Raw genomic sequence first — 56,137 nt, 5'->3', positions numbered from 1 at the left:
CCTACTCCCTACTCCCTACTCCCTACTCCCTACTCCCTACTCCCTACTCCCTACTCCCTACTCCCTACTCCCTACTCCCTACTCCCTACTCCCTACTCCCTACTCCCTACTCCCTACTCCCTAAAACCCAGGACTTTTTCCCTCATCCAATTAATAACTGCTATAAAATGAGACTATCACACAAGCATAAATTCGTATTCATTGGCAAGCCCAGGTCTGGTGATACTACGATTAGACAAGCACTAGATCCTTACAGTGATATTGTTAGTACAGATAAACCGCGATACAACCATCCCCATGTGCCAGCATCTATGGTTCAACAGCATTTTGAACGCATGGGTTGGGATTGGAATAGCTACTTCAAATTCACTTCTGTTAGAAACCCCTGGGATATGCTTGTCTCTGTGTACTCCTTTGGAAATCCTGATCACAATGGCTTCTACTTTTGGGAGAAACAACAGTACAATCCTAACAAAAAAATGCCTTTTACCGAGTGGATCACTAAAGGAAAATCATGGGATATCAAGGCAGGTAAGCACTTAACTGATTTGTCGGCTTACTCACTGTCTTACTCGGCACTTGATGAGGATAACACGTTTCTTGTGGATTATGTTATCCGTTTTGAAACTCTAGAATCAGACGTAACTTTATTGGAGTCTCTGCTAGGACTGAAGCTGAATTGTCCGAAGATAGAGCAAGACAAACATAATGATTACACTAATTATTATAATCAGGAGTCTATAGACAGAGTCGCTAATTTATTTTGGTATGACATTAAGTATGGCAATTATAAGTTTGGGATGGCGTAGTTGGCTAAGGCAATAGGCAATAGGCAATAGGTAATAGGTAATAGGCAATAGGCATGCTAGCAAGAGCATGATCGCGCTGCTGGCGTAGGGTGGGCAGTGCTTACCTTCGAGATTGTCAGGTTTTAAATTGGTATTATGCACTGCCGACCTGAGGATTAATTTTATTAAAAATGTAGACAATTAAGTACTATTTTATAATTAAGTTACTGTCGGTGGGCAGTTCCTATAAAAGCTATCGAGCCTACCGAAAACCCCGGTGAGGTTATGACCACCTTGATTCGATTTTTCTACGTAGACTAGGATAGGGTTTTGCCAGGGTTTGACGCCCTGGCGACCAGTAATTGTGGAGGTTATTTTTAAGCTATCAGCTATCAGCTATCAGCTATCAGCTATCAGCCAATGGCCAATGGCTGACCACTGACCACTGACCACTGACCACTGACGAATGTATTAGTTGATCAGTAGTTATTCAGATTTGAATGCAGTTAAGCTGTAGTTGTTGACGTTTACACAATAGAATTCGGTCAAGCATTGGGGTTAACCAAAACTTGACCGATCTTTTTTTTTATTAATATGCTGTATCCCTTGCTACACAAAGGTAGATACCAGTTATATTACCCTGTCAATACCCTTTAATGTAAAATTTTGTTGCAGAATTAATCATTTCTGGGAAACTGAAGCACACTTAAAGGTGTCAGAGAAAATCCTAGTGAAATTACCTGTGAAATTTGGCTGAAACCGATTGTTGATATTCTGGGAGAGGAGGTAATTTTGGCTGGAAAAATTCCCGCTTTAATGGTTGCTGTCCACTTAGACGCTCTGTATCTGGAAAGCGATCGCGTTGTAGTAGAGGCGATGACAGATTTTAGCCGCCTTCCTTATTTTGATGGTAAGCGAGACGTAAATCATAATATTGCCAATATTAGTGAAGAGATTGTTTCTCAACCTTTTCAAAATCAGAATTTGTATCTGAAAGCGGGAATTCATTTACATTGGGCGTTGCCAGATGCTTTGACCAAGGGAATTCAAGTTACTGATGACAATAAGCAGACTAAAACAGTTTTTCCACCTGTTCCTAATCCTTGGTTAGTGACACGCAGTAACAAGGATAACCAGATTGAAAAGCAATGGGTGGTAGAGAGTGATTATCTCTATCCTGAAGGGAAAGGAAGTCAGGTGGGTAGTATTGCTTATCCCAACAAATTGGGTCAGCGTAGCTCAGAATTTATCAATCCGTCGCAGGGCACCAAGCTAGAATAGAATCGGAAAATCCTTACTGCCTAACGCACCCTACCAACTGAACTACAGGATCAAATATAGCACTACACATTAAGGTGTTTGACATGGATACAAGCAGCAAAAGCTGTTGTAGTCAACTTTAGCATGCATGGCTTTTGCCTAAAGCCCTTGCGCGTAGCGCTATACTGAGCGGAGTTTGCAAGATACACCTATCCTAAAGAGTAATGGCAACTGAACAACGATCGCAGCATCAGGAACATTAATATGGTGATTCAAACAGAAAAACGGTACTACACGCCTGAAGAATACTTGACATTAGAGGAGGAAGCGATAGATAAACATGAATATCGAGATGGAGAAATCATCCTCATGACAGGAGGCACGACAAATCACAATCAAATTGCGCTCAATTTCTGTCGCAAATTTCCTTTGACAATTAAGGAGCAAGAATATTATATCTATATCAATGATGTCCGCTTGTGCATAGCGCAATATCGCCTCTATACCTATCCTGACGTAATGGTAATTAAAGGAAAACCAATCTATGAAGGAATGGGTAAGACAAACGTAACCAATCCTTCACTCATTGTGGAAGTCCTTTCTAAATCGACGCGGGATTACGACTGGACGGATAAATTCATATATTATCGTTCTATCCCTGAATTTCAGGAATATATTTTAATCGATCAATATCGTTTTTATGTGGCTCAATATTTTAAGCAAGAGGATGGGCAATGGCTTTTCAATGATTATCAAGGGGGAGAATCAGTTTTAAAATTGGCTTCAGCTGATTTTGAAATTTCGTTTCAAAATTTGTATGAAAGAGTAGATTTTGAGTTGGATGAAGAGTGAATAATGATTCAAAATTACCCCATTTCCAAAACGATCGCTACCTTAGCTGACTTGAAGCAAAGGTTTAATTTATCTCCTACAGATAATGACCTTTTCTTTCAGGAATGGCAACAGGATTTACCTCAACTAACTGCTCAAGAACAAGAGAACCTAGACCAAATTCAAAGACGATTTTTACGTCATAGAGAACGAAGTCCTCTCCCAGAAGGTGTGATTAATCAATTACTAATTGGACCTTTACTTACTTTGGCAGGTTTATATGATGAACCTTTCTATGTCACTACTGAAACGACTGTTGAAGTGGAAGTAGAAGACAAGGATGAAATTTTACGAGGTCGAATTGATACTTTAGTTATTGCACAACAACTTTGGGTTCTCTTGGTTGAATCTAAATCTACTATTGCTTTTTCAGTAGCTTTACCTCAACTAATGACTTATATGATGGCAAATCCTAATCCTGAACGTCCTGTCTATGGTATGATTGGTAGCGGGGATGAGTTTTTGTTTGTTAAAATGTTGACCGAAGGTGTTCCCCAATATGATTTATCTAATCTTTTTTATCTGCTGCTACCTCGTAGGAATCAGTTATATGATGTCTTGCGTATTCTGAAGCAAATTGCTAAAATTATGGGTGCAAATATTGGGGTAATGAGTGATGTAAATTGAAGAGCGATCGCCTCCAAAACAGCTCTATATTCAATCTCGTAGGGTGCGTTAGACGGGAAAATTGTCAGCTTAGATCAGAATTTATCAATCCGTTCAGGGAACGGGAGTTGTGTTTTAGCCTTCAATGGTCATATTGTTGCCAAAGCTCAGATGCACCGGAAAAAACCAGGAAAAATGGACAAACAAAGACTACAAGCATACCTGAAGCTGATCGAGCAAGTGCTAACTTGTCCCAGTGGTGAAGAATTCCAAATTCTTGAGAGCAACCGTGAGTTAGCTTCCTCCGCGAGAAGCCCCACACCTCAATGCGCAGCATGAGTGTTTAAAGTTACCGTAAGGATAGGGTCGCCTTTATGGTTAGTCGGTTATGCGAAAAGGGTTAAAACTTTTTGATTAAGGCGACCCTATCTATCGGTTTCGTCTCCAGGGATGAATCGCGGGCAGGAACTCTGATAAACAGCCTGAAAAACGTTATAATAAAAATAGCAGGGAAGACAAATTAAGAGCTAACCGCCACCTGCGTGTTTAAAAATAGAACTTTTTGTATTGTTCCGGTGCGGAGGGGCATCCCGTATCGTTAATAAAGCTTACCGAGTATCCTAAGCAATAGCTGGAGTTGGTAAGAAGCCCACACTGAACCGTGCTTGTCAGTGTGGGAGTATGTCACTGGATTCAGAGTTATTGCAGGTAATGGCACAAGTAGCAGAACAACTGACAACAGAGGGCAAGCAAAACAGCGCTGAGGTTTTACTGGGTCTGAGGAGTGAACTTTTAGACATGCTGGGAATCTCAGAAACCCCTACCTCAGCTAATCCCTCATCCCAAGACTATCTGGAATTTTTGACAGAGGTATTGCTGGCAACTGACAACAGCGATAGCGACCCCAAAGTGATCTACCCACTCCTGGCAGCCAACCTAGACAAACTTGATGATAAGTTGATCGATATCCTGGAAACCTGGGCAAGTCCTAAACTCTCAGAAGCTGAAGCAGAATACATCGCTAGAGTTATTTGGGAATTCAGCCACCTGATCCAGCAGTTTCCCCTAGGCAATAAAGCCAATAACATCGAAATCGCCATTGCTGGTTACAAACAGGTGCTAAAGGTCTTTACCCGTGAGAGTAAGCGGGAAAGTTGGGCAGCGATTCAAACTAACCTGGGGGAAGCCTACAGAAACAGAATCCGTGGGGACAAGGCTGAGAATCTAGAACTTGCCATTGCCCATTACCAACGAGCATTGTCAGTTTACACCAAATCAGATTTCCCTATCTATTGGGCAATGACTCAAACCAACCTAGGGGAAGCCTACAGAAACAGAATCCGCCACCACAGGGCTGAGAATCTAGAACTTGCGATTGCCCGATACCAACTAGCCTTGTCAGTTTACACTCAATCAGACTTCCCCTACCATTGGGCACAGACTCAAACCAACCTGGGGGAAGTCTACAGAAACAGAATCCGTGGGGACAGGGCTTATAATCTAGAACTTGCCATTGAAGCATTCCAACAAGCTTCGTCCGTTCGCACCAAACAAGACTTACCCATGGCTTGGGCAATGACTCAAAAAAACTCTCAAAACAACCTTGGTCTTCCTATAGTCACAGAATCCGTAGTTATAAGCAAGACAATCTGAAAAAAGCGATACAGTTGTTTGATTCAGCAGTGGTGCGTTACGGGTAGCAACCTAACCCTGACTACGAGGCGAAACATGAATGCCCCCCTAACGCACCCTACCCAACTTTATTATGCACTCCCCACCCGACTCCCGACTCCCGACTCCCGACTCCCGATTCCCGATTCCCGATTCCCTACTCCCTATTTCTTTTTAAGAGAAACTAATGATGGGACAAAAGCAGAGAGTCGTAGATGAATTATCTTCGCTTGATTAAATAAGCCATCTTTGATCAGGTGAGGCAGAGGCTGTGGTCTGACATTGTAAATATTGTTGTCTATGACCTTTACTTTGCCTCCTTCTTGCTCAAAGAAACCCGATTGTAATAACTGGTTGAAATAGTACTGGTCAGCAAAATGTCCGGCTCTCATATCTGAGTCATTTCGTTGGGAAATCATAGTAATCCAGCCATCAATCATTTTAGTAATGAATTCGCATTTTTTAAAAGCGAATACTCCTGTATTAATGTATTTATGGGATTTATATCCAATAAATTTATAGGGGTGTTTACTATAGTCAACATTAGGTTCTCTGGCTATACATAAATCACAGTCATCTAGTAAGGAAAATATCTCGGAAATATCAGCAACGACTAAGGTGTCTGTATCAAGAAATAGAGTTTTTTGATAAGGGCTATTTTTCAAGATGTCTACTTTGAGTTTATGAGGATTTTTATTTTCGTTTAAGGGATAGACTGTACAACCATCTAACTCCCCCATGGCGCAATCAGTAAATAGGGAGATGGGGATGGTAGGATTGGATTTATTGAAAAATTTATAAGCATTAAGAAATTCTTGTTTAAATTTTTCACCAATGGCTAAAAAAATGACACCACAGTCGTGGCTTGTGTCCTTCTTTTGACTAGGGTTGCCTTGGAAACCTTTACTATGGTTTTTACTATGGTGTTTATACAGACCTTCTAATAAAGCTTCGCCAAAATTATCTTCTGACCACTGGAAGTTAGGGTTAAGGGACATCCCTAAGCGATACTCAGTTACTGCTTCAGCTGCCATGCCTTTTCGGGCTAGGGCTTTGGCTAAGGTGATATGATACTGATGGTGATCAGGGTTCAGTTCAATGGCTTTACGGTAAAATGCGATCGCAGATTCCAGATGACCTTGTTTCTCCAAGACATCCCCCAAGTTGTGATCATAGGAAGATATGGTGGGATTAAGCCCAATCGCACGACGGTAAGCGATGATAGCTTGATCAAGCTGATTATTTGCTGTGTAAGCTTCCCCTAATTTATGCTGGAAGCCACAGAAGTATTGTGCTTTTGCTGGTACTGCCAGTACATCAATTCTCTCAGTGTTGAGGCTGGTCTTTGGTTGTATTGGTTGTAAATCGTAATCATGTCGCTTCAGAAAATCGTAAATCTCTTGTCGATTCCCGAGGGTTCGTTTAAATACTTTCTCGTTAATCTCAATCACCATCCGAGGTTGATGTTGATAGATAGTCTCTTCCGCTCCTTTGAGGGCTTTCAACTCCCAACCTTCTACATCAAACTTGATCAAGTCTAGCTGGCTAAACTCAAAGGAATCTAATGGAACAGCTCGAATGGTTTGTGAGTTCTCTGAATAGGAGCAAAAACTCTCTCCTGTATTCGGTCGAATCACCAAATTCAGGGTTTCTTCTTGGTCTGAAAGGGCATAGTTATAGGATTCTGCCCCTGGTACATTTAACGTGAGACATTCATAAGCTTCTGGCAGGGGTTCAAATGCTAACACTCGACCAGTTAGGCCAACTTTATTCAAGTAAGCAATGGTGTGATCGCCAATGTTGGCACCAACATCTATGGCAACACCACCCCTTGGTATATGGGGTAAAATCCCCCTCAGCAGTGATTGATCGTGATCTAAGCGTCCTACTTTTGGGATTAATTGAGTCCTGTAGGTATCATCTGCAATTAATGCAATACCATTCCAAAATTTGATTGCCATAGTTAGGTTTTAAAGGGAACAGGTAATAGGGAATCGGGAATCGGGAAAAGGGAGTAGGGAAAAGGGAGTAGGGAGTAGCGGATATGGGAAAAAATCCTGGGCTCTTCTAGAGTAGTTATGATATATAGCAATTCTACGACTTGTGAGGTACAAATTTCTGGGTTTTAGGGAGCAGGGACTTCGGAGCAGGGAGCAGGGAAGAGGTAAGAGTAACCCACCCCTAACCCCTCCCAGGAGGGGAAGTGAGGGAAGAGGGAAAAAATAATGTGTACCTCATAGCTACGAGAAACGCTATAGGGTTTTTATCTGGGTTGTAAACACACTTCTTGCCTTCAAACTTTAGCATGTATGCCTCTTGCCTCTTGCCTCTTGCCTGTTCCCTATTCCCTATTCCCTATTCCCTATTCCCTACTCCCTACTCCCTACTCCCTACTCCCTACTCCCTACCTTGCCTTGTTTTTCCAAAACCCTGGTCAACTGAGCGTTTACTTCATAATTTTCGGGTTGGATCTCGAGGGCGATTTGGTAGAAAATAATGGCTTGGTCTAACTGATTTTGTTTAACTAATGTATTGCCTAACTGTAGATACAGTTCAGGATCGTTGGATTGTATCCCTAATGCCTTGTGATAATTATCGAGATTATCTGGATTAGTCCGAATGCCTCGACGATAACAGCTGATTGCTTGATCTAAATCTACTTGGACTCTTTCTCGAAGCACATTTCCTAATTTTTCCTGTATCTCGGGGTCATCTGGCTTTAACTGTATAGAGCGACGGTAAGACGCTACCGCCTGATCGGACTTTCCCAATTGAACCAATACACTTCCTAAACTACTGTGTAACTGAGGATGGCCTGGATTTAATTCAATAGCACTGCCATAGGCGGTAAGGGATTCATCCCAACGGTGGAGTTTGCTGAGGGCATTTCCTAAGTTTTGGTAAAATTCAAAGTACTGGTTGGGGGATAGGCCTATGGCTTGGTTTAAGGCAGCTACTGCTTCGTCTAACTTGCCGTGTTCAGTTAAGGCTAGCCCTAAATTATGGTGAGACCAGGGATTGTAAGGATTGAGTTCTATAGCTCGCTGGTAAGCTATTGCTGCTTCATCCCAATTCTGTTGTGTTAAGAGTAAATCCCCTAACCAATGGTAAGACTCACAACAGTTGGGATTGATATCGAGAGCATAGCGATAGGCTGCGATCGCTTCCGCTATTTTTCCCTGTTCTCGCAAACTATCTGCCCATTGGTGAGCGGCTAGCCAAGGGTCTTCTGATGGGGGTTCATAGTCTGGTTCTTGCCACTGTCCCAATGCTTCCAATGCTTTGCGCAAGGGGTAGTATAAATCAGGATTTTCTGGACTGAGGTCAATGGCACGACTATAAGCGGTAACTGCTTCCTCCCAGTGCTGGAGTTGGGTGAGAGCCTCCCCTAATTTTTGGTAAAACTCAAAGTACTGATTAGGGGATAGGGCTATGGCTTGTTGATAAGCGGCTACGGCTTCTTCTAGCTTCCCTTGTTGGGCTAAGGCTAAGCCTAAATTATTGTGAGTCCAAGGATTGTAGGGATTGAGTTCTATGGCGGATTGGTAAGCAGCTGCTGCTTCATGCCAATTCTTGTTTTCTCGATATAAATCCCCTAGCCAATGGTGAGACTCAAAGCGGTCGGGATTGGTTTCAATCGCATCGCGATAGGCTGCGATCGCTTCCTCCAATTGTTTGGTTTCTCGCAGAGCATCGGCTAAGCTCTCTTTAACCCCATTGATGGTGGGGTTAATGGCTATAGCGCTACGGTAAGCGGTAATGGCTTCATACCATCGAGTTTGTAAGCTCAGACTATCCCCGAGATTTTGGTAAACCCAAGCTGGCTGGTCTTGATTTAGTGCGATCGCATTTTGGTAAGAGGCGATGGCATCGTCTAAATTTCCCTGTTGCTGCTGACATTGTGCCAAGTTAGGATATACTACTTTGCCATTTTCTGGGTCACACTGACTTGCTTCCTGGTAAGCGCAAACTGCTTGATCAACTCGATTGCTTTGCCTCAGAGCATCCCCGAGATTTTTGTAGATCCAAAACGGATGGCTAGGATTGAGTGCGATCGCATTTTGGTAGGATGCGATCGCATCGTCTAAATTTCCCTGTAGTGCTTGAGCTTGTCCTAAATTGTGATAAAAATCCGGATGGTCTGGCTCGAACTGCATCCCATTCTGGTAAGCCACCATCGCCTCATCCAGTTTTCCTTGGGCTCTCAGAGCATCCCCGAGATGTTTGTAGACCCAAAACGACTGTTGGGGATTGAGGGCAATTGATTTTTGGTAGCTTGCGATCGCACCTTCTAAATCCCCCTGCTGAGCCTGAGATTGTCCCAAAAGGTGATAAATTCCTGGATTATCTGGCTGTAACTCAATTGCTTCCTGGTATGCTGCAATTGCTTCACTCTGTTGTCCTTGCTGTCTCAATTGATTTGCAATACTTACAGAAGTTTCAACCATAGCTAGTTCTAGTTGGGAGCGCATCCTAATACTGTTTTTTTATACAATTATTTAACGATGGTTAAATAATTGTATTCGTTCTAGCAGTTTCTCATCGAATTGATTGTGGTATCTTAGGGATTTCGCCAAAACTTTATTATAGCTAATCGCTTATACCTAACCGATTCTATTTTCTTATCTAAAATAGCGTTTGTATTGGATATATAAACCTTTGAGGTCTTTTTTTCTTAGACAATAAAACTTCGTAGCTCTTTACCCTGTTGCCTTTTGGCTCTTGCATGCATGGCTTTTTCGGCAAGAAGTGTGTTTACAACTCATATACAAACTCTATAACCATACCATCAATATCAACCATTAGCAATCAGCAAAATGGCGCAACCGTTGTATATCAAGCCAGATATTCGATCAACCCTAGGCATCAGCATTTTCACCATACCTAAGCCTTTTCTAGGTAACATTGGTATCATCCAGCACAACGCTATTACCAGCTGGACTTTGCTCAAACCCAAGCCAGAAATCATTTTATTTGGTGATGAAATTGGTACAGCTGCTATTGCTCAGGACTTAGGAGTTAATCATGTTCCTGATATCGAGTGCAATAGCTATGGCACTCCTCTACTGGATAGTGTATTTGCCCAAGTCCAGGAGCAAGCAATTCACGATATCATCACTTACATCAACGCTGATATTCTTTTACTGAAGGATTTTACCCAAGCCATTGAACAGGTCTGCCAACACCTAGACACATTTTTAATCACTGGACGACGCTGGAATCTTGACCTGTCCAAGCCCATAGAATTTCAGTCCCCCACCTGGGAAGAAAGCCTGTGTCAACAAGTCTATCAAAGCGGTTGTTTAGGGGCTCATGATGCTAAGGATTACTTTATCTTTCCTAAAAATTTATTTCCTACTATTCCTAAGTTTGCGGTAGGACGGGGATATTGGGATACCTGGATGGTCACTACTGCTGCTAAGAAGGGTTATCCCATAGTCGATGCCAGCGAAGTGGTGATGGCAGTGCATCAAAATCATAGTTACGGTCATCTGATCGGGGGTAAAAATGAGGCCCATATGGGTAAGGAAGCGCAACAGAATAAAACTATTGGCAATGTGCAAGGACAAGGCACGATTGCGGACAGCACCTGGCAGCTAAAACCCTGGCATGATCACGATTCACCACGAGTTAGTGTGATTATTATTGTTCACAACAATAGCGCGATAGTTGAGCGAGCAGTGGACAGTGTGCTGGCTCAAAACTATTCCGACTATGAAATTATTGTGGTGGATGGGGCTGGTAATCAGGGAACAGAGAATAGGGAGCAGGGAGTAGGGAGTAGGGAGGGATCCCCCCTAGCCCCCCTTAATAAGGGGGGGATGCGAGTAGCAGGGAACAGGGAGCAGGGAGTAGGGAGTAGGGAGGGATCCCCCCTAGCCCCCCTTAATAAGGGGGGAACAGGGATTAATAAGGGGGGAACAGGAAGTAGGAACCTTAGTAAGGGGGGAATTGTTATTAAAGGGGGATGCGTACGCAAATGGGGGGCGTTGTGCGATTGGCCTACGGCCACGCTACGCGAACGCGCTCTTGAGATGGCCCAAGGAGAATTTGTCACCTTTGTCGATAGTGACAGTGTTTTACTACCAGATGCCCTAGAGAAACAAGTAGCAGCATTTGACCGGGAATCCTCTACCCTAGATTTACTATTGAGTGGGTGGCAACTGGTTGAGGGAGAAAAAATAACCCAGGTGACGCCATGGCAAGAGTTACCAGATTTAGAAGACTTACACATCTGGAAGTTAGAGAAACTGTGGCAACCGTTGCGTCAAAGTAATATTATGTTTCGTCGCAGTCGTTTAGACCTAGTAGGAGGCTTCAATAGGGAATTAAATCAAGAGGCTGCGATAGTAGAAGTAATAATAAATCTAGTATTTTTGAGAGGAAGCCGAGCCCTGTGGTTGCCAGAAGCAACTTGTAGCTATTTTGGGCAAAGTAATACTATTGAGGAACAGTCTAGTTCAGTTTCTGAAGATATGAAAGAGGTGATTGATAGTATCTTTAAGCAACCAACAGTGAAGGGATGGATGCAAAAATTCAAAGCTAGAGCTTATCCTAAGGGAGTAGGGAGTAGGGAATCGGGAATCGGGAATCGGGAATCGGGAATCGGGAGTAGGGAATCGGGAATCGGGAGTAGGGAATCGGGAATCGAGAGTAACAAAAATAGGACTTACGCGGTTAACTTGATTTCGCCCCCCTAGGGTATGTCTTCTTGCCTCGGAGATCCCCCGTTGGTCCCCCTTAAAAAAGGGGGACTTTGACTATGGCTCCCCCCTTTTTTAAGGGGGGCTGGGGGGGATCATAATCTTGCGGAAAACTTTGAAAACACGCCCTAGCCCCCCAATTTTGGGGGTAAATTGAGTTAAAGTCCCCCAGAATTGGGGGATTTAGGGGGCAAATGCGTAAGTCCTAAAAAAATATTCAACCTTTAACAACCTTATTGAAAAAGCAATGCAGCCCGCGCTCCATTGCTTTTTCAGTTGCTTCCTTGGGGAGAATTCCAGAGCGAAACCTAGGTTACTTCACTGCTGATAATTTTATCCAGACTCAACAACTTATGATTACCAATACACTGGAAAAGTGTAATTTTGGCCGTAATTATTATCGATACACTGACCGCCGGTGCTGTCCTTGCCACTGAACCAGATTTCGAGATAATCACACTCAGGAGTAAAATCTCCAACCTTTACGAAATCGACTACTCCATCGCAGTCGACACCGCATTCAAGGCAGTCAAGGGCTTCAAGATCGGATTCAGTAGAACCGCTGCCCCAACCACATTCGGCGTGGGCTGTTACCTTTAAACTCTCAAAATCAGTACAACCGTATGGATTTGCAGGCTCAAGTAACCTTTGGGAGTCATAAAAAACATGAACTTCGTGGCCCGGCTCTATCTCACCGCTTTGGAATTGGACAAAGTCCAATGTGTAGGGATCGAGTGCAAACTGGAGTCCAGGATGAAGATCAGGAGCGTCCTGAGCCTGTGCAGAAGCTACCGTAAAGGAAGGCATCCAAGTCAGAGCTATGGCAATAACTAATGCCAATAGCGCATTGCGTAGTTTTTGCATAATTAATTTCCTGTGCTTATCGTAATGATTGGGTTAAAAAGTAATTAACCGAAAGGTTAACCACCCTCGTAACTATTTTTTTTTATGCACCCCTACAGAAGTTACTGCCCCAGCTTGTTTCTACTAGGAGCTCAAGTAACCTCCGATATACTAGACTAAAGTACAAAAACTTGTCAAGAGGAAAGACAGGAAATTTGTGATGGGTGGGGAGTGTGATAATTTTCTTTCCCAGAAATTTTTGCCAGCGGCAAAAGGGGGTTTCCCCCACTGGCGCTTTGCATAAAGACAGTTAGATATACCCGATAGGGAGTGGGAAAAACCTTAAATAATGCTTAACATTTAAGAATTATGAATTAAGAATTATGAATTAAGAATTATGAATTCTACATTCGGGAGCATGTCAGTTTTGTTAATCCCTGATTCAGATCCCCCTAAATCCCCCTTAGTAAGGGGGACTTTTGAATCTAATTCCCCCAGTAAGGGGGACTTTTGAATCTAATTCCCCCAGTAAGGGGGACTTTTGAATCTAATTCCCCCCTTTTTAAGGGGGGTTAGGGGGGATCTATATACATAATTACAAAGGTTAAATGCTCCCTCTAAATTCTACATTCTACATTCTACATTCTACATTCTACATTCTACATTCTACATTCTACATTCTACATTCTACATTCTTAATTCTACCTTCTTAATTCTTAATTCTTAATTCTCATACCCATACTTAATCAAGATAGGTTTAAAACATTCATTAAGCTTATCAATAGTAGCGGGTTTTAACTTTTCCTTATAATCCCCTGGGGTAACTTTACGGATGTGTGAGGCGGGATTTTCTTTAGTTGGAAAAATATCGTGCTTCTTAGCTATTTCCTCTATTTTATTCTCTTCAAGCTCTACTTCCAAAAAATCGATAATCTCCCCAACCCACTGACGCTTATGGAAAACGATATCTTCATACCTAAACAGTTTGAATAACTGATATTCAATCTTGCTGTACCTTTGAATTATTTTGCGAAATATAGGTGCTTGTTCAATCGCATACTGGTCTATATCCATGTCTTGTAGTCGCTGGCGATTTTTTGAAAGGGTATCACCTATCTTACCTGGGGGAATAACATGACTGTTCTTCATGGAAAAATAATGGGATACTACAATATCCCTAGGATCGCGGATTAGTAATATCTTTTTAAAGCCACTCAAATCGAAATCATTAAGATAGGTAGGGAGATATCGAGAGCCGTAAAAGCCATATCCAGTTTTGACAAAAAGGTCACATATATCCTTACCAAAGGCACTTTCTTCTACCCCTTGATTAAAGGAAGTTTTGGCAACACTAATCAGTGGTATTTTTAGGGTAAAACCGATATCTTCAATAATTTTGTCCTGCATCACACTCCCTGATTTGTGGAGCGCGAATACGAAAAAACTAGGAATAGCACCAGGGGGAGGTACGTCAAGATAGACTTTCTGATTGTCTCGTGTATATAGAATTTTTTCCATCAGGATTCCTGACTACCCTCCCGTAACGGTTCCCAATCGAGTTGCTCTGTAAAGGTAATTCCCTCAATCAGTACTGCTAAATGTCGATTGGACTGATCAACATGATAGGTCTCAGTCTTCAGGGAAAATAAATTGACGCCTTCAAGTAACGAAATCGGTAGGGTAAATACATTAACCTGATCGATCCCACAGTGATGCACTGCTACTCGCAATAGTAACTTACCCTGTTGCCAAACTTCAAGAAACTGACCCTGGGAGACGTTACGGCAGGCAATGACTAGCTGACCTTTCCTGGGATTACTGGCAATGATGGCAAACTCCCCCTCTGGCCACAGTAACCACTGGCTGGGACGAAAAAGACCAATTTCTGGTAATGGTTGCTCTAATGCTCCAAAACCCTGACGGGTATAACCTTGAATACCAACCCCAGAGATAATACTACTGTTGTTTTTGGCAATATCGCTTTTAATCGCTAGGGGTTGAGTAAGTTTGGCAGAGCCTACGGGAGAGTCTACTAAAAATTTACTCGCCCTGGGAATTTGGAGCTTATCGACCCAACCGCTTTGGTCTAAGGCCACCATAAAACTGTGATAGCTCGACTGTAAGGAGAAGTGGTTGGCTATATAAATAGCTGCGGTTTTCCCCAACAGGTCTAATTTGTGCCGGTCATAGTATAATTCTTTGATGACCTTAGCTAAGGCTTCTGGGGTTTTTTGGGTCACTACTCGTCCTGACACTCGATTCAAGATGGCTTCTTTGACACCACCTACTCCATAGCCAATGGCAGGTGTGCCACAGGCTGCTGCTTCTATAAAGGTTTGACCAAATGCTTCTTGAAGGGATGGCCCAATAAATATATCGGCAGCGCTGTAGTAATATCCTAATAAGGAGGGGTCCTCGATATATCCTGTACTCCAAATATCAAGGTTTTCTGCGATCGCAGAGCCATGACCAAAAGTAACCAGTAGGATATTATCGAGATTGGCAATGTCTAGGGCTTTGAGTAGATACTTAAATCCTTTGCGCTGATCATTTACAGATTGACTACCAGTGAGTATAATAAATTTATCCTGAGGTAAATTCAACTGGCGGCGACATTCTGCCTGGTCTAAGGGCCTAAATATATCTAAATCAATGCCATAGTAAATGCTCTGAAATTTACTTTCGCATTCTTGGAAATTCCGTCGAGGCTGGTGATAGTCAAAGGCATAACGAGCCCAATTAGTGGTCCAGTGACTATCCCCTAGCACTAACAAAGTTTTATAGCTCCCTAAAAGCCGATGTTTTTTACGAAAAGCGTCGGCTATTTTTTCTGATCCTAAGCTCGGGTATTCATGGCTAGTGGGACATTCGTGATCACATAGGGTGGTATAATTTTCACAATCCCCTACATAAGCACAGCGTCCGGTAAGTAACCACTGGTCGTGCATCACAAAGATAGTGGGGAAATGACTAGTAAGTCTTTCCAAAATGTCCAAGGGATTGGTCATATTATGGATATTGCCCACTACGACTAAATCCGGATTGAGACTAGCAATTAATTGATAAACCTCTGACCCTGTGCAGTCTACGGGAGTCAATGACCAGTCTAATGTGCCAGCAACGGGAATTACTTGATGCCCTGCTAAGGCTAAGGATTTGGCAATGCGTTGGTGAGCAATCCCAGCCCCTCCTAGAAATCCGGTATCGTTGAAGCACACAATGCGCAGGCTGTGGCGTTGCCCAGGCTCTTCTTTCGCTTTAGACTTAGGACAATTGAATTTAGTCCGCAGTGCCTCTGATACCGATAGTAATTCCGGCTCATACTTATCTTTAGTGCTAGTCTTTTGGTTTTCATGGATACGGTATTGAGCTATGGGATAACCTATTACCTGTAAGGTGGCTCCCTTGGCAGCAAATCGCGCCCACAACTCGTAATCCATACTGTAGAAGAGAGATTGATCTACTGAGGCACCACACTTTTCCCAAATGGTGCGGGTAAACATGACTTCTGGCTGATAGAAGAATTTCCCTGTTAGCCAATTCCTTTCTACATCTAAAATTTCTTCAAGGGACATCAGTCCATTAGCACAGGATGTCAAGTGTTGCTCTAGGGCTACGTCATCTTTAAACAGTTGACAGACACCGGCGACCACATCAGCACCACTGGTATAAAACGCTAGCGCTATCCTATATAAGGCTCCTGGGGCTAATCGGTCATCACTATTAAGCCAAGTCAAGATTTCCCCAGATGCGATCGCAAATCCTTTGTTCAAGGCTTCACTTTGGCCACTATCCGGTTCACTAACCACATAGGTAAGGTGGTCTCGATATTGATTAACAATGGTCATGGTTTCATCAGTAGAGCCCCCATCAATCAGGATGTGTTCGACATTGGGATAGTGCTGATGAATCACTGATAATATAGTTTCTTCGATAAACTCACCTTGATTCAGCGAAGGGGTAACAATCGATATCTTTGGCCAGGGGCTGCCATCAGGGAGAGTTTGGGGGGGATGAAAGGGTTGAAGGAAAACGTGGGGCCACTGAGAGCTATCGTCTTTTGTCCTAAGCTTTGAATTGATTGCTTCAAAGAGCCACTTAGACTTATCGTCTTTTGTCCTAAGTTCTAAATTATTAAGCTCTAAATTATTAAGCTCTGAATTATTAAGCTCTGAATTACTATATCCGTTTCGTTCTAAGGCTTCTCCTAAATTCTGGTATACGGAAACATGAAGACTGGGGTCAATATCAATGGCTTGTTCGTAACAGATAATCGCTTCATCCCACTCCCCAACTCTTGCTAAGGCTTCACCGAGATGACTATAGGCCTTAGCAAAATTCGGGTCAAGTTCGATAGCGTTACGATAGGCTGCGATCGCATCCAGCCACTGTCCAGTTTTTGCTAATGCTTGTCCCAAGTTGTAATAAGACCAAGGCCAATCGGATTTGACCTCAATCCCATGACGATAGGCAATAATTGCTTCATCCCACTGCTCCAAGGCTTGTAGAGCATCACCTAAATTTTGATAAGACCAGGGGAAATCTGGCTTGAGTTCAATGGCTTTTCGGAACACATCTGCTGCGTCTTGCCACCGTTCTAACTTAAGCAAGGCATCGCCCATGTTGTTATAAGACCAGGAAAACTCTGGCTGTATCTCAATGGCTCGACGGTAAGCTGTTACTGCTTCTTCCCACCGTTGCTGCTTAGCTAAGGTATCTGCTAAATTATGATGGGCTTGTCCAAGATTCGGTTGCAGTTGAGTGGCTTTGAGATAACAAGGGTAAGCTTGCTCCCATGCTTCTTGGTCTGTGAACAGGTTTCCTAAATAGAAGTAAGCTTTAGCATCTTGGGGATTGTTTTGAACTGCTTGCTGATAAAGGCTTAGCAGCTCTTGCTCTTGTCCTTGCTTTTTTAGCAAATCCCCTAGTCGATGGTAAGCTTCAGACAAATTAGGTTTCAATTGAATTGCCTGACGATAACAGGCTATCCCTTGGGCTAATTTCCCTTGGGCGGTTAAGGTATTACCGAGATTCAAGTGTTCTTCAGCCGATACAGTATTCGGTTCTAAGGTCAGAGCTTGATACCAATAATCCGCTGCTGCTTCTGGTTGATTGGTTTGAGTTAGAACTTTTGCTAAGTTACGGTAAGCTCCAGCAAAGCTGGGATTAATTGCGATCGCTTTTTGATAACATGCGATCGCATCTTGCCACTGCTGCCGCTGAGCATAAGCACTACCTAAATTTGCCTGGACTTTAGCTGAATCTGGATTTTGTTGAGCTGCCTTGATAAACGACTCAAGCTCTTGATCTAGGTCTAGATTAGACTGAGAAGCTCTAGAGTTAGGAAGTTGGGGGAGATGATTGCCGCCGCAGAGTCGTGGTGTGCGATCGCGAATTCTGTCCAATTGGTCTCGGTCTAATTGCTCTGGCTTTAATTGCTCTGGCTTTAATTGCTCTCGGTCTAATCGTTCTGGAGCAGTAGGGATAGGCTTTACGGTTGGATTGGTGGGATTAACGGTAATTTGAGATGGGCTAGGCACGATGGCAACAGTTGACGCTTTTATCGTCCCTCCTCTGTAACGTTTAGGGGGAGTAATTGACACCTGCTGCTGCTTCTGGTTGTCTACCAATTCAGGAACAATAGCCTGTTTCAGGGCATCAGAGGCGTTAGCTTGATTGTGGGTGTGACCATTGATCTGACTAGTTAACTGACCATTTATCTGATCAGCTGGTAACTCAGAAGCTGTTAACTGAGAAGCTGGTAACTGAGAACCGGTTCGATAAAATTGCAGTAATTTACGATAGCAAGCATTGGCCTCTTGCCATTTCCCCTGGCGATTCAATGCTTCTGCCAGGTTTTGGTAAGCTACCACCGACTGGGGATTCCGCTCAATTACCTGGCGGTAACAAGCGATCGCTTCTGTTACCAGACCTTCCTTAAATAACTGATTGCCTAGATTAAGGTAGTCCTCTGGTTTAGATTTATCCAACTCTAGCATCAGCTGATGATAACAGCATTTAAGCACTTCCTGTTGGTTTCCCACCTCAGTCCATACTTTAGCTAAGTTGCGATAAGCCCCAGTCAAATCGGGTTTTAGGTTAATCGCCTTTTGATAATATGCGATCGCATCTTCCCAATCCTGCTTACCAGCACACAAGCTACCGAGATTAGCATAAACTTCCGCAAAATCCGGCTCAATTTCCAAAGCTTGGCCATAGTGACCCATAGCTTCAGTAGTCTGACCCATGAACTGTAGCGCATTTCCCCAAATCTTGTAAGCCTGAGCCGTATCTGGGGCAATTTTAATGGCGCGCTCACAGGCAGCGATCGCCTGTTGCCATTGTCTTTGGTTCAAGTAAGTCTGCGCCTGTTGTAGATACACCGTGACTGCTTCCAAAAGACCTCCTGACTGATATTGTTTACAATCGCCCTCACCAGAGCTAGGAACACATTGATCTATAGATTGTTCTCTTGATTGTGACCGATCCCACTTGACGGTTTCTAGTCCAGCCAATTCAATCGCTTTGCGATAATAGGCACTGGCTTGTTCAAATTGACCTTGTTGCTTTAAAGTTGCTCCTAGACGTTGGTAACCCAAACTCGATTTAGGGTCTAGTTCAATAGCTTTGTGATACTGGGTCACTGCTTCATTTAGTTGACCTTTTGCCCACAGGTAATCCCCGTGATTAATACATGATTCCGCTGTTTTATGTTCTCCTGCTAGGGGGATAGTTCCTAGTTGCGATGCTCCAAAAGAGCCGCTACGCGAATGCTGATTATTATTTTGATTATTGTTTTGTTCTCTAGATGCTTCTGATGTCGATAACCAGTTAACTAAAGCAACAGGGGGCAGATCACCATTAGTCCCATGCCAATGAGGATAATGGAGTCGATGGGGAGTGATCAGGGTATCTTCTGCCATTGAGGGCAACAGATGATGTTTGGGGGATGGCGAACTAATCAGAAAGTATCGTTTGAGTCGATGGAACATTTCCAAAGGCAACAGAGAACAGCTGATCTGGGAGTAGGGAGTAGTGAGTAGGGAGTAGGGAGTAGGGAGTCGGGAGTCGGGAAAGAGAGGAAAGAGAGGAAAGTGTGGGAGGTGTGGGAGGTGTGGGGAGATGGGGAGATGGGGAGATGGGGAGGGGTAATAAAATTGACTATATCTGACCCTTACTAGGAAACGCTATCCTCTCAATCTACAAATTAGATATCGCTAGGAATTATAGCTAATTTTTATTAAAAAATGGGTTAATCAGTTATTGATAACTCAGTTTTGTTAAGGAAATTATTGGCAAACAAAATTATTAGCAGATAACTCCAATTGTCTGTGTGATTTAATTGACAATTAAGCACACCTTTACCTAAGTTTTACACAAGGTTTACAGACGCTTCATACTATAGCATTCAGCCGTCAGCCGTCAGCCGTCAGCCTAAGGCTCATGCTGCTTGAGGTGCTTATTTTATTGAAAAGCACCTCAAGCAGCACCATTTGTAGCACATACAGCGGTTTGCACTTCAATTAGGTACAAATTTATGGGTTTTTAGGGAGCAGGGAGCTTCGGAGCAGGGAGCTTCGGAGCAGGGAGCAGGGACTGAGGCCGTGGGCCACGCTACGCGAACGGAAGAGGAAAGAAGGAGAAAATCCTGTGTACTTGATAGTTATGCAAACCGCCGTAAGCTGATACGCGACACGCTGATAGCTATCTTAAGAGTTACTTTATTAACAGTCTCTGAGAGTTAAATAAGCCATGAGAAAAATAGTGGTTGGGGTAATGGGGCCTGGAGACAAGGCCACTGCTACTGACATTAATCGTGCGTATCGTCTCGGTCAACTGATTGCTGAGAATGGCTGGGTACTGCTGACCGGTGGCAGAAATGTGGGAGTGATGGATGCGGCCAGTCGGGGAGCCAAAATGGTTGGTGGCTTAACGATTGGTATCTTACCCACCAAGGACACTAGGGCCATGTCTGAAGCCGTGGATATTGCCATCGTTACGGATATGGGCAATGCTCGCAATACGATTAATGTACTCTCTAGTGATGTGGTGATTGCCTGTGGTATGGGCATAGGAACAGCCTCGGAAATTGCTCTGGCTCTCAAAAGTTGGAAAAAAGTAGTTTTGTTGAGTGACCATCGAGAGAGTCAAGAGTTTTTCTGTAGTCTGTCCCAGGAGAATGTATTTCTGGCAACAAGTCCAGATGCTGCTATTGAGTTGGTTAAAACTATTTTAAGTCAGGCTTAGATTTGTTTCAGACTTAGGCCGGATCGCAAGTAGTGTGTCAGTGCAACAGTTTTTGAGTGACTAAAAACAGCAGGGGGAAAATGCGTTCGCGTAGCGGCTCCATTCGCGTAGCGTGGCCCATTCGCGTAGCGTGGCCAATAGGCCAAGGCCAAGGAGCATCGCACTATTTCATGATCTGAAGTTTCCTGTTCTGTCTTCCCTAAATTTTGTTAGTTGAATACCATAATTTTCCTGTCTTGATGCAAAGCGCGAGTGGGTGAAACCTCCTTTGGCAGACTGAATCCCTTGTGTAGTAAGCTTTCCGAGTTTTTTAACTGGAACTAATGCACAAAAGGTACTGAAGACACCCTATAGGAAAGGAAGACTAAAGAAAGAAGTGTAACGATTTCGGACAATGCTCAAATTTCAATCTCTAGGCTTATCAATTATTTCCGCCTCGGTTGTTTTCCATAGTCAAGCACTTGCGTGTGTTCCCGAGTCTGTACTAGACCGGTTTACTAACTTTTATTTTTGGCAGGCTAATCCAGAAATGTCAGACAAGAGTATCAAGTCTCACCAAACACAGTACAAAAAAGAGTGGTTGGCTATTAAAGAGGTTTTGAAAGACAGGATTGTTTGGATGGAAATACCTAGCTGTTATGCTGATCATGGAGACTATGGTTATGAGGTGAAGGATTACGGGGAGACAATTACAGCATTAATCGATGCGGTATTCTATGCTAGTCACCCTGAGTTAAAGGGGCGTAAGTTAAGGCCAAGTGAAACCCACTTAATTCGAGAGTGGAACTTGATAAAACAGAGTTTTTTATATGATCCGTGCTAGTCAGCTTGGCATCCCAAGTACACAATAATTGACACAACACTTTTAATTATTATAGCGGTTTATAGTCTAATCAGGTACACAGGATTTTTTCTCTGTTCCCTGTTCCCTAAAGGCGTTGCTTAATCATGGAATGAATTAAAGAGCTTTGTGGAATAGGCATCTTGCCTGTTTCTAATCTTTTTCGGCATCTTGCTTCTAATCTTTTTCGGCATCTTGCTTCTAATCTTTTTCGGCATCTTGCCTGTTTCTAATTTTTTCCGGCGGGCAGGATGCCCACTCTACTCCTATTGATTTTAAAATTTAGCAACGCCAAAAATTTGTAACAAAAGTTTTTAAAATATGTTATAATATAAAAGTTTGTATGCTATAAGAAAACCATGCCATGAACGCTAAAACGTTCCATGACAAGAGCCAGCCGACAGATTCTCCACGGTCCAGAGGCTGGCTCTAGATCCCCCATCAAAGGAGACAAGATTCATTATGACTTATTACCAACGCCTACACCCGTGGGCTATTGTTCGCCTATTGCCGCAAATGCAACGGGTGGTTGTTGCTCGCTTCCGCAATCGGTCTAACGCCGTTCGCGTAGCGTGACCTTTGGTCAAAGGGGATTTAAAGGCTCTGAAACGGTTGATGCCGGATGCTGAATTTGTGATTGTGTTTGATGTTGGCTTTGATATTGGCAATGATTCTATGGGTGAAGAATCTAGGGATGACCGGGAATAGGGAATAGTTGGAGGTTGTGGCAGGAAACGGGCAAGATGCCCGTTCCACCCCTGATGCCGATGTCACAAGACTCTTAAAATTATTCGATTCTTAAACGCCCAATTTGTTGACAAGATGCTTTTACTCTGGTACTATAAAGGGAGCAAAAAAATAAAACTAATTTTATAAATTAGTGAGGTTTTCGTGAGTTTCCATATAAAATAGATCTTCAGGTTCAGTGCATCTTATTTCTAAAATCCCTACCTGATTTGAAACTCATACTATAAGTAACTTTGCGGAACTATTTCGCAAAGTTATCTGAGTAAGGCGTCTATAACTCAGATCAACTACCCCTGTCTGAGTTTCTATAATTTGGAATTATCAAAATCTTATCCTTCTGTATGAGCAAAACTGGAAGGTCGATTTTGAGTGAATTGAAGCGGATCAGGAGTCTTTTTTGGCAATTATTATCCAGAGCCCACAGAATGCGTGTGCTCTAGAGTTAGTCAAGTGTCTACCATTTATTAAAAGTAAAGTTCATGAACACCAAAAATATTATTAGGGTGATTTGTATTGCCTTGTTGACTTTTTTGTTAGTTATCCATGACTCGATTTTTATTAGTATTCCTGTTTTTAAAATCAAATTAGGCTTGACACAAGAAAAACCTGTTGCGTATGAAAATCAATTATTTGATATTCGTAAGATGCTGGAAACTGCAGGAGTTGAAAGAAACTCTCCAGAACACAAAGAACTTATTTGTTTATACAAACAATTACTAGGTATAAGAGATAAATTAAAGGATTATGCACAAAAATTCAGAGATGACAATAGTGATTATATCAATCTTTTTCCTCTAGCCTACTATCATGTGACAACTGAAGAATTATTGGCATTAAAAAATGGAACCTATAAGCATCCCAAAGAAAAAATGGAGCAAATGAATTTATTTTTTTATGATTATAAATTAAATAGAGATAATTGGGACTATAATCGAAAACAATTAGTTGAGCCACACTGGAAATATCATTTTAAAACTGCTGATAGAGAAACGAAAGGTACAATAGATTTTGCATGGGATGATGAGGATGTTCTTAAGACTGGCATTGACGCTCATATAAAATATGATCTTCCAAGAGCATTATATACATCATTTAAAATGATTGACGAAAATAGTCTAGATAACAAGCTATGGGATGATTTATCAGAAGATTTCAAAAAAACAGAAGATACCCTTAAAAAAGCATTCGACAAGGTTAAAGAAGAGCTAGACTACAACGGATTAATTAATCTACTTGATTTTTTATCCAATACAAGTGGAGCACAGCTTGAAGATGTTATAATCCTTAGAAACGAAGCCTGGAATGAAGCTCGAGATATTTATGTTGATACTACACGTACAGTTATACTAAATGATCATTCAAAGTATGAAGAAGATGCCAAACAAAAATATTGTCAGATTAGTAAGCCAGTAGAAAGAACTGGAAACAAAAAGAGAGGCAGAAATTTTGGTGATCCTCATCTATTTACGTTTGATGGTTATAGATATAGTTTTCAGTTAGTAGGAGAATTTATTCTAGCAAAATCTAATGATAATCTTTTTGAAGTACAGGTTAGACAGTCTCCTCTCAACAACTCTGTTGCAGTTGATTCTGCCATCGCTATGAAAATAGGTAATAATCGTGTTGGTCTTTACGCTGATGAGCTTCCTGATACTAATACTAATACACGGTTATGGGTTAACGGTGTTCCTACAACAATTGAGAAAGAACTGACCTTAAGTGATGGCGGAAAAATTTATCATCGGGGAAATAACTATGTATTTGAATGGCCAACAGGAGAAGAATTAATTGCTCAAATTAACAAAGGTGCAAGTACCCCATTTATCAATATCACTGTCTACGTCTTTGAGTCCCAAGCTAATCAGATATCTGGCTTACTAGGAAATGTCAACGGTGATCCTAATGATGACCTTCGGTTTAGGAACGGAGAAACTTTGCCATCTCGTGATACTTATGGTGATGTAGAAAATCTGCTTACCCGTGTATCTCCAGTGCGCCTTCCTTTAAAACCAGCCCTTAACCGTTACCTTGAACAATTGACCAAAGACTATGGTAATGATTGGCGTATCAGTCAAGAAGAGTCCTTATTCGACTACGCTTCTGGTCAATCTACTCAAACCTTTACCTTGAATAACTTTCCTGATGAGTATCTTTCTCTTGAGCAACTTTCTTCCACTGAATTGAGAGATGCTAGGAAAATCTGTACAGATAGAAAAGTAGAACCAGAGCTTATGGAAGGTTGTATATTTGATGTAGCTTTTTCTGGATATAGTGATTTTGCTCGCGCCGCTGCAAGACTATCTGAAGTTGCTAACCTTTTACGTGATATTGGTATTGATATTCCTGGTATAAAACCAAAGCCCCCAATACCAACAACACTTCCAGGGGGTATTAGAATACCAAAATTACCATTTTAATCATCATAGTGTGATATTGTTGCTTGACTCCATCGGTTTTACGGGATTAGCGTCCCGTTTTTTTTATGAGTCTATTAAACAGCTTTTTAAAGGACGCACTAGCTTAGTGATTGCTCATCGACTGTCTACTATTGCTGATGTTTAGTTGCCCACCTCTCCATAAATGCTATAATTGCCATACCCGATCAAGCTTTAATGGCTATGAGTTCTATCCAGATTACGATACCGGATGAGCGTTTGCAACAACTCCAAGACATTGCAGCTAACCTAAATGTTTCTATAGAAGAGTTAGTGTTGATGAGTGTTGAGCAATATTTAACTCAGTCAGAACTATCTTTTAATGATGCTACAGCATACGTTTTGCATAAAAATGCTGAACTTTATCGCCGACTGGCTTAATGCGTTATCTCACCGTCAGTGAAGTTTTAGAACTCTACTATCGAATTATTCACACCACCAGCGCTGGGACTTTACTCCCATAAACACCTTCAGTAGCGTGAGCCTAGGGCGTGTTTTCTTGCCTCGGAGATCCCCCATTATCCCCCTTAAAAAAGGGGGACGAGCGAGTATGGCTCCCCCCTTTTTTAAGGGGGGCTGGGGGGGATCATAATCTTGCGGAAAACTTTGAAAACACGCCCTAGCGCATTAGCTGATAGCTGACTGCTGATAGCTGAATTATTACTATGATAGATATGCTCCTAGAGACGATATCACACTACTCTAATCAATGCCCACGCTATTGAAATTGGCAATAATTGCCGCCCATCTATCGGTCTATCTGGTTGCTGCGGTTAACATCTGGATTTTTTCTTATTGGAGTCAATTCTATACTTCTGTAGTCAAGGTGCGATCGCTACCACTGATCTACTGTGGCTACGCTTGTTTTGCGATCGCTAACTCCTACGAAATTGCTGAACACATCGGGGATGACTGGGTTTATGTCAGCCAAATTTCTGATCTCAATCGGCTATTCTATACCTTCATTACTGCTGGCATGTGCTTGATTGCCCTAGGACTGAAAAAATCCCGCTTTCTGGATTTGATCTTAGTTGCCAGCACGGTTGCTGTTCCCCTACTTTATGGTGTTCAAGAGGGCAAAGAATTAATGCAGTTGGTGCAATTAGTTCCTTCGATAATTTTTGTCTATAACTGGTACGTAGTTATGAGGGACTGGCGAGTTTTTCTATTCCCATTATTCTCAAATGTGATCACTGTTGGTTTTGGTATTGCCCTGATTGTTACCGGACAGCAGGCGCTTCATCTGTTCGTTGGTTCTGCTTCAGCGATTGGCTTGCTAATTCTTGGGCGAGTGGCGTGGGTAAAACCAAAAAGGCATTCCAAGGGATAGCTTTGGGATGTTAAAGAAAATGACTAAAAAAAACGACTGGTTACTTTACCAATAATTTGTTGAGAATCCACTAAACCAAAAGAGCGGCTATCGGTACTTTCTAATCGGTTGTCTCCTTTCAGGAAACAACGTCCATCTTCGAGCACCAAAGTTACCCGTTTCACCAATCGCAAGTGGTTTTGGTAAGGGTGTCTAGCAACAACAATGTCACCAACTTTGGGCGGAATGTGCCGATAAGCTCTCGGATCAATTAAGATTTCCTCTCCTGGTTTGAGCAGGGGAGTCATGGATACTCCTGTAACTCGGAAGCGCAACCGTTTTCGCAATATCAACAGTGCTAGCTCAGGAATACTGTTTTTGGTAAAAAGCATTTGAATTAAGAATGTAGAATTAAGAATTAAGAATTAAGAATTAATAATTAAGAATTAAGAATTAAGAATTAAGAATTAAGAATTAAGAATTAAGAATTAAGAATTAAGAATTAAGAATTAAGAATTTTACATTCTGCTTTCTGCCTTCTACATTCTGCCTTCTACATTCTGCCTTCTACATTCTGCCTTCTACATTCTGCCTTCTACATTCTGCCTTCTACATTCTAAATTCTACATTCTTAATTCTACATTCTACATTCTGAGGTTTAGCTAGCTTTATACCAGACAATATCGCGATTCTTGGTTGCCCAGAAAATCTTGTGGATATTCTCTACTGCATCAAGTAGCTCATTGGCGTGCTCAAGGCTAACTTCCACCTTGCAGGCAGAGCATAACTTTGCGGCTTTCCAGAAGGTATCGTGTAGGTCTGGGAACTGCTCCAAGTGTACTGGCTTGAAATAGTCTGTCCACAGGATCAGTATTTCCTCTTTGGTCTTCTGAGCCTGCTCTTCCTTAATAGCAATGAACCGGGATAGGGTATTGTTGTAAGCAGCTAATGCTGGTTGATCATTACTCGCAGGTGGCTCAAGATCAAGGATCTTCTTGGTCATGGAGAGTACTGCCTCAGCGGTGATACGTGCAGCAGCTGGGTCATACACCCCGCAAGGTCCGTCGCAGTGGGCATGGACTTCTGGAGCAGGGAACCAGTCTTTGAGCTGGGCAATAACTTTTTTCAACATATTTTTTAGAGTTCGCTTGTGGTCAGAGCACATGGTAAATATCGGTAAGGGAGGAATAGCCCCAGGATAGCCAATGGCTAATTAGGGTTTTTGACAACCGACTAGACTAAGTTAGTTAACTAACTTAGTTAGCCCAATCTATTCCATCCCCCCCCTACCCATAGTAAGTTATAGCAAGTTGTGTTCTAAATGGATAGTAGATCTGAAGATATGGAATCGGGAATCGGGAATCGGGAGTCGGGAGTCGGGAAAGAGAGGGAAGTGTGGGGAGATGGGGAGATGGGGAGATGGGGACCCACCCCTAACCCCTCCCAGGAGGGGAATGGGGAGATGGGGAGATCTTAGGGACTTGCGTGTAAAAAAAATACCAATTCAAGTAGGGTGGGCAAAGTAATATTATCTAGAAGACTCATTTCAACCAAACTGTTTTTGCCCACCCTACAAGCTCAAAACTGGTATTTTATTTTTTTGCTACTCCCTTATATAGTTTTGCGATCGCGTAGCGGCTCTAAAGGAGCATCGCACCAGGAAACTCTCCTCATAGGCCACTTGACTCTGTGATCTGCTGTGGGTGGAGTTGCAACTGTTTTCAACTTTCAACTATGCTAAAATTTACGAAAGTAGCTCAGAGTATAAGTGTGGTAGCAGTCCAGCGCCATGATAATCGGGGATAAACCGAAGAAGCTTTCATAACTAATGTCTAGACGTGATGAGTTACATTTTTCCCTGCGCCGCACTCTCGAAAAAGACGGGTGGACGATTACTGATGACCCGTTCATATTAGTGTTAGGACAAACGCTCTTGAAAGCTGATTTAGGAGCCGAAAAGTTTTTCGCAGCTGAAAAAGAAGGACGTAAAATTGCAGTGGAAATTAAAGGCTTCGAGTCCCCTTCAGTCATTAATGAACTGTAAAAAACCATGGGACAGCTTCAGCTTTACCAATGGGCTTTGGAGATGCAAGAACCAGAACGGCAGTTGTTTCTCGCTATCAGTCAAGAAATTTATAGTAAACACTTCCAAAAAACTATTTTTCAGCTAGCCGTCGAGAGAAATAAAATTAACTTGTTAGTGTACGACCCAGAGCGGGAGGCTATTGTTCAATGGAGCAATCATTAAGCTATGCAGATATTTTGAAAAAAACGCTGCAAGAGGAAACTCGCGCCCAACCTCGCTTACAAGCGATTCGGATTTATCCTGTCTGCGATACTGATTCCGGTCACTTCTTGGTTCTGGCCACTGCCTGGGATAAGCAACGGTGGATTGACTCGATTCTGTTTCACGCTCGCTTGGTCGATAGCCAAGTCATTATTGAAGAAGATAACTTTGAGGAAGGGTTATCTTCTTCACTTATTGCCGCAGGTATTCCAGCAGAACATATTATTACTAGCCTGGATTATGAAGTTGATGCTAACCCAGTGATGGCGACCGCCTCCTCCGCCGGGGTAAGGTTTTAGGGATAGTAGATCTTAAGATAGGGAATCGGGAGTTGGGAATCGGGAGTCGGGAGCGGTGCGACCCCACGCTTTTTCAAAGCGAAGCCTGAACGCGCACCGTCGGGATAAGAAACTTGACTGTGGCTGAGTTGATCCAATCGGATTTTTATACTAGCGCTAGTTAATATCGTCCTATTGAATCTAGGGCGAGGGTTTTGCTTTCCCGTAGGGGCTCTTTTGGAGCATCGCACTGACTTCACTGAGTTGTAAAAGCAGTTTATTATACCAGATAACTATCCTAGCTAAAAATAAGTTTACAGTTATTAACATTACGTGTTACCTTAATTAAAAAATTAGACAAACTTCAACTTAGATTCATGAATAGTAAAGAGTTAGCGCAATATATAGAAGCTACTGACGGCATCTCCAAACCCTGGTTACTCGTGCAACTGCGTCTGAAGAAGCTTCAGGAGCGGCGCGCCACCCTATCATCGGAAGCTTATATCAGAGAACTAGAAGATATTCACCAGGATTTGATGAATTTAGGTCAGTGGTGGGTAGGTATAGAAGACGAAGTGTTCAATCCTTGAGGTTCGCTTAACGGTAGAATCTGGAAGACCATTCTCTCGTTGCGACAAAACAACCTGATCGAGTGGGTTAACTCTGAGGATCATGGGTAAAGCTAAAAAGAATAAGTCTGAATTTGAACAGACCACAGTTGAGCTTCAAAAGAATACGCCTGAATTTGAACAGACCACAGAACAGACCACAGAACAAACCACAGTTGAGGTTAATCTGAGTGACACTGACTATTACTTCAATCGAGAACTGAGCTGGTTGGAGTTCAATAACCGAGTATTACATGAAGCAACGGACCCCCGAACACCTCTGTTAGAGCGTCTGAAGTTCATGGCCATCTTTAGCTCCAACCTCGATGAATTCTTTATGGTGCGGGTGGCTGGTTTGAAACAACAGGTGCTAGCACAAGTTAGTAAACGGACACCTGATGGTCGGACACCCAGTGAACAACTCGATGCCATCAGAGTGCGCTTGTTACCGATGGTAACTCAACAGCATCAACACTTTGAACAGGAACTGCGACCGCTGCTAGCCAAAGCAGGGATTTACATTCTGGACTATGTGGACTTGAACCAGAAACAGCGGAATTACCTGGAAAACTACTATTCCGAGCAAATTTTTCCAGTTCTGACTCCCCTGGCTGTGGACCCCAGCCATCCCTTTCCTTACATGTCCAATCTCAGTCTGAATCTGGCGGTAGTGGTCAAAGACCCGGAAACGGGAGCAGAATTGTTTGCTCGGGTGAAAGTTCCTAGAGTCTTAAAGCGCTTTGTTCCCCTCCCGGAAAAATTGCAGCAACAACAGAATGGAAAAACGACTAGTTGGACTGGTGTTCCTCTCGAACAAATCATTGCCCATAATTTGGAGTCTCTGTTTCCAGGGATGAAGATTCAGGAGTGTCATCCCTTCCGCATTACCCGCAATGCTGATTTGACAGTAGAGGAGTACGAAGCAGATGACCTGCTGATAGCGATTGAAGAGGAACTACGGAAACGACGGTTTGGACGTTCTGCCGTGCGCATGGAAATTCCTGTGACTACCTCCAAGTTAGTCAGGCACACGCTGATGCGAGAGCTGGAACTTGAAGAAACCGATGTGTATGAATTTGAAGGTCTGTTGGCACTGGGTGACTTGATGTCGTTGATGGCATTGCCACGGCCAGAATTGAAAGACCCTGTGTGGGAACCAGTGGTGCCCCGACGCCTGCGCTTCCCTATAGGGGAAGAGAATGTGGAAGATATTTTCAGCGTGATTCGCAGTAGGGATTTGCTGGTACACCATCCTTATCATTCCTTTGGCGCAACGGTAGAACGCTTCATTACCCAGGCCGCTCAAGATCCAGATGTCTTAGCCATCAAAATGACCTTATATCGCACATCTGGTGACTCACCCATTATCGATGCCTTGATTAGAGCAGCAGAAAATGGTGACCAAGTGTCGGTGCTCATAGAACTAAAGGCTCGTTTTGATGAAGAAAATAATATCGTCTGGGCACGGAAGTTAGAACAGGCTGGAGTCCATGTGGTCTATGGTTTGGTGGGTTTAAAAACTCACACCAAAATTGTGCTGGTGGTGCGTCGGGAGGGAGATACAATTCGTCGGTATGTTCACATTGGGACGGGGAATTATAATTCTAAGACTGCCAAACTATATACTGATTTAGGACTATTGAGTTGTCGTGATGATTTAGGAGCAGATTTGACAGATTTGTTTAATTCTTTGACCGGTTACTCACGGCAAAAGTCTTATCGAAAGTTGTTGGTCGCACCATTTACTTTACGCGATCGCATGATCGAAATGATTCAGCGGGAGATTGAACATTGCCGCAACGGAGAAACAGGTCGTATTGTGGCCAAAATGAATTCCCTACTAGACCCCAAGATTATTACCGCCCTCTACAACGCCTCACAAGCTGGTGTAAAAATTGACTTGATTGTGCGGGGAATTTGTGGTCTGCGTCCTGGTCTTAAAGGAGTCAGTGAAAATATCCGTGTGGTGAGTGTCGTGGGTCGTTTTTTAGAACACTCACGGATTTTTTACTTCCAAAATCAGGGTCAAGAGGAAGTCTATATTGGCAGTGCGGACTGGATGCGTCGTAATTTGGATCGACGGGTAGAAGCAGTGACACCAGTGGAAGACCCAGAGATTACCAAAGATTTGGAAGAAATCCTGGCAATTATGTTAGCAGATAACCGGCAAGCTTGGGATTTACAGCCTGATGGCACCTATATCCAACGACAGCCAGCTCAAGGGGTTAAAGAAGAATCGGCTCATCAGATTTTGATGGACATGGCGTTGCAATCGTCAGGGATTGGATAGTGGGATAATTAAGAATGTAGAATTGAGAATTAAGAATTGAGAATTAAGAATTGAGAATTAATAATCTAGAATCTAGAATTATGCCTTCTGCCTTCTACATTCTACATTCTGCATTCTTAATTCTAAATTTTCAATCCAATCTTTTCCATAAATACTGTTGATGATGGCAAGGATGGTATAGTCCACCAGGGCTGATGTTCTTCTAGGGACTCCTGGTCATATTTACCAGTGGCAACTGCAATCACACGAGCACCAATGGCTTTGCCACAGTGAATGTCATGGGGAGTATCGCCAATCACGTAAGTTTTTTCCGATGGAATCACGCCATACTTTTCCGATGCGATCGCTAAAGCTTGTTGGGCAATATCAACTCTAGTTTCAGTTTTATCGGAAAATCCACCACCACTAAAGTAATCAGCCAAGCCATAATAGCTTAATTTTGCAAATGCTCCTGCTTCGATATTTCCTGTCAGCAACATGGAAACCACATCAGTTCGATCGTGCAAAGCATCTAGAATTTCGATTACCCCCTCCAGGACATATCCTTCTCGGCGGGGCAAACTTTGAGGCAAGTAGTTAACGTAGTATTTCAGTAGTTGATCCACCAATTTAGGTTCTGGGGACAAACCGTACTGCTTGATAATATTAGCGGCAATTATTGGGTCTGTCATGCCTGCAGTTTCTATATTTGTCAGTGAAACCGTTTCACCAATTACTTCACTGGCAGCCTCTTCTAGGGCAAATATCCCGGCTCGTTTTGTGGTTAATAAAGTGCCGTCAATGTCCCAAAATAAAACGGTAGTCATTACACTTCTATGGTACTAGAACTTGAGGCAATAGTTGTTAGTTAATTGCCGTTATTATTATAACATTTATTAATTAGTTTAGGTACATTCTTGATTTTAGGGAGCAGGGAGTAGGGAGTAGGGAGTAGGGAAGTCAGAAGTGGTATAGCGCTACGCGCAAGTTAGAAGTCAGAAGTCAGAAGTCAGAAGTCAGAAGTAAGCTAGGACTAGGTTTCGGAGTTTACAAATGTCCTAATCTTAATGGGTAGTGCTATAAAAAGATTTGTGTACCTTATAGGTATAACTCTTAATAAACAACGCTATACTTTATACTTCCTAGGTCATCCTTGAAATCCTATATAATTTATAATTATATCATGAAAACTAATCCTAATTTAGGAGAACATCAAAAACTACTCGGATATCTTGATACTGTTCCCTATTCCCTATTCCCTGTTCCCTTTTTATCTGAATCTTACGCAATTTAAATAACAAGGCTACATCATACTTTTATGAATCTCAAATGCTAAACTTTCAGCATCTAGCCGATGAGCACGAAGCACTTCCTGATTTTGACCGCATTTCGGAATATCAAATACTCCAAATTGCCTTACCTGTATTTGCCCAGACAATCCTAATTCTGCCAAACCACTTACAATCCGATCCCCCTGTCCTCCTATTACATAATGGTTATCTAGGGTAAAGACCCAGGAGTAACCTTGGAGGATTTGCTCCAACCAGTCTAAATCCACAAAATTTAGCCAAGGTAAATTCACCACTTTTAAGGTTATACCGTGATTCTGAGCCAATAACTGGGCAGCTTGATAGGCTTGTGGCAGCAGCACGGGACCGTAACCAAATAAAATAGCGTCTTGCCCCTCAGTTAAGGCAATCCCCTGACCCAACTCCAACTGATAATCCTCTGGCAATTGATAGGGAATCTGACAGGGTATCGAGACTAGCCTTATATAGCAACTACTGATAGTTCGATGCAAACAGTAGTCTAGAGCTAGGGATACTTCTGCTTCATTAGCTGGTTCAATCATCACCATATTCGGTATTGCTCCTAGGGCAGAAATATCCCTTACCGATTGGTGAGAATGACCAGGACCACCAGGTAGCAACCCAGCTAGGGAGCCAACATAAATAATCTTAGTCCGTTCGGTAGCATTATTATAGATTTGCTCATTGGGTCTGGTGGATAGGAAACAAGCAAAGGAATGCACAATGGGCAGTAACCCTTTCAGTGCCATCCCCCCGGCCTGGGATACCATATCTTGTTCGGCAATACCACACTCAAAGAACCGTTTCGGGAATTTGTCTTTAAAGGGAATCAACCCACAATCGAGCATTAAATCCGCATCGAGTACCACCAGGTCTTGATTCCGTTCTGCTTGGGCAACCAAAGCTTTGGAATAGGCACTAACCAGTCGTTGCGCTCCATCAACTACAGCAGGTTTGGCATAGGATAGCATCTCTACCCCTACGGGGGATGCTCCAATTTGTTCCAATTGGGTATTGGCAGCAGCAATTAGTTCTGCCACTCCCTTAGTATAGGCTTCATCATCCGGTGCGCCACTATGGAAGCGATATAAGTTGTCTTCTGGGTTGTCTTCTGGTTTGATGGCCGTATGTTCCATAAAGGAGATTCCTTTTCCCTTAATGGTGTCAGCAATCAGGATTTTGGGCCCTTTTGTGACTGCTTTCAATTTTGCGATCGCATTCCCTAAAGCCTTGACATTATTGCCATCACAGCGGTCCACATACCAGCCATAGGCCGCAAACTTCCGTTCCAAGTCCCCTAAGTCACTCACTTGGGACACCCAAGTATCGGACTGGATTTTATTATGATCCACAATCACAGTCATCTCATGGAGTCCCAGATTTGCTGCTGGTTGGAGAGACTCCCAAAACTGACCCTCCTGCAACTCCCCATCCCCAGTTAAGAGATAAACATTTCCCCCAGGGCCCATTAGCCGATTTGCTAGGATCATCCCCTTAGCCTTAGAAACCCCCATTCCCAAAGAACCAGTATTGGTTTCCAAGAACGGAATAGAAATATCTGGATGACCAGGAAGTCCATCTAGCCGCCTCAAGCTATGGATACGCTCAAACTCCAGCAAACCATGGCCAATCAAAACCGAGTACAAACCTGGTACATCGTGACCTTTAGAGGAAAAATAAATATCCCGTGGTTGATTAGAGTTAGTTTTCCTAACCCGTAATTCATTTAAAAACAGCCAACAAACAATATCTAAACTACTAAAACTACTACCAATATGCCCTGAACCCGCCTGTTTTATCATATATAAGGTATTGATTCGACAGTAGGTAGCAAAAAGCTCAGTATGAGTTTCGGGAGTAATGTCTAAATCCTTGAGGCGTTCAAACTCCCGAAACGGGACTAGAGATAGATTTGTCATTGGTTATTGGTTATTGGTTATTGGTCAGGTTTTGGGTTTTAGGGAGCAGGGAGTAGGGAGTAGGGAGCAGGGAATAGGTAACAGGCAAAAAATCCTGTGTACCTGATAGTTATGAAAAACGCTGTATACTATTATCTTAATTTTCAATGGATAACATTACAGCTTAATCTTTACCTTGGTTACTTGCTGATTTGATTATCCGCCATTTTTAACGTTAATTTTTAAAGTTAATCCAAAATAATTATAATCATTATTTAGCTATTATTTTTATTAATTCAAACTCCTAATTAAACTACTATAACTAATAGTATAGCGTTTCTGATAGTAATGAGGTACACAGTATTTTTACCCTGTTCCCTACTCCCTACTCCCTACTCCCTACTCCCTACCAAATTGAAAAAACTAAATTGGTTTCTGGGAGACGAGAGGTAAGTGAGCGTCTCCCTGTTCTATTAAATATTCCAGATACCACCAATCTTTCAAGTCATTAATATCTAATCCCTCATGATCATGGGTAATAAATGGCATAATCACCTTTCCAGCAATTGTATACTCTTCCAGCACTACTCTTGACCAAGCAATTTCCAAGCTAGCATTTTGCACATAGACCTCTGGCAACGCCTGATAGGGAGTACTATGCCAGGGGGTATGGGGGGTTGAAGGTTCAAGGTTGAAGGTTGAAGGTTGGGGGGTTGTTCGCGTAGTGTGGCCTTTTGGCCAAGGTTGGAGGTTGGGGGGTTGGGGGGTTGGGGGGTTGGGGGGTTGGAGGTTATGGTTAACCTGAGAATTGCCTAATTTAAGGGTGTTCTGCTCAAGCAACGGTTTCATCAGGTTGCCTTTGAGTACCCACATTTTTCCAGGATGCTGTTGGCATTTCTCTACTGCCCGTAAGGAGTCTACTTGATCAGCTTGAGCCAAAAACGCCTGCCAAGCTCGTTGAATGGTCTGTGGTTGGCGACAAGGACTGGTTGGTCGCAGGATGCTGAAGCAATCAAATTCTCGCCCAAGATCACTCAAATGCCTCAGGGTGTAATCAATCCACTCAATATCTGGTGACTTGTCGGTAGCATACTCTGGCGATCGCAAAAATGGTACCTCAGCGCTATAGTAACGAGCAATTTCCGCCACCTCCTCTGAGTCAGTGGAAACAATCACTGCTGAAAACACTTGGCTTTGGGTTGCAGCAGCAATAGTATAAGCAATTAACGGATGCCCTTTTAAACGACGAATATTTTTACCAGGTACTCGTTTGGAACCAGCTCGGGCTGGAATCAGGGCAACTACTGTCGGAGTTTTAGAATCTACCAATTTTCCTGATCTTAGACAATAATCTTGCTGGCAAATTTTTGATCACCACTTTATAGTTTACAGAAATAGGGAATAGGGAGTCGGGAGTCGGGAGTCGGGAGTCGGGAGTCGGGAGTCGGGAGTCGGGAGTCGGGAGTCGGGAGTCGGGAGTCGGGAATCGGGAGTAGTAGGAAAGAAATAGGAGTAATTTTTGGTTTTATAATAAATCACCATTGCAGTTAATTAGCTATTAGTAAATAATATATTTAATTCTTGTCAATATTGATATTATTCTTGTATAATTATTGTAGCAGTAATCAAATATTTTAGGTACAATTTACTAGGGTTTATGGAGTAGTAATTAGGGCATAATAATTGCCCCTGACTACCGTGAAGTAAATCCCACATGACTTCCTTAATAAGGGAAGAAACTTGTTCGCGTAGCGTGGCCTTTTGGCCAAGGTAAATCATCTGGTAAATCATAAGTAGTAAAAAAACGTTCTAATAGAGCAATGGTAAAAATTAACAGTCATAGCTTGTAATCGCAAATCACACCATAAAAATCACACAATAAACAGAATCTGCACTAGCTACCTGTAGGGTGGGCAAAACCTTGCCCACCCTACAAATGGAGTCTGTGCGTAAGTCCTGAATCAGAAGGATAGCGGTGATACTACTTATGATTTACACAGAATTTTGACCCTATTCCCTGTTCCCTATTACCTAAAATCCAAAACGTACTTCAAGCAATTGATAACTGCAATCGTAAACATTATCTTGCAGCAAAGCAAATGACAAACTCAGACCAGTTTGATACCCGTTTCAACCTTTTACTAACTGCCTTCGAGCGCACCAACCAACAGATTGAACAGCTTGGTCACAGGATTGATGCTGTCACCCAACAGATTGAACAGCTTGGTCACAGAACCGATTCTAATGCTCGTGCTATCGAGCAGACCAACCAAAAGATTGAACAACTTGGTCACAGGATCGATTCTAATGCTCGTGCCATTGAAGCTCTAACCAATACTGTCCATGAGTTCAAACGCGATCGCGCTCAAGCATACTCTTTGATGGCAGATTTAGCTCAAAATCAATCCCGAATGTATGGCATGATGGCCAACTTAGATGAGCGACAGGAACAACTGTCTAACCGACAGGGTGAGATTGTGGAAATTCTGAAGTTATTGACTAAATCTAATTAGGATGCGCGAACCACTAGCGTAAGCATTTAGCTATCAGCTAAAGGCCTTTGGCCACGCTACGCGAACAGCTATCAGCTAAAGGCCTTTGGCCACGCTACGCGAACAGCTATCAGCTAAAGGCCTTTGGCCACGCTACGCGAACAGCTATCAGCCTATGGGCTACAGATGGTGCTACTATTCGCGCAGCATGCCCGTAGCGCAATTGGTGCTTTTGAAGAAAATAAGCTGACCGCTGACCGCTGACCGCTGACTGCTGACCGCTGACTGCTGATAGCTGTTGAGAAAACACTAAACACTATTGCAGCAAATGACAAACTCAGACCAGTTTGATACCCGTTTCAACCTTTTACTAACTGCGATCGAGCAGATTAGCCAACAGATTGAACAGCTTCGTCAAAGAACCGATTCGAATGCTCGTGCTATTGAAGCCCTAACCGATACTGTTCATGAGTTCAAACGGGATCGCTCTCAACTGTATTCTGTGATGGCTAATTTAGCACAATCTCAGTCTAATTTATTTCAATCTCAGGCTAATTTAGCGGACAGTCAATCCCGAATGTATGGCGTGATGGAAAATTTAGATGAGCGACAGGAACAACTTTCTCAGGGACAGGAGCAACTGTCTAACCGACAGGGTGAGATTGTATAAATTCTGAAGTTATTGACTAAATCTAATTAAGATGCGCGAACCACTAGCCTAAGCATTTAGCTATCAGTAATCAGCTATCAGCTATCAGCCTATGGCCTACAGATGGTGCTACTGTTCGCGCAGCGTGCCCGTAGCGCAATTGGTGCTTTTGAAGAAAATAAGCTGACCGCTGACCGCTGACCGCTGACTGCTGATAGCTCTTGAAAAAACACTAAACACTATTGCAGTAAATGACAAATTCAGACCAGTTTGATACCCGTTTTAACCGTTTACTAACTGCTATTGAGCGCATCGACCAACAGATTGAACGGATCAGCCAACAGCTCGAAGAGCTTCGTCAAAGAACCGATTCTAATGCTCGTGCTATCGACGCTCTAACCGATACTGTCAGTGAATTGAAACGCGATCGCTCTCGACTGTATTCTGTGATGGCCGATTTAGCAAACTCTCAGTCTAATTTAGCTCAAAGTCAATCCCGAATGTATGGCATAATGGAGAACTTAGATGAGCGACAAGAACAACTCTCTCAGCGACAGGAACAACTGTCTAACCGACAGGGGGAGATTGTAGAAATTCTGAAATTATTGACTAAATCTCAAGCAGGGTAAATCTAAGCTATCAGCCGTCAGGATTCAGCGGTCAGCTGAGGACTGATAGCTGATAGCTTAAGCAAAAATAGTGGGACGGTCACCGTAAGCTAAGGTGCCATAACGTTATTAGGAAACTGCCCAAGCACATTACCCGCAGGCCCATATTGGCAGACGACATAGAAGGCGTTATATTGTCTACCTTGAATAGTTTTGACGCCCTGGGCTGCACCACACCCTAATTGGGTACTATTCTTCCATACCACCTGAGTAAAATGCCCGGTCTTTCCAGAAAACCCTGGATTGGCATAGTCATAGTCAGAAACCTCTTGGTACCAGTTAGTCACTGCTTGGTTCCCTAGGGTAGCTGTGTCTACAGACGATGCTGTGGTATAGGAGACAAAGAGATTTTCTCCCACATTGGTTTTACTGTGTTGGAAAATGCCATTGCTTGCCAGATGATTCGCCCAGCTTTGAGCACTGTTGTTGAGAGAACTACTCAGGGTCATATTAGGACTATGATGGGTGCTCCGATAAGTATTGTGCTTAGACAAACTTGTGCTGCGCAATGTACTTAAGTTTATTCCTCTTTGCCCCATAACTGAGTTACTATTGATTATCCCCAAAGGAATTATCGTTGCCAAGCCGACATAAACAACCCTCAAGAATTGCTTCCGATTCATGGACTTACTCCTGACTAGGTAGGGAAAAAATTTTTATGTCTCATGTCACAAACCAATAGACCTCTATGCAGCAAATAAAGTTCCACATTGTCGGATGTTTCTGGCGAAATATAAGTTAACATCCAAAACACTGATTCTGCCGTTGATTACGTTACAAAACTATAAAAATTTTTTCGACTATTACAGGGAATATCAAGGCTTTCAGCGTGTTAAGAAATGTTTGGCCAGCAGTATCAATTTTGGCGTTGCTGAATTAAGGAATGAATCCGCGATCATCTGGTTTTATTAAAGCCCCCTAAATCCCCCGAGCGAGGGATTGCTCGCTGGGGGGCTAGGGGGGCGAAACCATACCCAGAATCAGCAACGCCATTCATTTTGCCTGTTCGGGGATCTTTTGGTGCGGGCATCCTGCCCACTCTACGAATATTCATTCAAAGACCCCGAGGCAGTCGAACAGGATTTCCCAAGCAGTAATGGAGGTCAGTGGAAAACCCGCTGCTTCCGCAAAACCCAGGGATTTCGGCTTTTTCCCGACAATCCGCTCATCAACGGCATGGAGCTCGGAGTTGGTGCCCGGTCGAGTGATATCACCGGCATAATAGACTTCATCACCTACTTTAAATTTACTGACATCGCTGCCAACTTCTCGAACAACACCTGCGGCATCATAGCCAATGATCTTGGTGCCCTTTTCCGGTGCCATCTTGGCGCGCACTTTCACGTCCACAGGATTGACCGAAATTCCCCGGACCTCCACCAACAGGTCATGTGGCCCTAATTCCGGTGTTTCGGTTTCAAATTCGATCAGCGCGTCTGGTGCAGTGATTGGTCCAGGCTGATTATATCCTATGGCTTTCATATCTTGGTTTTCCTTTTATGATCAATGCCGCCGATTCGATTGTATTGCAGTTTTTAGTTGAAAACTGCCGCACTGCCCACCCTACATCAACTTATGGGAAAACTTGGGAGAAAGCCTGTGATTATCATCCGGATGCTAACAAGCTTGATGATTTGGCACGATTGTTGTCGGAGAACAGATGATGGTTGAGAGTTAAGTTTATGACTCTATTCAATTAGTTTGTGAAAGTATAAATATTGAATTATATTAGTTTTTTTTATGTAGATCAGTAGGTAAAAAACGATCTATTTATTCATCTGATAAAGTCATTTCTTCTCCTTGATTAATTTTTCCATTTTGATTGAGAGCCTTTCCAGCTTGGATATATGCTTTTGCATTTGTTCTGGGTGCATTTTTGTAAATCAGGTTTAATTGTTGTTGTAATTCATCTCGTTGAGTCTTAATATCATCAACTTTGATAATTCCTGACTTTATATCTGCTAGTAATGAAATATATAGTTCTCGGATATTCCAGAGTTGGTGAGCAGCTACTGCATGGTCTTTTGAAGATTTTTGTAGATCATAATCTTTTGTATAAATTTGAATAACCAATAAAATTGTTGATAATATAGCAGCAACAATAGTACCCATATCATGATTTTGAAAAATACTGATCAACAAACTTGTCGTAACTAAAGCAGATAAGATAATTTCACTTATTTTTAGTCTATCTAGGTTATCTTTATAAAGATTCGAGCATTTTTAATGAATTTTTTGAGTCCAAACAACACGCCCAAAACATTCACGAATTTGAGACTCTAAAATCTTAACTGCATTAGAATATTCATTCTGGGAATGATGTTCCATAAATTTCTCTCCATTTTTGTATTGCAGAATAATTCCTATTCTTTAATTGATATTTTATGGCTTCTAATGTAATTAGATAGCACTGTTTAGCCTTGTACTCAAACTTTCCTTTTCTGTAAATATGTTGATTACTACCCACAGCAGACCAGTATTTTTGAGTTTGAGTTTGATTTGATAAATATTTTAAAAAATCTCTACTCATCAAGTCATAGAAAATATAAGATTGATATTTATATTGCAAACTTCTCAAGAAATTATTAGCTAAAGTATCAATTAAAAGCCCTCCCATTGGGACATTCCATTCTTTTTTCCATGCTCTTGCCATTCTACATAAGTTAATCAAGTTTCCATTCATTAATTTATCATTCTCTTTAATAGTTTTAATTTCTGGTCTAGGATTAGTATTTTTCCAACTTCCTCCATTATTAGAATCTGGATAACGAAAACTACTGTCCTTACATTCAAAAGCAGGAACAACTTCAAATTTTATCCCATCTGTGAATTGAATTACTACTACTTGTCCATCTCCACCTATATCGGTTCTAGAATAGGTGGCTTGTAATGATTTTTTTACGGATTGTAAAAGTGCTGATTGACCATTAGATTGGTAACTATTATATTGACGATATAAATCAGGAGGCAAAATAAATATAATGTCTAAATCGCTAAAACCTTTAACGGCTGTTCCTCTACCATAAGATCCTACATAAATACTATGTTTTACTTGATAATTAATTTTCCAAAAGTCTAGATTTAGCCTTTGAGTTATCCGTTCATAACGGTCTGAAATTGTGCTGCGAGTACTCTGTGGAACCTTTAAATTGTTGCAAAGGTTATTGAATTGATTAGCTACAGACATTGAATCAGTCCCCCGAATACTATTCATATCTTCAGCAGTCAATATTTGCCAAGCCAAAATACTAAATAATTCCTTAGCTCTACTGTTGATCCCTTGGCAATCCATTATTTAGGTTGGCAATAGAAGCCTCATAAATTATAAGGAATCTATCATGACATTACCAAATACACCCCTATATTATAACAAATTATCCTAATGGTTTACCCCACCACTTCCAATACTCCTTATTAAACGGCGATTTCCACCTTTGAATCAATGCCTGTTCAAGCGCTGCCGTGCCTTCCTATCTGTTGCGTATCCCACGCTGTATTCACAAAGGTTTCAAGTTGATGCTTTCGGTTCATGATGATGTAGTTATCGATGTAGGTTTATTGGTGACAAATTAAGAATGAATGCAATTTGTCACCAATGATCGGGAATTGGGAATTTGGTCACCTGGGTTCGCACCTTCTCAGTTGCTTAGGGTGCATTAGGGACGGACTCGCTCTGACTTCCTCCTATCAAGTCTTGGGAAAAACCCTCTAGTAACGCACCACTTTATCTTCATGCCTTGATTCAGCAACAATGAAAGGGAAAGCGATCGCGTGTTATCGAATTTCAGTAATCAGGGTTCAGTTAATGGGATCAAGGTTTAACCAGGGGAGTAAATTTAAGTTCCATAGCATAACCAGCACTAGCTGCTAATTTGGCAAGGGTTTGCAATTTGGGAACTTGTTTTCCCGATTCAATTCTTGCTAATTGAGATTGCTTCATACCTAAGCGCTGAGCAAATTCTCGTTGAGTTAGACCAGTAGCAGCTCTGATGGCAATAACCTGACTAGCAATATTAAACTCAAATTCTAGAGCTTCATACTCGGCTTTAACTTCTGGATTTGCTAGAACTTGCGATCGAACATCATCCCACTTAATTGTCTTTGCACTCATTTTTTCTTCCTCCTATTTTGGCACTTACTTTGCCGATTGCTCAATTAATTATTTTCCTGTGCTAAAAATTCCGCTCTACGAGATTCGGCAATTTCAATTTCTTTGGCTGGTGTTTTCTGAGTCTTTTTCTGAAAACCATGCAGTAAAATGAAACGCCTACCTGTATAAGCAAAATAAAAAATTCTATAAATATTTGTTTTCTGTTCTACACGAATTTCAAATAGCTTCGAGTTTTTTATGGGACGCACATGGGGCATTCCTAAAGAAATACCATGTTCCTGGAGAAGTTTAAATATACGAGCAAATTTGGCCTGTACCTTAGTGTCTTGTTCAAAGAACCAATCTAAGGGAGGGGAACTACCATTTGCTAATTGGTAAAACTCAACTTTCCATTGCAAAATTTTAACTATTGCTAGTTTGATAACACTAATGTTATCAAACTTTGCCATACTATGTCAACTAGGAAGTTTCACCTTACTTAGAATTGGGGGATTAGGGGGCGTTGCGTCAGTCCCCCAGATTCATCCTTTGGTGGGCAGTGCCTAAAACAAGTGTACCCAAGCAAATCAATCTCACGGCGGCACTGCCCACCCTACTCTTTCTGTGATTAATCCTTTGGTGGGCAGTGCCTAAAACAAGTGTACCCAAACACATCAATCTTACTGCTGCACTGCCCACCCTACTACTTTGGTGGGCAGTGCCTAAAAACGCGATGCTCGGTACGAGCCGCTACGCGATCGCAAGCACATCAATCTCACGGCGGCACTGCCCAGCCTACTATTTTCTGTGATTAATCCTTTGGTGGGCAGTGCCTAAAACAAGTGTACCCAAGCAAATCAATCTAACGGCGGCACTGCCCACCCTATTTTATCGTAGCGATAACGTTCTGATCACCACTTAAGGATTTTGTATATTATCATGGGTAGCACTATCACTAGTGATCTACCTCCTTGAATAGGTGGTGAGGATTTCCCGGAGCAATAGAACTTGGATGAACTTGGGTCTTGGACAAACGATCGGTGGACGCTATAAAATTATTCGTCAACTGGGACAAGGTGGATTTGGTCAGACTTTCGTAGCTGAAGACCAACACTTGCCTGGTGAGAATCAGTGTGTGGTTAAGCAGCTCAAGCCAGTAGCCACGGATACCTTGACATTGCAGACCGCTAGGCGACTGTTTGAGACAGAAGCCAAAATACTACACCAGTTGGGAAGTAATGAGCAAATTCCCCAGCTTTTTGCGTATTTTGAAGAAAATAAAGACTTCTATCTGGTGCAGGAATTGATTGAAGGGGAAGACCTCAGCCAGGAACTTGTACCAGGAACCCAGGTCAATGAACATCAGGTGATTTCCCTGTTGCAGGAAATCCTGGAAGTTTTAGAATTTGTTCATCAACGGCATATTATTCACCGAGATATCAATCCTCAAAACATCATTCGGCGTAAATCAGATGGCAAATTAGTACTGATTGACTTCGGTGCGGTTAAACAAGTGAGTACTCAGATCCTGGAAGGGGGCAACACTGGCTTTACGGTTGCTATTGGTACTCCTGGCTATCGACCGAGTGAACAAGCCAATGGTTACCCGCAATTAAGCAGTGATATCTATGCTGTCGGGATGATCGGGATTGTTGGTTTAACCGGTTTACGTCCTCACCAATTGCCCCTTCACCCTGATACAGGGGAAATCACCTGGCATAACCAGATATCAGTAAGTGCTGAATTAGCCGATAGTTTAGATAAAATGGTGTGCTATGATTTCCGAGAGCGTTACCAATCAGCTACCTTAGCCTTACAAGCACTGACTACTATAACTAGTAATAAAACTAGTAATAATAACATAAATACTAACACTACTAAAACTGGCGCTACCTTAGTGTTGGGAATTGCGTCATCTATACAACCCCTGCTCCCTAAACCGCAACGATTCAGACTAAAACGGTACCAAGTGTTAATGTACACCGGGGTGATTGGATTGGGGTTTGCGGCAACGGTTTTTATGGTGAAAGCATTCAGGGGAGCTAATGCGACGGATTGGTATAACCGGGGCGAAACGTTTTTAGAATTGAAGCGCTATGAACAGGCTCTGAACGCTTATAATCGAGCTGTGGAAATCCGAGGGGAATATGCTCCAGCTTGGCAAGGTCAGGGCAAGACCTTGTTTGCACTAAAGTACTATGAAGAAGCTCTAAACGCTTACGACCAAGCGATTCAAATTGAGCCGGATTATAGTGCAGCTTGGAAGGGTAGGGGTAAAACCTTGGAGCAGTTGAAGCGTTATGACGCAGCAATTAAAGCGTTTAATAGCGCCCTGGAACTCCAGCCCAATGACTTGGATGCTTGGATTAGTCTTGGTAATGTCCAGGTTAAGTCCAAGAATTATTTTGATGCGATCGCATCCTTTGACAAAGCCCTTAAACTCAAACCCGATTCTTACCAAGCTTGGTATAGACGGGGCTGGGCATTACATAATTTGCGTCAATATAAAGCAGCGGTACAATCCTACGACCGAGCCTTAGACTACAAACCTAATTCCGCTGAAGCCTGGTATCAGCGGGGTAATGACTTGAGCAATTTGCAAAAGTATAAAGATGCAGCCAAGTCTTATCAGCAAGCTGTTCAATTCCAGCCCAACTTCTACCAAGCTTGGTATAGCTGGGGCAATACCTTAAATAAATTACGGAAATACCAAGAAGCCTTAGGGTCCTTTGAGCAAGCCGTTAAACTCCAGCCTAATTCCTATCAAGCCTGGTACAGTCGCGGTTGGACACTCCATCAAGTCCAGCGATATGAAGATGCCCTGGAAGCTTACTACAAAGCCATTAAACTAAAATCCAAGCCTTACCAAGCTTGGTACAGTCGAGGCAATACCTTCTATAAATTGGAACGATATAAAGATGCGATCGCATCTTACCAACAAGCAGTTAACTATAAACCTGACTACAGCCAAGCCTGGTATAGCCTAGGCAATGCATTAGTTAAAGTCAACCAGTATAAAAAAGCGATCGCTGCTTATGATAAAGCAGTGCGCTACCAGCCAAACTACCGAGACGCTATCAAAGCACGGGATTGGGCAAATCGGGCATTGGAAGCAGAGATTAGGGAACAGGAAACAGGGAATCGGGAATCGGGAATCGGGAATCGGGAATCGGGAATCGGGAATCGGGAATCGGGAATAGGGAATAGGGAATAGGGAATAGGGAAAGAGAGGGAGGTGTGGGTAGTGTGGGAGGTGTGGGTAGTGTGGGGAGTGTGGGATGTTTGGGGCTTCGGCGCGGGGAGTGTCAAGATGAATCTTAACTGGGTTCAGTAGGAATAGCAAGTAGGGTGGGCAGTGCTTCACAGAGATTCATTTGCTAACCATAGAATTGCTAGGCACTGCCCACCAGCTGATGGGTGCATGTCAGTTTTGTTAATCCCTGATTCAGATCCCCCGTTTCCCTTAATAAGGGGGACTTTTCAATCTAATTCCCCCCTTTTTTAAGGGGGGTTAGGGGGGATCTATGTACCTAATTACAAATTTGACATGCTCCCCTAGCTGTTCCCTTTGCTATTACATATTAAGTAGCTTCGGTAGAGCCGATATTATCTAATTCTCCATCTGATTGAGCCAGATAAATCCCAGATAATACGATTATAAACGTCAAGCCATTTAACCAACTCAATTTTTCTGCAAAAATTAGCCAGGCAAATAATGCTGCAATCATGGGTTCCAGCAATAGGATGAGAGAGACAAAGCTAGATGAAAATTGTTTGAGACTATAGAATAATGCACCCAATCCAATTATAGAGCCACAAAGTCCTAGGCCAATAACAGCAGACCATGATGAAAAGGAAGCAGGAAATAGTCTATCTTCAAATAGCAATGTTAATGGTAACAACAATAGGCCACCCAAGGTATAAAGCCATAGTAAAATTGTGCTTGTGTCAAATTTTACTCGGAGATTCTCTGTTACCAAAAGTGTAGCCGCATAGAAAAGGGCAGATAGTAATGCAACGCTGTCCCCTATCAATGTATCTCGATCGATATGAAAATCGTTAAAACCAATTAAGAACGTTCCTCCTAGAGCCAGCATCATGCCGATTAGGAAGCGACGATTAAAGGATTGGCTTAACAGTAACCATCCGCCGACAGCTGCAAAAATAGGAGTGGTGTTGTGGAGAAGATTAGAATTAGCAACACTTGTTTTTGTCAGAGACCAAGCCCACGTCACTAGGCAAATTGAATCTAAGCTAGCAACAAGAAATAAGGAGAAAAAATCCTTTACAGTATAAGCCTTGTTATCAGTGTTATCAGTAGTAGATAAGCGTCCGCTGTGCTTATCCCAAAGTAGTTTGATAACCTTGCCAAGGCCCAACGCTAGGCTGGCAATCCAAAACCGATTAAATATTGTTCCATAAGGGCCCATATCATGTTCTGTTATGCGAGTCAGAATTGGTGAAGACGATAGGGCAAAAATGGCAATTGCTAAGGAAGAAGATCCCCAGATTGCAGAACTTTTAGTAGACATGATCAACTTCCTTAATTAGGGATTATATAGTGGTTGTAAACAGTTGTTTTAAACGATTTGAGGTAGATAATCCTGAATTTTAGACAACAGGAAATAGCGGATCACCAGAAAAGTGGATCACCAGAACCTATAAAAGGATATAGGGAATAGCGAACCAAAAAAAATGATGTGTACCTCCTAATTAAGAAAAGTTCTATAAAAAGGGTTAAGTACATCATCAGTATAAACTATGGCGAGTAGCCATGGTTTATCTAATTTGATAGGAAGAGAAGTACAGCTTAAGACATAGTTTTCTTATTGAAAGGGGACAGGTAGCTTTGGATCAGGAAGCATAAGATATCTTAAGCTTTGCTTCCACTCCTATATCTGTAAAAGTATCATAGGATAAACCCATCTTGTCAATCAACCACGGGTACTTTTCAATAAACCTGGCCTTATGGCGATAGTTGACAATATATTTTATACATATAGTGTTTATTTGATGGTAAAAACATTATAGATAGGAATTAACAAAATTAGATCCGTTTACCCTGCAAAATACCATTTAATATAGAGGCTAATCCAGATTCATTGGCTGACCATAGGATTGCTAGGCACTGCACACCTTACGATTAATCACTATTCCCGATGCCCGATTCCCTGATTCCCGATGCCCGATTCCCGATGCCCGATGCCCGATGCCCGATGCCCGATTCCCGATTCCCGATTCCCGATTCCCGATTAACCGTTACAGAAAGCGCAACACAGACCATCAGCCTTCTGTTGTCGATTAGCTTAGGAATAAGCAATACAGAGGGCAAATCAAATGAACAAATTACTTAGACTATTCCTCCTTTCCGGAATGGTCGCTATCTTGGCACAGCTAACAACAGCTTGCCACAATCAGCGTTCAGCCCAAGAATCAGAAAAAAGCTCTAATCTACCTGTAGCGCAAGACGTAGAACGTGACCAAAGACAGCGCCAATCAGAACTTATGGAATCAGCCCAGGTCGGGAGGTCGGCGGATAGTGTTATTCAGAATTTCTCTAACAGAGGTTTGAGACCCCAAGCCTCAATGCCACTCTCCGGTAGCCCAAATGCAGCCTTGAAAGCAGTTCCTAGTAGCTCAATTCCAGAGCAAGCTATTCCAGAAGTCAGCAACAGAGAAAACTATAGTCCCATTGATGAGAATGCCTTTAAGAGAGTAAAGCATAATCCCCTGTCTACCTTTGCTATTGATGTTGATACCGCCTCCTACAGCAATCTTCGTCGTTTCCTTAATAACGGTCAACTCCCCCCTACTGATGCCATCCGTATCGAAGAATTAATTAACTACTTTAACTACGACTATCCCGAACCAGAAAGCGATCGCCCTTTCTCGATTACCACAGAAATTTCTCAAGCTCCTTGGAATCCCACTCACCAATTAGTTCACATTGGTATCCAAGGGGAAAAGATGGCCATTGAAGATTTACCTCCCAGCAATCTTGTCTTTTTGCTGGATGTCTCCGGTTCTATGAATAGTCCCAATAAGCTTCCCCTGCTCAAAGATGCCTTTCGGATGCTTGTCAATGAATTGAGAGAAGAAGACCAGGTTAGTATTGTCGTCTATGCTGGCGCTGCGGGCGTGGTTTTACCTCCTACTCCAGGCAACCAGAAAGATAAAATCTTAACAGCTATTGAGAATCTCAATGCCGGAGGGTCTACTGCTGGGGGAGCAGGAATTAAACTGGCTTATAAACTCGCCCAGAATAATTTTATTAAATCAGGAAATAACCGAGTTATTCTCGCAACCGACGGAGACTTTAATGTCGGAGTTTCCAGTGATACCGAATTAGTTAAACTAATTGAACAGAAGCGAAAAAAAGGAGTTTTCATAACCGTATTAGGATTTGGTACCGGTAATTTACAAGACTCCAAGATGGAGAAAATTGCTAATAAAGGAAATGGCAATTATGCTTATATTGATAACGAGTTAGAAGCTAAGAAAGTCCTGGTTAACGAAATCGGAGCAACTCTACTCACTATTGCCAAAGATGTTAAGATTCAAGTAGAGTTTAATCCTGCCAAAGTCCAAGGGTATCGTTTGATTGGTTATGAAAATCGGCGGCTGAAGGATGAAGACTTTAATGATGATACTAAAGATGCCGGAGAATTAGGAGCTGGACATACTGTTACTGCACTGTATGAAATTATTCCTGTGGGAGCGAAAACTAATGTCAAATTACCGGATATTGACCCTCTGAAATATCAATCCAATGCTGCTTCAACAACCAATTCCAAAGAATTAATGCAGGTCAAGTTACGTTACAAAGAACCTGATGGTAACACCTCTCAACTCCTCACCTATCCCTTGGTTGATAAAGCAGTCAAGCTAGACGATGCTTCCGATAACTTTAAGTTTTCCGCTGCCATTGCCAGTTTTGGTATGGTGTTAAGAGATTCTCCTTACAAAGGTAAAGCTAGTTTTGACCAAGCATTAACATTAGCAAAAGAATCCGAAGGGGTAGATTTAGAGGGTTATCGAGCTGAGTTTATTGATTTGGTTGAGAGTGCGCAGGAAATAGGAGATAGGGAATCGGGAATCGGAACCCACCCCTAACCCCTCCCAGGAGGGGAACGGGAATCGGGAATCGGGAAGAAGTAGTTTTCGATGAACAGGAGACAGCTTGGGATTGGTGATCAGACCGACCGGCCCTGCATCCAACACTATGGCTCCCCTCACCAAGTTACACCCTTCATCTCAATTGGGAATAACTCACGCTCCGAGAGTCGATCCTGATCCAATGCATGGATCAAGTACTGACCTGTTTCTTGTTGCTCTTCAATATCCTCATCATCAATCCAGGACTGAAGCAGATTAACCGCTTCAGCTTGCTTTTGCCTTACCAGAATAGAGTTTTCCAAATCTCCCTATCTCCCCATCTCCCCATCTCCCCGCGCCCCTTGAATTCCCTGCACCCTGTATTCCATAGCTGACAATTTGGGAACTCTAGCTTTAGGACTGTATTCAGCAGTATAGCAGTTCTCAATTAGGTGAAGTACTTTCGTCTTGGGTTTTAGGGAGTTTCCGAGCTGGGAGTAGGGAAAGACAGGGAAGTGTGGGAGGTATGGGAGATGTGGGGAGATGGTAACGCGCTATAGCAATACGGATTTAATCTACCGTTTACCATACTTATGAGGTACACAGGATTTTATCCCGATTCCCGATTCCCGATTCCCGATTCCCTACTCCCTACTCCCTACTCCCTACTCCCTATTCCCTAAAATTGTGTACCTCACCTTAAAAGCGATGTAAATCTTACCAGAGGAAATTAGCCCAAATGTCGGTTATCGATACAGATCAGGGTCGCAAATTTATTACCACTGAACCGATCACAGAAAGTGAAGAAACAGGAAAACAAAGAGTGTGGGATGCCACTCGCAGTGCTTTTTCAGAACGCAATTGTATTGGCTACTGGCGCTATCCTATTTTTTCTAAAGTAGGGGAAATCTCTAAAGAGCCTGATATTTTAATTGCTGATCAAGACCTTGGTCTAGTAGTAATTGAAATCCAATCTATCACCATTGATCAAATCATTACTATTGATGGTGATCAGTGGCAACTCCAAAACTGTTCCACCACTGAAGCACATCCCTACCAACAAGCTGAACATCAGTTAAAAGCAATACTCGCCTTTTGCGATCGCGAACCTGCTATTTGGCGCAAAGTTACCGGAAGGGCGATGATTGCTCTTCCTCTAATTACTCAAGAACAATGGCAACACCACGGTTTTGACCAACTGCCAGACTGTCCTCCCATTATCTTCCAAGACCAACTCGGTAAAGTTGGCTTCCTAGAGTGTATTCAAGAAAGTGAATCAGTGATACCAGGAGAAGACATAGATGATCAGCAGTGGAAGTTACTTTTAGCCGTGATCAGCGGAGCACCTATTTTCCGTAAACCTCTGCGTAGCCTAGTCTCTACCGAAGGCAAAACGCGCGCTAATGTTGTAGCCGCTTACTCCCAACAACTCTACGAATTAGATATGCAGCAGGAACACATTGGAAAAGAAATCCCTCCTGGGTTTCAGCGGCTGCGGGGGATTGCGGGGTCAGGAAAAACAGTGCTGCTATGCCAAAAAGCTGCTCATATGCACTTGAAGCACCCAGACTGGACGATTGGGTTAGTGTTTTTTAGTCGCACCCTCTACGACTTAATGATTGGGTTAGTGGATCGATGGCTGCGTCGTTTCAGCAATGGTGATATCCAGTATGACCACAAGACTAACCACAAACTGCGAGTGCTTCATGCTTGGGGAGCTAAGGATCAGCCTGGTTTATACAGCACAATTTGCCAGTTAAATGGGGCTAGACCCAAATCCGCTCGGGATACTCGGGAAAGACAGCCCAATCGTGGTTTAGCAGAACTTTGTAAACGGCTATCGGAAGAAATCAACATTGAACCCTGCTTTGATGCTATTTTAATTGATGAAGGACAAGACTTAGTTACTGAAGATTATTTAAAATTCCAGGGCAAACAAGCAATTTATTGGCTAGCTTATCAAGCCTTACGACCCGTTAACCCAGAACAGCCAGAACAACGGCGCTTAATCTGGGCTTATGACGAAGCTCAAAGCCTAGACACCTTAAAAATCCCTACCACAAAAGAACTGTTAGGTGAAAATCTCAGCCGACTTTTGTCACAAGGACCACAATACCCCGGTGGTATTAAAAAATCTGAAGTTATGCGGCGCTGCTACCGCACTCCTGGCTCAATTCTCACCGCTGCTCATGGGCTCGGAATGGGGTTGCTACGTCCTGAGGGCATGCTAACTGGAATTACCAGAAAGGAAGATTGGGAAAAAATTGGTTATGAAGTCAAAGGAAACTTTATTCCCGGTCAACAAATCACCATCCATCGTCCAAAAGAAAACTCCCCCAATCCCGTTCCTGAATTGTGGAGCGCACCAGTATTAGACTTTGAAACCTATGGCTCTCGTCAGGAAGAAATGAGTGCTTTGGCAGATAAGATTATGCATAATCTGGTTGATGATGACCTTAAAGCCAGTAAAGAAATCTTAGTGCTAGCTTTAGGGTCCACTTCCGAAGCAATTGAATTAGAAAATCATGTCGCTGTTGTTTTGATGGAGCAAGACATTGATATTTATATTCCCACGGCATTGGAGTTGAATGAACTAAAGCCTCAATGGCCCCACGTTGATCGCGATCGCTTCTGGAAAGATGGTGGAGTAACCATATCTCGTGTGCCCCGTGCTAAGGGTAATGAAGCGGATATGGTGTATGTGGTCGGTGTTGATAATGTTGCCAGGAAAGAGAGTGATGTCAGTTTGCGTAACCAGCTATTTGTGGCATTAACTAGGGCGCGGGGCTGGGCAAGTGTCAGTGGAGTGGGTGACTATCCCATGTATAGCGAAATCCGCCAGGTCATTGAGAGTGGCGATACCTTCACCTTTACCTACAAGCGACCTCTGAAGCGGGATATTGGTGACCTTGAAGAAGGTTAACCGTCACAACTGTTGAACTTCCGAATAGGGAACAGGAATCCTTAAGCTATCAGCTATCAGCTATCAGCTATAGCGCTACGCGCAAGTCAGAAGTCAGAAGTCAGAAGTCAGAAGTCAGAAGTAAGCTATGACTAAGTTTCGGAGTTTAGGAATGTCCTAATCTTAATGCGTAGTGCTATACCAGCTTTGGAATAAGCGATGCAGAGGTGCGACCCGTGGCGAATTTAATTCGCCTACGGAAAACGCACCATTACGGTCTTGGGAAGCCAGCGCGGTCTTGGGGGTTTCCCCCACTCGCTATTGCATCAAGACAACAAGTAAGCATTGGAATAATGCTGAGTTACCTCAAGCGCGTCGTTCGCACAGCGTGGCCATTCGCGTAGCGTGGCCAAAGCCTGTGCCACAAGGCTGACGGCACCTCAAGTAGCGTGAGCTAAAAGCTGACGGCTGAATGCTTACCTAAAGGTTGCTCAATGATGGCGTAAGCTCGTGATTGCTCCTAAGGTTGATTAGGAATAGTGCTATCTTTGACCCAACTTGGTATTAAGAAATATCCCATGCGAATTTTACAAATCGTCCCGTCGATTTCCCTGGTATATGGTGGTCCGAGTCAAATGGTAAAGGGACTATCTCAGGCTCTGGCATCTCAAGGGGTAGAAATTACAGTACTAACTACTAACTCTAATGGGGATGCTGGTCAACCCCCTTTGGATGTACCCCTGGATCAACCAGTAGAACAGGATGGTTATCAGATCAGATACTTCCGTTGCTCTCCCTTTCGCCGCTATAAATTTTCCCTGGGCTTATTACGCTGGCTATGGCAACACGCCTCAGAATTTGACCTTGCCCATATCCATGCCTTATTTTCCCCAGTCAGTACAGCAGCGGCTACCATCGCCCGAAAACAGGGATTACCCTACCTATTGCGTCCCTTAGGTACCCTTGATCCAGCAGATTTGCGGAAGAAACAACAGCTAAAGCGCATCTATGCCGCACTGTGGGAGAAACCGAATTTAGCTGGAGCAGCTGGTATACACTTTACGAGTCCACAGGAAGCTAAGATTTCGGAACGTTTTGGGACAGCATCCCCTGATATCGTGATTCCCTTAGGAGTGACGCCGCCAATCCAGCAACAACTCGAGCAACAACAGGGGAGAGCACGTACTGAATTGAAGATTCCCCATGACCAGCCCTTAGTGTTGTTTATGTCTCGTATTGACCCGAAGAAAGGATTGGATTTACTTATCCCAGCTCTAGAAAAGCTATTAAACGAGGGACTCCAATTTCACTTTGTCTTGGCAGGAACTAATCCTCAAGACCCAAGTTATGAAAATAGTATCATAGAGCAGATCAAGGCTTCAACTCTATCATCAAATACTACCATTACTGGTTTCGTGACCGGTGACTTGAAAGCAGCATTGTTAAAGGATGCGGACGTATTTGTGCTGCCATCTTACTACGAAAACTTTGGGATTGCGGTAGCGGAAGCGATGGTGGCTGGGACAGCAGTGGTGATTTCTGACCAAGTCCATATTTGGGAAAACGTCAAAGATGCTGAAGCAGGATGGGTGAGTGCTTGTGAGGTTCAGGCTTTGACTAGACAGTTACGGGAAGCACTTCAAAATCAGGATGAATGCCAACTGCGGGGAGTCAAGGCTCAGGAGTATGCTTTAAAGCACTATAGTTGGAATGCGATCGCACAACAAATGATTCAGGTTTACCGTCAAATTAGTCATTAGTACCCCTACGGGTACTGTCAAATCCCCGATAAACCAAGCAAAATAGACTTATCAGCCAATTAACTAAAACAACAAAGAGCAATACACAAACGATACATGCAAATGGAACGTATTCAGGAAATTCCTACCTTTAAAATTAATGGTTTTGCTGCTCTGGTAGGGATTATTGCGATCGCTAGTTTTGGTGTGTGGTTAGGTAAAGGTCTAGTCGGGTTTTCCAATATCAACGACTTATTTCTCTATACCAACAACTTATTTGGTATTGGTCTAGTGATCGTAGCCTTGGTTGCCGTAAAAGGCTTTCTGACTGTGCAGCCTAACCAAGCCCGAGTGCTAGTGTTTTTAGGCAGCTACGTTGGTAGTGTCCGTACCTCTGGCTTTTGGTGGGTTAACCCTTTCGCCTCCAAGCAACTGGTTTCTCTACGAGTGCGTAATTTCAACAGTGAGAAGCTGAAGGTAAATGACGCGAAAGGGAACCCCATTGAGATTGCTGCGGTAGTTGTCTGGCGAGTTGTAGACTCAGCCAAAGCCACGTTTGACGTCAATTCCTATGTAGATTTTGTTGCCATCCAAAGTGAGACCGCTATCCGTGGTTTAGCCAGTCGCTATCCCTACGATACTAATCAAGAAAACCTAGCGTCACTAAGAGGCAGCCCCGAAGAGATTGCAGCAGCTCTCAAGGAAGAATTACAGGCTCGCTTGGAGGTGTCAGGTGTCGAGGTGATTGATAGTCGTATTTCCTATTTAGCCTACGCTCCAGAAATTGCCCAAGTCATGCTACGGCGTCAGCAAGCTCAAGCTATTATAGCAGCTCGTCAAGAAATTATCGAAGGTGCCTTGAGCATGGTGGAAATGTCCATCAAGCGGCTGAACGATCACCAAATTATTGAGCTAGACGAGGAAACAAAAGCAGCAATGATTAACAATTTGCTAGTGGTTTTGACTGCTGAGCAAAATATACAACCTGTGGTCAATACTGGTAGTCTTAAACTCTAAGCTATCAGCAATCAGCGATCAGCTATAGCAGAAGTCAGAAGTCAGAAGTCAGAAGCGGTGCGACCCTGGTGATTAAAAATCACCATCAGAATGCGCACCAAGAGAGTCAAACTCTTGCGCTTACTTAGGTTTGAGACTTTTGTCATTTCCTAACTGCCCTGGCGACTGCTATATCAGCTGGGATACTCTTAAACCGTAATAAAACAGGATAAACCCGGATTAAACGGTCAAGGTGCAATGTATTGTTGCCTGAGTAAGGGGTGGTAAGCGCAGTAATTGGAGTTGAACCTCCCACCCATCTTTCTAGGCGTTCCTCACATCCCGGGGAGGAGTTGCTTGAAAGCCTTAGTTTTGCTATGTTTACAATCAAGGGGCGACCGATGAAGGCGCTCATAGAAGCGAAAGGGGTAAGAGCCTTTCCACGGTCAGGATTCAGGCCAAGTTCCCACCCAAAGGAGCGTATTGAGATGGATAACTCGGTGAAAACTAGGTT

At 42.8% G+C, this 56,137-nt stretch carries 52 protein-coding genes and 3 pseudogenes; 31 read left to right on the top strand and 24 right to left on the bottom strand.

Features of this window, described 5'->3' with window-relative positions:
- The 6 genes from F6K53_RS24655 to F6K53_RS24630 form a co-directional block, all read left to right on the top strand.
- The coding region (locus F6K53_RS24655; RefSeq protein WP_293082519.1) for a sulfotransferase family 2 domain-containing protein at nucleotides 1-809 on the top strand (809 nt) is incomplete at its 5' end.
- 771 nt (nucleotides 810-1,580) lie between these two features.
- Complete coding sequence (locus tag F6K53_RS24650; protein WP_293046215.1) at nucleotides 1,581-2,069, top strand: hypothetical protein; 489 nt, start codon at nucleotides 1,581-1,583, stop codon at nucleotides 2,067-2,069.
- A gap of 243 nt (nucleotides 2,070-2,312) precedes the next feature.
- Entirely contained in the window at nucleotides 2,313-2,900 is a 588-nt protein-coding gene (locus tag F6K53_RS24645) for a Uma2 family endonuclease (RefSeq protein ID WP_293071194.1), read from the top strand.
- 3 nt (nucleotides 2,901-2,903) lie between these two features.
- Nucleotides 2,904-3,566 (top strand): type I restriction endonuclease subunit R, encoded by a 663-nt coding sequence (locus tag F6K53_RS24640; RefSeq protein WP_075903010.1) that lies wholly within the window; start codon nucleotides 2,904-2,906, stop codon nucleotides 3,564-3,566.
- A 660-nt stretch (nucleotides 3,567-4,226) separates the two neighbouring features.
- Nucleotides 4,227-5,198, top strand: coding sequence for a tetratricopeptide repeat protein (locus F6K53_RS24635; RefSeq protein WP_293071192.1), 972 nt, complete (start codon nucleotides 4,227-4,229; stop codon nucleotides 5,196-5,198).
- Between the two features lie 75 nt (nucleotides 5,199-5,273).
- Nucleotides 5,274-5,435, top strand: coding sequence for a hypothetical protein (locus F6K53_RS24630; RefSeq protein WP_158069770.1), 162 nt, complete (start codon nucleotides 5,274-5,276; stop codon nucleotides 5,433-5,435).
- On the opposite strand, the gene F6K53_RS24625 is transcribed toward F6K53_RS24630, so the two are convergent.
- Nucleotides 5,381-7,177 (bottom strand): FkbM family methyltransferase, encoded by a 1,797-nt coding sequence (locus F6K53_RS24625; RefSeq protein ID WP_293071189.1) that lies wholly within the window; start codon nucleotides 7,175-7,177, stop codon nucleotides 5,381-5,383. The genes F6K53_RS24630 and F6K53_RS24625 overlap by 55 nt on opposite strands.
- Before the next feature lie 2 nt (nucleotides 7,178-7,179).
- On the bottom strand, nucleotides 7,180-7,308 hold the full coding sequence (locus F6K53_RS24620) for a hypothetical protein (RefSeq protein WP_293071187.1): 129 nt from the start codon (nucleotides 7,306-7,308) through the stop codon (nucleotides 7,180-7,182).
- 224 nt (nucleotides 7,309-7,532) lie between these two features.
- Here F6K53_RS24620 and F6K53_RS24615 point away from each other — a divergent pair, with 224 nt between their 5' ends.
- The gene (locus F6K53_RS24615) at nucleotides 7,533-7,658 is read left to right on the top strand and encodes a hypothetical protein (RefSeq protein ID WP_293046225.1); all 126 of its coding nucleotides are present in this window, start codon (nucleotides 7,533-7,535) and stop codon (nucleotides 7,656-7,658) included.
- Here the strand turns inward: F6K53_RS24615 and F6K53_RS24610 are convergent.
- Nucleotides 7,607-9,664, bottom strand: coding sequence for a tetratricopeptide repeat protein (locus F6K53_RS24610; protein WP_293071185.1), 2,058 nt, complete (start codon nucleotides 9,662-9,664; stop codon nucleotides 7,607-7,609). The genes F6K53_RS24615 and F6K53_RS24610 overlap by 52 nt on opposite strands.
- A gap of 369 nt (nucleotides 9,665-10,033) precedes the next feature.
- Between F6K53_RS24610 and F6K53_RS24605 the strand changes: the two genes are divergently transcribed.
- Nucleotides 10,034-11,917: a glycosyltransferase family 2 protein gene (locus F6K53_RS24605; protein WP_293071183.1), complete on the top strand. Its 1,884-nt coding sequence runs from the start codon at nucleotides 10,034-10,036 to the stop codon at nucleotides 11,915-11,917.
- A 360-nt stretch (nucleotides 11,918-12,277) separates the two neighbouring features.
- Here F6K53_RS24605 and F6K53_RS24600 read toward each other — a convergent pair whose 3' ends face one another.
- The 3 genes from F6K53_RS24600 to F6K53_RS24590 all read right to left on the bottom strand — a co-directional run bounded on the left by F6K53_RS24600 (nucleotide 12,278) and on the right by F6K53_RS24590 (nucleotide 19,767).
- Nucleotides 12,278-12,784, bottom strand: coding sequence for a DUF6209 family protein (locus F6K53_RS24600; RefSeq protein ID WP_293071181.1), 507 nt, complete (start codon nucleotides 12,782-12,784; stop codon nucleotides 12,278-12,280).
- A 702-nt stretch (nucleotides 12,785-13,486) separates the two neighbouring features.
- Complete coding sequence (locus tag F6K53_RS24595; RefSeq protein ID WP_293071179.1) at nucleotides 13,487-14,281, bottom strand: sulfotransferase domain-containing protein; 795 nt, start codon at nucleotides 14,279-14,281, stop codon at nucleotides 13,487-13,489.
- Nucleotides 14,281-19,767, bottom strand: coding sequence for a tetratricopeptide repeat protein (locus F6K53_RS24590; RefSeq protein ID WP_293082516.1), 5,487 nt, complete (start codon nucleotides 19,765-19,767; stop codon nucleotides 14,281-14,283). Before F6K53_RS24590 ends, F6K53_RS24595 begins: the two co-directional genes overlap by 1 nt.
- A gap of 748 nt (nucleotides 19,768-20,515) precedes the next feature.
- On the opposite strand from F6K53_RS24590, the gene F6K53_RS24585 reads away from it, so the two are divergent.
- Complete coding sequence (locus F6K53_RS24585) at nucleotides 20,516-21,010, top strand: TIGR00725 family protein (protein WP_075903022.1); 495 nt, start codon at nucleotides 20,516-20,518, stop codon at nucleotides 21,008-21,010.
- On the opposite strand, the gene F6K53_RS24580 is transcribed toward F6K53_RS24585, so the two are convergent.
- Complete coding sequence (locus tag F6K53_RS24580; RefSeq protein ID WP_293020520.1) at nucleotides 21,007-21,174, bottom strand: hypothetical protein; 168 nt, start codon at nucleotides 21,172-21,174, stop codon at nucleotides 21,007-21,009. The genes F6K53_RS24585 and F6K53_RS24580 overlap by 4 nt on opposite strands.
- Before the next feature lie 230 nt (nucleotides 21,175-21,404).
- Between F6K53_RS24580 and F6K53_RS24575 the strand changes: the two genes are divergently transcribed.
- From F6K53_RS24575 to F6K53_RS24555, 5 genes and pseudogenes are all read left to right on the top strand, one after another.
- On the top strand, nucleotides 21,405-21,833 hold the full coding sequence (locus F6K53_RS24575) for a hypothetical protein (protein ID WP_293064429.1): 429 nt from the start codon (nucleotides 21,405-21,407) through the stop codon (nucleotides 21,831-21,833).
- Nucleotides 21,834-22,313: 480 nt separating this feature from the next.
- Nucleotides 22,314-22,559, top strand: a pseudogene (locus F6K53_RS24570) (hypothetical protein).
- A gap of 518 nt (nucleotides 22,560-23,077) precedes the next feature.
- Nucleotides 23,078-25,015 (top strand): DUF5995 family protein, encoded by a 1,938-nt coding sequence (locus tag F6K53_RS24565; RefSeq protein ID WP_293064431.1) that lies wholly within the window; start codon nucleotides 23,078-23,080, stop codon nucleotides 25,013-25,015.
- Nucleotides 25,016-25,216: 201 nt separating this feature from the next.
- On the top strand, nucleotides 25,217-25,414 hold the full coding sequence (locus F6K53_RS24560; RefSeq protein WP_075906455.1) for a DNA-binding protein: 198 nt from the start codon (nucleotides 25,217-25,219) through the stop codon (nucleotides 25,412-25,414).
- A 328-nt stretch (nucleotides 25,415-25,742) separates the two neighbouring features.
- Entirely contained in the window at nucleotides 25,743-26,363 is a 621-nt protein-coding gene (locus tag F6K53_RS24555) for a hypothetical protein (protein WP_293020506.1), read from the top strand.
- Between the two features lie 23 nt (nucleotides 26,364-26,386).
- Here F6K53_RS24555 and sodX read toward each other — a convergent pair whose 3' ends face one another.
- Nucleotides 26,387-26,734 carry a nickel-type superoxide dismutase maturation protease gene (gene sodX / locus F6K53_RS24550; RefSeq protein WP_075903030.1) on the bottom strand — a complete coding sequence of 116 codons (348 nt, stop codon included), beginning with the start codon at nucleotides 26,732-26,734 and terminating at the stop codon, nucleotides 26,387-26,389.
- A 266-nt stretch (nucleotides 26,735-27,000) separates the two neighbouring features.
- Nucleotides 27,001-27,474 (bottom strand): superoxide dismutase, Ni, encoded by a 474-nt coding sequence (gene sodN, locus F6K53_RS24545; RefSeq protein ID WP_075903032.1) that lies wholly within the window; start codon nucleotides 27,472-27,474, stop codon nucleotides 27,001-27,003.
- 189 nt (nucleotides 27,475-27,663) lie between these two features.
- On the opposite strand from sodN, the gene F6K53_RS24540 reads away from it, so the two are divergent.
- The 3 genes and pseudogenes from F6K53_RS24540 (at nucleotide 27,664) to F6K53_RS24530 (ending at nucleotide 28,928) form a co-directional block, all read left to right on the top strand.
- A complete protein-coding gene (locus F6K53_RS24540; RefSeq protein WP_293064437.1) occupies nucleotides 27,664-27,819 on the top strand; it encodes a hypothetical protein in 156 nt (51 codons plus the stop codon).
- A gap of 351 nt (nucleotides 27,820-28,170) precedes the next feature.
- Nucleotides 28,171-28,590, top strand: a pseudogene (locus tag F6K53_RS24535) (XisH family protein).
- On the top strand, nucleotides 28,575-28,928 hold the full coding sequence (locus tag F6K53_RS24530) for an element excision factor XisI family protein (protein WP_293064439.1): 354 nt from the start codon (nucleotides 28,575-28,577) through the stop codon (nucleotides 28,926-28,928). Before F6K53_RS24535 ends, F6K53_RS24530 begins: the two are co-directional and overlap by 16 nt.
- On the opposite strand, the gene F6K53_RS24525 is transcribed toward F6K53_RS24530, so the two are convergent.
- Nucleotides 28,925-29,065, bottom strand: coding sequence for a hypothetical protein (locus F6K53_RS24525; protein ID WP_293064441.1), 141 nt, complete (start codon nucleotides 29,063-29,065; stop codon nucleotides 28,925-28,927). The two genes, F6K53_RS24530 and F6K53_RS24525, sit on opposite strands and share 4 nt — an antisense overlap.
- A gap of 219 nt (nucleotides 29,066-29,284) precedes the next feature.
- On the opposite strand from F6K53_RS24525, the gene F6K53_RS24520 reads away from it, so the two are divergent.
- Nucleotides 29,285-29,497, top strand: coding sequence for a hypothetical protein (locus F6K53_RS24520; protein ID WP_293064443.1), 213 nt, complete (start codon nucleotides 29,285-29,287; stop codon nucleotides 29,495-29,497).
- 82 nt (nucleotides 29,498-29,579) lie between these two features.
- Nucleotides 29,580-31,805 carry an RNA degradosome polyphosphate kinase gene (locus F6K53_RS24515; protein ID WP_293082513.1) on the top strand — a complete coding sequence of 742 codons (2,226 nt, stop codon included), beginning with the start codon at nucleotides 29,580-29,582 and terminating at the stop codon, nucleotides 31,803-31,805.
- A gap of 122 nt (nucleotides 31,806-31,927) precedes the next feature.
- On the opposite strand, the gene F6K53_RS24510 is transcribed toward F6K53_RS24515, so the two are convergent.
- From F6K53_RS24510 to F6K53_RS24485, 6 genes are all read right to left on the bottom strand, one after another.
- Nucleotides 31,928-32,611: an HAD hydrolase-like protein gene (locus tag F6K53_RS24510; protein WP_293064447.1), complete on the bottom strand. Its 684-nt coding sequence runs from the start codon at nucleotides 32,609-32,611 to the stop codon at nucleotides 31,928-31,930.
- A gap of 476 nt (nucleotides 32,612-33,087) precedes the next feature.
- Nucleotides 33,088-35,013, bottom strand: a complete 1,926-nt coding sequence (locus F6K53_RS24505; RefSeq protein ID WP_293064449.1) for a transketolase C-terminal domain-containing protein — start codon at nucleotides 35,011-35,013, stop codon at nucleotides 33,088-33,090.
- Nucleotides 35,014-35,037: 24 nt separating this feature from the next.
- Nucleotides 35,038-35,160 carry a hypothetical protein gene (locus F6K53_RS24500; protein WP_293064452.1) on the bottom strand — a complete coding sequence of 41 codons (123 nt, stop codon included), beginning with the start codon at nucleotides 35,158-35,160 and terminating at the stop codon, nucleotides 35,038-35,040.
- 255 nt (nucleotides 35,161-35,415) lie between these two features.
- The gene (locus tag F6K53_RS24495) at nucleotides 35,416-36,321 is read right to left on the bottom strand and encodes an acylneuraminate cytidylyltransferase family protein (protein WP_293039277.1); all 906 of its coding nucleotides are present in this window, start codon (nucleotides 36,319-36,321) and stop codon (nucleotides 35,416-35,418) included.
- Nucleotides 36,322-36,378: 57 nt separating this feature from the next.
- Complete coding sequence (locus F6K53_RS24490) at nucleotides 36,379-36,534, bottom strand: hypothetical protein (RefSeq protein ID WP_293039275.1); 156 nt, start codon at nucleotides 36,532-36,534, stop codon at nucleotides 36,379-36,381.
- Nucleotides 36,535-36,588: 54 nt separating this feature from the next.
- Nucleotides 36,589-36,783, bottom strand: coding sequence for a hypothetical protein (locus F6K53_RS24485; RefSeq protein WP_293082511.1), 195 nt, complete (start codon nucleotides 36,781-36,783; stop codon nucleotides 36,589-36,591).
- Between the two features lie 308 nt (nucleotides 36,784-37,091).
- On the opposite strand from F6K53_RS24485, the gene F6K53_RS24480 reads away from it, so the two are divergent.
- The 4 genes from F6K53_RS24480 to F6K53_RS24465 all read left to right on the top strand — a co-directional run bounded on the left by F6K53_RS24480 (nucleotide 37,092) and on the right by F6K53_RS24465 (nucleotide 38,762).
- Nucleotides 37,092-37,505: a hypothetical protein gene (locus F6K53_RS24480; RefSeq protein WP_293020485.1), complete on the top strand. Its 414-nt coding sequence runs from the start codon at nucleotides 37,092-37,094 to the stop codon at nucleotides 37,503-37,505.
- 47 nt (nucleotides 37,506-37,552) lie between these two features.
- The gene (locus F6K53_RS24475) at nucleotides 37,553-37,702 is read left to right on the top strand and encodes a hypothetical protein (protein ID WP_293064457.1); all 150 of its coding nucleotides are present in this window, start codon (nucleotides 37,553-37,555) and stop codon (nucleotides 37,700-37,702) included.
- Between the two features lie 110 nt (nucleotides 37,703-37,812).
- Complete coding sequence (locus F6K53_RS24470) at nucleotides 37,813-38,154, top strand: hypothetical protein (protein WP_293082508.1); 342 nt, start codon at nucleotides 37,813-37,815, stop codon at nucleotides 38,152-38,154.
- 230 nt (nucleotides 38,155-38,384) lie between these two features.
- The gene (locus F6K53_RS24465; RefSeq protein ID WP_293071573.1) at nucleotides 38,385-38,762 is read left to right on the top strand and encodes a hypothetical protein; all 378 of its coding nucleotides are present in this window, start codon (nucleotides 38,385-38,387) and stop codon (nucleotides 38,760-38,762) included.
- Between the two features lie 89 nt (nucleotides 38,763-38,851).
- On the opposite strand, the gene F6K53_RS24460 is transcribed toward F6K53_RS24465, so the two are convergent.
- Nucleotides 38,852-39,424: a CAP family protein gene (locus tag F6K53_RS24460; protein ID WP_293071572.1), complete on the bottom strand. Its 573-nt coding sequence runs from the start codon at nucleotides 39,422-39,424 to the stop codon at nucleotides 38,852-38,854.
- 427 nt (nucleotides 39,425-39,851) lie between these two features.
- Entirely contained in the window at nucleotides 39,852-40,283 is a 432-nt protein-coding gene (locus F6K53_RS24455; RefSeq protein ID WP_293082505.1) for an alcohol dehydrogenase catalytic domain-containing protein, read from the bottom strand.
- A gap of 17 nt (nucleotides 40,284-40,300) precedes the next feature.
- On the opposite strand from F6K53_RS24455, the gene F6K53_RS24450 reads away from it, so the two are divergent.
- Nucleotides 40,301-40,465, top strand: coding sequence for a hypothetical protein (locus tag F6K53_RS24450; protein ID WP_293071570.1), 165 nt, complete (start codon nucleotides 40,301-40,303; stop codon nucleotides 40,463-40,465).
- A gap of 106 nt (nucleotides 40,466-40,571) precedes the next feature.
- Here F6K53_RS24450 and F6K53_RS24445 read toward each other — a convergent pair.
- From F6K53_RS24445 to F6K53_RS24430, 4 genes and pseudogenes are all read right to left on the bottom strand, one after another.
- Nucleotides 40,572-41,012 (bottom strand): annotated as a pseudogene (locus tag F6K53_RS24445) (SLATT domain-containing protein); the annotation flags it as partial.
- A 94-nt stretch (nucleotides 41,013-41,106) separates the two neighbouring features.
- Nucleotides 41,107-42,093 (bottom strand): nucleotidyltransferase domain-containing protein, encoded by a 987-nt coding sequence (locus tag F6K53_RS24440; RefSeq protein ID WP_293071569.1) that lies wholly within the window; start codon nucleotides 42,091-42,093, stop codon nucleotides 41,107-41,109.
- A gap of 519 nt (nucleotides 42,094-42,612) precedes the next feature.
- Entirely contained in the window at nucleotides 42,613-42,912 is a 300-nt protein-coding gene (locus tag F6K53_RS24435; RefSeq protein ID WP_293071568.1) for a helix-turn-helix transcriptional regulator, read from the bottom strand.
- Nucleotides 42,913-42,956: 44 nt separating this feature from the next.
- Nucleotides 42,957-43,361, bottom strand: a complete 405-nt coding sequence (locus tag F6K53_RS24430) for a type II toxin-antitoxin system RelE/ParE family toxin (protein WP_293071567.1) — start codon at nucleotides 43,359-43,361, stop codon at nucleotides 42,957-42,959.
- 176 nt (nucleotides 43,362-43,537) lie between these two features.
- On the opposite strand from F6K53_RS24430, the gene F6K53_RS24425 reads away from it, so the two are divergent.
- Together F6K53_RS24425 and F6K53_RS24420 are read left to right on the top strand one after the other, a co-directional pair.
- Nucleotides 43,538-43,702, top strand: a complete 165-nt coding sequence (locus tag F6K53_RS24425) for a hypothetical protein (protein WP_293071566.1) — start codon at nucleotides 43,538-43,540, stop codon at nucleotides 43,700-43,702.
- Nucleotides 43,703-43,873: 171 nt separating this feature from the next.
- On the top strand, nucleotides 43,874-46,105 hold the full coding sequence (locus tag F6K53_RS24420) for a tetratricopeptide repeat protein (protein ID WP_366511367.1): 2,232 nt from the start codon (nucleotides 43,874-43,876) through the stop codon (nucleotides 46,103-46,105).
- 367 nt (nucleotides 46,106-46,472) lie between these two features.
- Here F6K53_RS24420 and F6K53_RS24415 read toward each other — a convergent pair whose 3' ends face one another.
- Nucleotides 46,473-47,423, bottom strand: a complete 951-nt coding sequence (locus F6K53_RS24415) for a DMT family transporter (RefSeq protein WP_293020463.1) — start codon at nucleotides 47,421-47,423, stop codon at nucleotides 46,473-46,475.
- A gap of 627 nt (nucleotides 47,424-48,050) precedes the next feature.
- Here F6K53_RS24415 and F6K53_RS24410 point away from each other — a divergent pair.
- Both F6K53_RS24410 and F6K53_RS24405 read left to right on the top strand, forming a co-directional pair.
- On the top strand, nucleotides 48,051-48,245 hold the full coding sequence (locus tag F6K53_RS24410) for a hypothetical protein (RefSeq protein ID WP_293071565.1): 195 nt from the start codon (nucleotides 48,051-48,053) through the stop codon (nucleotides 48,243-48,245).
- Nucleotides 48,229-50,004 carry a VWA domain-containing protein gene (locus F6K53_RS24405; RefSeq protein WP_293082502.1) on the top strand — a complete coding sequence of 592 codons (1,776 nt, stop codon included), beginning with the start codon at nucleotides 48,229-48,231 and terminating at the stop codon, nucleotides 50,002-50,004. Before F6K53_RS24410 ends, F6K53_RS24405 begins: the two co-directional genes overlap by 17 nt.
- A gap of 119 nt (nucleotides 50,005-50,123) precedes the next feature.
- On the opposite strand, the gene F6K53_RS24400 is transcribed toward F6K53_RS24405, so the two are convergent.
- Nucleotides 50,124-50,309, bottom strand: a complete 186-nt coding sequence (locus F6K53_RS24400) for a hypothetical protein (protein WP_293071563.1) — start codon at nucleotides 50,307-50,309, stop codon at nucleotides 50,124-50,126.
- Between the two features lie 416 nt (nucleotides 50,310-50,725).
- Between F6K53_RS24400 and F6K53_RS24395 the strand changes: the two genes are divergently transcribed.
- The 3 genes from F6K53_RS24395 (at nucleotide 50,726) to F6K53_RS24385 (ending at nucleotide 55,644) form a co-directional block, all read left to right on the top strand.
- A complete protein-coding gene (locus F6K53_RS24395; RefSeq protein ID WP_293082499.1) occupies nucleotides 50,726-52,909 on the top strand; it encodes an ATP-binding domain-containing protein in 2,184 nt (727 codons plus the stop codon).
- Nucleotides 52,910-53,466: 557 nt separating this feature from the next.
- Nucleotides 53,467-54,648 (top strand): hormogonium polysaccharide biosynthesis glycosyltransferase HpsP, encoded by a 1,182-nt coding sequence (hpsP, locus tag F6K53_RS24390; RefSeq protein ID WP_293082496.1) that lies wholly within the window; start codon nucleotides 53,467-53,469, stop codon nucleotides 54,646-54,648.
- Nucleotides 54,649-54,750: 102 nt separating this feature from the next.
- Entirely contained in the window at nucleotides 54,751-55,644 is an 894-nt protein-coding gene (locus F6K53_RS24385; RefSeq protein ID WP_293020454.1) for an SPFH domain-containing protein, read from the top strand.
- The last annotated feature ends 493 nt before the right edge of the window (nucleotides 55,645-56,137 follow it).

Source organism: Moorena sp. SIO4A1 (assembly GCF_010672065.1).
In the GTDB taxonomy this organism is placed as follows: Bacteria; Cyanobacteriota; Cyanobacteriia; order Cyanobacteriales; family Coleofasciculaceae; genus Moorena.
Note: the sequence above shows the minus strand (reverse complement) of the source record. Positions and strands in the feature narration are given on the sequence as shown.

What these genes read in the sequence shown, in the direction of transcription:
- F6K53_RS24505 (WP_293064449.1), bottom strand. Translation starts at nt 35,013, where the DNA reads ATGACAAATCTATCTCTAGTCCCGTTTCGGGAGTTTGAACGCCTCAAG.
- F6K53_RS24560 (WP_075906455.1), top strand. Translation starts at nt 25,217, where the DNA reads ATGAGTTCTATCCAGATTACGATACCGGATGAGCGTTTGCAACAACTC.
- F6K53_RS24565 (WP_293064431.1), top strand. Translation starts at nt 23,078, where the DNA reads ATGAACACCAAAAATATTATTAGGGTGATTTGTATTGCCTTGTTGACT.
- F6K53_RS24600 (WP_293071181.1), bottom strand. Translation starts at nt 12,784, where the DNA reads ATGCAAAAACTACGCAATGCGCTATTGGCATTAGTTATTGCCATAGCT.
- F6K53_RS24530 (WP_293064439.1), top strand. Translation starts at nt 28,575, where the DNA reads ATGGAGCAATCATTAAGCTATGCAGATATTTTGAAAAAAACGCTGCAA.
- F6K53_RS24610 (WP_293071185.1), bottom strand. Translation starts at nt 9,664, where the DNA reads ATGGTTGAAACTTCTGTAAGTATTGCAAATCAATTGAGACAGCAAGGA.
- F6K53_RS24595 (WP_293071179.1), bottom strand. Translation starts at nt 14,281, where the DNA reads ATGGAAAAAATTCTATATACACGAGACAATCAGAAAGTCTATCTTGAC.
- F6K53_RS24625 (WP_293071189.1), bottom strand. Translation starts at nt 7,177, where the DNA reads ATGGCAATCAAATTTTGGAATGGTATTGCATTAATTGCAGATGATACC.
- F6K53_RS24575 (WP_293064429.1), top strand. Translation starts at nt 21,405, where the DNA reads ATGCTCAAATTTCAATCTCTAGGCTTATCAATTATTTCCGCCTCGGTT.
- sodN (WP_075903032.1), bottom strand. Translation starts at nt 27,474, where the DNA reads ATGTTGAAAAAAGTTATTGCCCAGCTCAAAGACTGGTTCCCTGCTCCA.
- F6K53_RS24410 (WP_293071565.1), top strand. Translation starts at nt 48,051, where the DNA reads ATGCCCGATTCCCTGATTCCCGATGCCCGATTCCCGATGCCCGATGCC.
- F6K53_RS24515 (WP_293082513.1), top strand. Translation starts at nt 29,580, where the DNA reads ATGGGTAAAGCTAAAAAGAATAAGTCTGAATTTGAACAGACCACAGTT.
- hpsP (WP_293082496.1), top strand. Translation starts at nt 53,467, where the DNA reads ATGCGAATTTTACAAATCGTCCCGTCGATTTCCCTGGTATATGGTGGT.
- F6K53_RS24585 (WP_075903022.1), top strand. Translation starts at nt 20,516, where the DNA reads ATGAGAAAAATAGTGGTTGGGGTAATGGGGCCTGGAGACAAGGCCACT.
- F6K53_RS24540 (WP_293064437.1), top strand. Translation starts at nt 27,664, where the DNA reads ATGGATAGTAGATCTGAAGATATGGAATCGGGAATCGGGAATCGGGAG.
- F6K53_RS24465 (WP_293071573.1), top strand. Translation starts at nt 38,385, where the DNA reads ATGACAAATTCAGACCAGTTTGATACCCGTTTTAACCGTTTACTAACT.
- F6K53_RS24460 (WP_293071572.1), bottom strand. Translation starts at nt 39,424, where the DNA reads ATGAATCGGAAGCAATTCTTGAGGGTTGTTTATGTCGGCTTGGCAACG.
- F6K53_RS24405 (WP_293082502.1), top strand. Translation starts at nt 48,229, where the DNA reads ATGAACAAATTACTTAGACTATTCCTCCTTTCCGGAATGGTCGCTATC.
- F6K53_RS24435 (WP_293071568.1), bottom strand. Translation starts at nt 42,912, where the DNA reads ATGAGTGCAAAGACAATTAAGTGGGATGATGTTCGATCGCAAGTTCTA.
- F6K53_RS24470 (WP_293082508.1), top strand. Translation starts at nt 37,813, where the DNA reads ATGACAAACTCAGACCAGTTTGATACCCGTTTCAACCTTTTACTAACT.
- F6K53_RS24455 (WP_293082505.1), bottom strand. Translation starts at nt 40,283, where the DNA reads ATGAAAGCCATAGGATATAATCAGCCTGGACCAATCACTGCACCAGAC.
- F6K53_RS24450 (WP_293071570.1), top strand. Translation starts at nt 40,301, where the DNA reads ATGATCAATGCCGCCGATTCGATTGTATTGCAGTTTTTAGTTGAAAAC.
- F6K53_RS24490 (WP_293039275.1), bottom strand. Translation starts at nt 36,534, where the DNA reads ATGGTGATTTATTATAAAACCAAAAATTACTCCTATTTCTTTCCTACT.
- F6K53_RS24635 (WP_293071192.1), top strand. Translation starts at nt 4,227, where the DNA reads ATGTCACTGGATTCAGAGTTATTGCAGGTAATGGCACAAGTAGCAGAA.
- F6K53_RS24645 (WP_293071194.1), top strand. Translation starts at nt 2,313, where the DNA reads ATGGTGATTCAAACAGAAAAACGGTACTACACGCCTGAAGAATACTTG.
- F6K53_RS24640 (WP_075903010.1), top strand. Translation starts at nt 2,904, where the DNA reads ATGATTCAAAATTACCCCATTTCCAAAACGATCGCTACCTTAGCTGAC.
- F6K53_RS24555 (WP_293020506.1), top strand. Translation starts at nt 25,743, where the DNA reads ATGCCCACGCTATTGAAATTGGCAATAATTGCCGCCCATCTATCGGTC.
- F6K53_RS24415 (WP_293020463.1), bottom strand. Translation starts at nt 47,423, where the DNA reads ATGTCTACTAAAAGTTCTGCAATCTGGGGATCTTCTTCCTTAGCAATT.
- F6K53_RS24520 (WP_293064443.1), top strand. Translation starts at nt 29,285, where the DNA reads ATGAATAGTAAAGAGTTAGCGCAATATATAGAAGCTACTGACGGCATC.
- F6K53_RS24385 (WP_293020454.1), top strand. Translation starts at nt 54,751, where the DNA reads ATGGAACGTATTCAGGAAATTCCTACCTTTAAAATTAATGGTTTTGCT.
- F6K53_RS24630 (WP_158069770.1), top strand. Translation starts at nt 5,274, where the DNA reads ATGAATGCCCCCCTAACGCACCCTACCCAACTTTATTATGCACTCCCC.
- F6K53_RS24485 (WP_293082511.1), bottom strand. Translation starts at nt 36,783, where the DNA reads ATGATTTACCAGATGATTTACCTTGGCCAAAAGGCCACGCTACGCGAA.
- F6K53_RS24440 (WP_293071569.1), bottom strand. Translation starts at nt 42,093, where the DNA reads ATGGATTGCCAAGGGATCAACAGTAGAGCTAAGGAATTATTTAGTATT.
- F6K53_RS24480 (WP_293020485.1), top strand. Translation starts at nt 37,092, where the DNA reads ATGACAAACTCAGACCAGTTTGATACCCGTTTCAACCTTTTACTAACT.
- sodX (WP_075903030.1), bottom strand. Translation starts at nt 26,734, where the DNA reads ATGCTTTTTACCAAAAACAGTATTCCTGAGCTAGCACTGTTGATATTG.
- F6K53_RS24510 (WP_293064447.1), bottom strand. Translation starts at nt 32,611, where the DNA reads ATGACTACCGTTTTATTTTGGGACATTGACGGCACTTTATTAACCACA.
- F6K53_RS24395 (WP_293082499.1), top strand. Translation starts at nt 50,726, where the DNA reads ATGTCGGTTATCGATACAGATCAGGGTCGCAAATTTATTACCACTGAA.
- F6K53_RS24430 (WP_293071567.1), bottom strand. Translation starts at nt 43,361, where the DNA reads ATGGCAAAGTTTGATAACATTAGTGTTATCAAACTAGCAATAGTTAAA.
- F6K53_RS24605 (WP_293071183.1), top strand. Translation starts at nt 10,034, where the DNA reads ATGGCGCAACCGTTGTATATCAAGCCAGATATTCGATCAACCCTAGGC.